This window comes from Streptomyces sp. ISL-96 (assembly GCF_018614035.1).
Classification (GTDB): Bacteria; Actinomycetota; Actinomycetes; order Streptomycetales; family Streptomycetaceae; genus Streptomyces.
Genome location: NZ_JAGGPA010000009.1, coordinates 57,672 through 113,596, shown reverse-complemented (window position 1 = coordinate 113,596; position 55,925 = coordinate 57,672). Strand labels below are relative to the sequence as shown.

Sequence of the window (55,925 nt, the reverse complement as noted above, 5' to 3'; positions counted from 1 at the left end):
GCGCGGCTGGACAGGCCCAGCTTGGTCATCGTCCGGTTGAGATGGGTCTTGACCGTCGACTCGCTGATGACCAGCTTGTTGGCGATCTCCAGGTTCGACAGACCGGTCCCGACCAGGCGCAGCACCTCCAGCTCGCGCGAGGTCAGGACGGACAGGTCCGGGTGGGTCGCCGGCCCGGCGGACCGGGCCAGCGGGGAGTTGAGGTACGACTCGACCAGGCGGCGTGTCACGGTCGGCGCGAACAGCAGGTCACCGGCCGCGACCACGTCGACGGCGGCCAGCAGGCGTTCGGGCCCCGCGGACTTGAGCAGGAACCCGCAGGCTCCGGCACGCAGGGCGGCGTACACGTACTCGTCCAGGTCGAAGGTGGTCAGCACCATGATCTTGGGCGGAGGGTCGCCGGCCTCCGCGAGGATGCGCTCGGTGGCGGTGATTCCGCTCATGGCGGGCATGCGGATGTCCATCAGGATCACTTCAGGGCGCAGGGCCGACGCCAGCCGTACGGCCTCTTCGCCGTTCGCCGCCTCGCCCGCCACCTCGATCCCCGGAGCCGCCCGCAGCAGCGCCGCGAGGCCTGCCCGGATGAGGTCCTGGTCGTCGACAACAAGCACCGTGGTCACCGCGGTCGGCTCCTTCACCCGGCCGGCGTTCCCCCGGCCCGTCAATCCCCTTTCTGCACACCGGGTGCGCGCGGCGCGGGCAGAACGAGTCCGACCTCGAATCCTCCCTCGCGCCGCGGCCCCGCGGACAGACTCCCGCCGTAGAGCTTGGCGCGCTCACGCATGCCGATCAAGCCGTGGCCCTGCCCGGCGCCGATTGTGGCGCGATCCCTACCACCGCCGTGGCCGTCGTCGGTGACGGTGATCCGTACCTCGTCCGGCAGGTAGTCGGCCGCGACGTCCACGCGCCGGGCGGTGGGGGCGTGTTTGAGCACGTTGGTGAGGGCCTCCTGGACTATCCGGTAGGCGCAGAGTTCCGCCCCCGGCGCCAGCGGACGCGGCTGCCCCGTGACGCGCAGCCGCACCGGCACTCCCGTCTCCCGTACGCGCCGGGTGAGTTCACCCAGCCGGCCGAGGCCGGGCGCGGGCGCGAACCCGCCGGTGGCCTCCCCCTCCTCCTCCGGGTCCGCGCGCAGCAGCGACAGCGTGCGGCGCATCTCGTGCAGCGCCTCGCGCGTCGTCTCGCCCACCGTGCGCAGGGCCTTCTCCGCCGTGGCGGGGTCGGTCGTGACGACGTACTGGGCGAGCCCCGCCTGGACGGAGATGACGGACAGATGGTGGGCGACGACGTCGTGGAGCTCCCGGGCGATGCGTACGCGCTCGTCGGTGACGGCCCGCCGCGCCCGCCCCTCCTGTTCCCGCTCCAACTGCGCTGCCAGAACCGCTAGTTGCGCATTGCGTTCAGCGAGACGCCGGGCCGCCGCGCCGAACCAGCAGATACCGGCGGGAATCACCACGCTCTGGGCGATCACCGTAGGCATGGAGCCCCCTTCGCGGGCCCAGCCGCCGTACCACCACGTCACGCTGACCAGGGCGGCGCAGGCGGCTGTCGTGCGTGGCGTACGCAGCGAAGCGACGGTGTAGAGCGCCATCAGTGAGCCGAGCGAGTTCACGACGGGCCAGTAGCCGAGGTGGATGTACCAGGCCCACAGGGTGCACAGCACGACCATCACCGCGACCGGCGACCGCCTGCGCACCACCAGCGGAAGGTTGATCAGCCAGATGAGGGCGACCCCGGTCCGGTCCATCTCCCGCCACCCCGCGGGCGGATGCTCGTCGCCGAGCAGCAGGCTGACGCCCACGTACGACAGGGTGAGGACCGCGTCCACGGCGAGCGGGGGAATCCGCCGGCGCGACACGGCCCACCAGGCCTTCGAGAGCATCGGCGCAGCGTAGCGCCAGGAACCCCCCCCCCGGACAGCTTGTAAGGTTAGCCTAACCTAACTTCAACTTGTCCACCTGTGGACCAGGACCCCAGCCGCACGTACGAAAGCAGACACCGTCATGCCTCACGCCCGACCTTCCCGCCTCTCCCGTCGCAGCCTGCTGGCCGTCGGTGGCGCCCTCGGCATCGGCGCCGCGCTGACCGCCTGCGGGAAGACCGCCGCGAAGAACGAGGAGACGGCCACCGGGAAGTCGGGGCCGTGGTCCTTCAAGGACGACCGCGGCAAGACGGCGAAGCAGCCGGCCACCCCCAAGAACATCGTCGCGTTCACGGGCGTTACGTCCCCGAGCAGTTCACCGCGAAGATCCTCAAGGTCGGCGCTCCGAGCGTCGCGCTGTGGGCCGCCGAGACCACCATCCCCAAGGCGATCCAGCGCCACGCCGACCTCGCCGAGTCCCTGGGCGCCGACATCAAGTCCAAGAAGATCACCGACTCCAAGGTCCGTTTCGAGAAGGCCGCCGAACGCCTGCGCCAGGCCGCCAAGGCCAACCCGAAGGTCAGGGTCATGATCGGCTCCGCGAGCCCGGACCTCTTCTACGTCACCCTCGCGAAGACGGCGGCGGACACGCTCTACTTCCAGGAGCTGGGCGTGAAGTTCGTCGAGCCGAAGGTGAACGCGGCCGGCTTCTTCGAGGAGCTCAGCTGGGAGAACGTCGACAAGTACCCGGCCGACATCATCATGATGGACAACCGGACCGCCGTCCTGCAGCCGTCCGCCCTCAAGGACAAGCCGACCTGGACCCGGCTGCCCGCCGTCAAGGCCGGCCAGGTCGTCCCGCGCACCACGGAGCCGATTTACTCCTACGACAAGTGCGCCCCGATCCTCGAAGACCTCGCCGAGGCCATCGAGAAGGCCAAGAAGGTCGTCTGACGGTGACAGGGGCCGGGGCCGACGGATCCAGCCGCCGCTACTCCGCAGCCCACGGCACCTGCGCCGAGCGGTAGTAGTCGATCCCCAGCGCGGACATCCGCGGCCCCTGCGCCGCCAGCCGCACCTTGTACGTGTCCCAGTCGTGCGTGGCCGCGGGCGACCAGCCGAGCTCCGCGATGCCCGGCAGCCTCGGGAACGCCATGTACTCGACCTGGTCGTTGGTCCAGACGGTCTCCGACCACATGGGCGCCTCGACCCCCAGGACGGACTCGGCCGGCGCACCCGGCAGGTAGTTCCCCGGGTTCCAGTCGTACGAGCGCTCCACTTCCACGTAGCCCGCCCAGTTGAGTCCCAGCGGCGTGCTCTTGTCGTACTTCATGTCGAGGTACGCCCGGTCCGCCGGCGACAGCACCAGCTTCGTCCCGTTCTTGGCGGCATTGGCGACCTGCGCCTTCTCCGTGGCCGAGGTCCTGTCGAGACCCCAGTACTGGGCGACGGCGCCCTCGACCGGGTTCCCGCCCGTCAGCTGGTGCCAGCCCATCACCGTCTTGCCGTACTTCCCGACGATGGCCTGCGCCTTGTCCATGAAGGTGACGTAGTCCGCGTGCGGCGTGGAGTGCGCCTCGTCGCCGCCGATGTGGAAGTACTTGCCGGGCGTCATCGCGGCGATCTCACGCACCACGTCGTCCAGGAAGCGGTACGTGATGTCCTTCGGCACGCACAGCGAGCTGAAGCCCACGTTGGTCCCCGTGTAGAGGGGCGGCGCGACGCCGTTGCAGTTCAGCTCGGCGTACGAGGCGAGCGCCGCGTTGGTGTGGCCGGGGATGTCCATTTCGGGGACGACCTCCAGGTGACGGGAGGCGGCGTACCGCAGGATCTCCTTGTACTCGGCCTTCGTGTAGTAGCCGCCGGGACCGCCGCCGACCTGGGTGGAGCCGCCGTACGTCGCCAGCCGGGGCCAGGAGTCGATGGCGATGCGCCAGCCCTGGTCGTCGGTGAGGTGCAGGTGCAGCTTGTTGATCTTGTAGAGCGCCATCTGGTCGATGTACGTCTTGACCTTGTCCACGCTGAAGAAGTGCCGCGAGACGTCGAGCATCGCGCCCCGGTAGCCGTAGCGCGGCACGTCCTTGATGCTGCCGCCCGCGACGACCCACGGCCCCTGCTGCCGCGTGTCCTTCTCCACCGAGGCGGGCAGCAGCTGACGGAGCGTCTGCACGCCGTGGAAGAGCCCGGCGGGCTTGAGGGCGCTGATGGTCACGCCGTGGCGGCCGGACTCCAGCCGGTAGCCCTCGTCGCCCAGCGAGTCGTCCTCGGAGTCGAGCCGCAGCCGGATGCCGTCCCTGGCGTCCCAGTCGGTGACGGGCAGGGGGAAGCCGGTGGAGGGACGCAGTATGTCCGCGAGGTACGAGCCGATCCGCCGCGCCTCGCGCGATTCGTCGTCGACCCTGATGCGCGTACGGCTCGTGAGGGCATAAGAAGACCCGCCCTCTGAGACGGAGGCGGGCGCCGGAATCACCTGGCCCAACGGTCTCGCTTCGGCGGCCGGCTCGGCGGCGGCCGGAGCGGCCGCGATGCTCGTCGCGCCGACGGCGACGACGAGCAGCAGCGGGGCGAACAGGCGTGGAATCCTTCTGCGTTGACTCACGAGCGGTCCCTTCAGCGGGCTTCGCAACGGTGGCGTGGTGCAGGCGAATGGTCACCATGCGTATCGCGCACCCCGTCCAGGGTCAAGGGTTTAGACCACTTCCCCATCTCGTGTCCCGCGCGTCCGCCGCAAGCCGGACGGGACTCCGGCCCACACTTTCCCCTCTGTGACCGAAATCCTGCCCGATTACGGGCAGATTTCTTGCGTACGCCCCGAATCCCCCGCAGTATCTACCGGGTGCTCGATCGCCGCCCGTCGTCCCCGTACGACGACCTCATCGACCATCTGGTCCGCAGCACCGCGCTCCCGCGCGGTGAGGCCGCCCGGGTGGTGCTCGACGTACTCGCGTACTTCGACGAGACGGCCGAGGACTTTGTGCGCCGCCGCCACCGCGAGCTGCAGTCCGGCGGCCTGGTGAACACGGAGATCTTCGAACGGATCGCGGCCGAGCTGCCACACCGCGCCGTGGCGCCGCCGGAACTCTCACTCCGCCAGCTGCGCCGCATCGTCTACGGCTGACACGGCCGGGCACCCACACCACACGACTCGAGGGATACAGACTGTATGTGCGGAATCGTCGGTTATATCGGCAAGCGTGACGTCGCCCCGCTGCTGCTCGAAGGCCTCCAGCGCCTGGAGTACCGCGGCTACGACTCGGCGGGCATCGTCATCACGAGCCCGAAGGCCAGCGGCCTGAAGATGGTCAAGGCGAAGGGCCGCGTCCGCGACCTGGAGGCCAAGGTCCCCAAGCGCTTCGCCGGCACCACCGGCATCGCGCACACCCGCTGGGCCACCCACGGCGCCCCGAGCGACGAGAACGCGCACCCGCACCTCGACGCCGAGGGCAAGGTCGCCGTCGTACACAACGGCATCATCGACAACGCCACCGAGCTGCGCGCGAAGCTGGTCGCCGACGGCGTCGAGTTCCTCTCCGAGACCGACACCGAGGTCCTCGTCCACCTCGTCGCCCGCTCCCAGGCGGTCACCCTTGAGGAGAAGGTCCGCGAGGCGCTGCGCCACGTCGAGGGCACGTACGGCATCGCCGTCATGCACGCCGACTTCTCCGACCGCATCGTCGTGGCCCGCAACGGCTCGCCGGTCGTCCTCGGCATCGGCGAGAAGGAGATGTTCGTCGCCTCCGACATCGCCGCGCTCGTCTCGCACACCCGCCAGATCGTCACCCTCGAAGACGGCGAGATGGCCACCCTCAAGGCCGACGACTTCCGTACGTACACCACCGAGGGCTCGCGTACGACGGCCACGCCGACCACCGTGGAGTGGGAGGCCGAGTCGTACGACATGGGCGGCCACGACACGTACATGCACAAGGAGATCTCCGAGCAGGCCGACGCCGTGGACCGCGTGCTGCGCGGCCGCATCGACGACCGCTTCTCCACCGTGCACCTGGGCGGCCTGAACCTGGACGCCCGCGAGGCGCGCGGCATCCGCCGCGTCAAGATCCTCGGCTGCGGCACCTCGTACCACGCGGGCATGATCGGCGCGCAGCTGATCGAGGAGCTGGCGCGCATCCCCGCCGACGCCGAGCCGGCGTCCGAGTTCCGCTACCGCAACCCGGTCGTGGACCCCGACACCCTCTACGTCGCGGTCTCCCAGTCCGGTGAGACGTACGACGTCCTCGCCGCCGTGCAGGAGCTGAAGCGCAAGGGCGCCCGCGTCCTCGGCGTCGTCAACGTCGTCGGCTCGGCGATCGCCCGCGAGGCCGACGGCGGCATGTACGTCCACGCCGGGCCCGAGGTCTGCGTCGTCTCCACCAAGTGCTTCACCAACACGGTGGTCGCCTTCGCACTGCTCTCCCTGCACCTGGGCCGCATCCGCGACCTGTCGGTCTCGGACGGCAAGCGGCTGATCGCGGGCCTGCGCAAGCTGCCCGCCCAGATCGCGGAGATCCTGGAGACCGAGGACGACATCAAGAAGATCGCCGAGGAGTACGCGGGCGCCCAGTCGATGATGTTCATCGGGCGGGTCCGCGGCTACCCGGTGGCGCTGGAGGCCTCCCTCAAGCTGAAGGAGATCTCCTACATCCACGCCGAGGCGTACCCGGCCTCCGAGCTCAAGCACGGCCCGCTCGCGCTGATCGAGCCCGCGCTGCCGACGGTCGCGATCGTGCCCGACGACGAGCTGCTGGAGAAGAACCGGGCGGCGCTGGAGGAGATCAAGGCGCGCAGCGGCCGGATCCTGGCGGTCGCGCACCGCGAGCAGGAAAAGGCCGACCACACCATTGTGGTCCCGAAGAACGAGACGGAGCTGGACCCGATCCTCATGGGCATTCCGCTCCAACTCCTCGCATACCACACGGCACTGGCCATGGGCCGCGACATCGACAAGCCGCGTAACCTCGCCAAGTCCGTGACGGTCGAGTAGCAGCCGCCGGCAGCCAGAAGGTCGTTGTGATCCCGTACGAACGGGTTACGGGATCACAATGACCGGCCGCTGCGCGCGCCGCGCCAGCCGGCCCGCCACCGAGCCGAAGATCCGCCCGACGATGCCGTGCGTCGAGCCGACCACGATCGCGTCGGCCGAGTACTCCTGGCCGACCTCCTCCAGCTCGTGGCAGATGTCGCCACCGCGCTCGACGAGGATCCACGGCACTTCGGCGAGATAGCCCGCGCAGGCCAGCTCCAGCCCCAGCACCTCGGTGCGGTGATCCGGTACGTCCACGAAGACGGGGGGCTCGCAGCCCGCCCAGACCGTGGTCGGCAGCCGGTTGGCGACATGGACGATGATCAGACCGGAGCCCGACCGCACCGCCATGCCGATCGCGTACGAAAGCGCCCGCTCACTGGACGTGGAGCCGTCGAAGCCGACGACCACGCCGTGCTGGAAGGCGGGATCGCAAGAATGGCGTGTTTCTTCCGCCGCCCGGAGGTCGTCCAGAGGATCGACAACCTGCTTGCGGTCTGCGGGTTCGGGGAGTTCGTGACCGGCCATGGGTGTCTCGGCGAAGAATCCTCTTGGGAGGGGTCGCTGGTCGCTTTTGTCGAGGGAAGCAGTGGCAAGGGCGGTGGAGCGGTGTCCGGGAATCATCTTCCCAAGCCCATACCCCCAAGGGTACGGCGACACTCCTCTCCTGCCCAGAGCCCGCCGTCCCTCACGCGGCGTTCCAGGGAGCATGCACGAGCCCGGCCCGTAAGGCAATGCCGGTTGGCCATTACACGCTGTCTCGACAGGCTCACCCACCGGTGACCACCCGGGCCCGCCGTACGTTAGTCACGAGCCCAAGCCCGCGTACGTGAGGAGCCCGCCGTGCCCGGACCTTCGACCACCCCCGCCACTCCTGCCGCCGCTCCGGTCGGCGACACTGTCGGCGAGGTGGTGCGGTGGGCCGCGTTCAGCTGCGCCCTCGTCCCTGTGGTGCTCGTCGTGTACGGGATGTCGTTCGGCGGGGCGGCCGCCGCCGCGCTGGGGCTCACTGCCGTGACCGCCGTCTGCCGGGTACTCCTGCGCCGGTCCGAGCGCGCGGCGGCCGAGGCGGCCGGGGAAATCGCGGCGGTACGGAAGCGGGAACAGGCGAAGGTGCCGGGGGCGCGGCGGGGCGGGCGTCATGCCGGAAGAAGCGCGCCGGGAGAATGACGGGCTCGCACACACGGGACCGTACCTTTTCAGCCAACTTCTGGCCGCTACCCAACCCTTGTCGAAATACCCTCCCCACCCCCGTTCCACCAGGCATGAAAGGACCGTCTCCGGCCAATGCACCCTACGGGGACGGGCCATGAGCGGGACGCGCACTTCCCTGCGGGGCCCGTGAGTGGAACGCTTCGTGATCGAATGCTTCGCGCCAAGTGGCCTTGTCGACATAGTGCCGAATGCCGAAGTTGTCACGCCGGCGCCACCGGACACAGTAGATTCGATCATGGGTATATACGGCGGGGGAATCATGCAGGACCGAGGGGAAACGTGCAGGACCGAGAGGACGCGAACACCAAGGGGGGCTTAGCGTCATGAGCCAGGACTCCACTGCCGTACCGGAGGCCGCACGGAAGCTCTCCGGACGCCGCCGCCGGGAGATCGTAGCCGTGCTGCTCTTCAGCGGCGGCCCCATCTTCGAGAGCTCCATTCCGCTCTCTGTGTTCGGCATTGACCGGCAGGACGCAGGAGTACCCCGCTACCGGCTACTGGTGTGCGCGGGCGAGGACGGACCGCTGCGGACCACCGGCGGGCTCGAACTCACCGCGCCCTACGGCCTGGAGGCGATGAGCAGAGCGGGCACCGTGGTCGTACCGGCGTGGCGGTCCATCACCTCGCCACCACCGCCGGAAGCGCTCGACGCGCTGCGCCGCGCGCACGAGGAGGGCGCCCGCATCGTCGGGCTGTGCACCGGCGCCTTCGTACTGGCGGCAGCCGGGCTGCTCGACGGCCGCCCGGCCACCACGCACTGGATGTACGCGCCGACGCTGGCCAAGCGTTACCCGTCGGTCCACGTCGATCCGCGCGAGCTCTTCGTCGACGACGGCGACGTCCTCACGTCGGCCGGCACGGCGGCCGGAATCGACCTGTGCCTGCACATCGTGCGTACGGACCACGGCACCGAGGCGGCGGGGGCACTGGCCCGCAGGCTCGTCGTACCTCCGCGCCGAAGCGGCGGCCAGGAGCGCTACCTCGACAGGTCTTTACCGGAGGAGATCGGCGCCGACCCGCTGGCCGAGGTCGTCGCCTGGGCGCTGGAGCATCTCCACGAGCAGTTCGACGTGGAGACGCTGGCCGCGCGCGCCTATATGAGCCGCCGCACCTTCGACCGGCGCTTTCGTTCCCTCACCGGGAGCGCTCCCCTGCAGTGGCTGATCACTCAGCGGGTGCTTCAGGCGCAGCGTCTGCTGGAGACGTCCGACTACTCGGTCGACGAGGTGGCGGGCCGCTGCGGCTTCCGTTCGCCGGTCGCGCTGCGCGGGCATTTCCGGCGTCAGCTGGGCTCGTCCCCGGCCGCGTACCGGGCGGCGTACCGGGCCCGGCGCCCGCAGAGTGAGATGCATTCGGTCGCGTCAGGGCTGCCCGCGGGCGGCCAGGGCGGCGACTCGGTGCCGCAGCAGGGCAGGCGTACGGCGGCGGCCGCGCAGGCGGGACCCTCGGCGACCACGTCGGCGGCCTCGTCGAACCACGAGCCGGGCAAGCCCGGCTCCGACGTGTACGCCCCCGGCCGCCCGACGCTGCCCGGCCAGCGGGATCGCCCCGTAGGGTGAGACATATGAACGATCGCATGGTGTGGATCGACTGCGAGATGACCGGGCTCTCGCTGACGGACGACGCACTCATTGAGGTGGCCGCACTGGTCACCGACTCGGAGCTCAACGTGCTCGGCGACGGGGTGGACATCGTGATCCGCCCGCCGGACGCGGCCCTGGAGACCATGCCCGAGGTGGTGCGGCAGATGCACACCGCCTCGGGCCTGCTCGACGAGCTGGCCGGCGGAACGACGCTGGCCGACGCCGAGGAACAGGTCCTGGCCTACGTGAAGAAATACGTGAAGGAGCCCGGCAAGACCCCGCTGTGCGGAAACTCGGTCGGCACCGACCGCGGGTTCCTGCTGCGGGACATGTCGGAGCTGGAGGCGTACCTCCACTACCGGATCGTGGATGTCTCGTCGATCAAGGAGCTGTCCCGGCGCTGGTACCCGCGGGCGTACTTCAACAGCCCGGAGAAAAACGGCAACCACCGGGCGCTCGCCGACATCAAGGACTCCATCGCGGAGCTGCGCTACTACCGGGAAGCGGTGTTCGTACCGCAGCCCGGGCCCGACTCCGAAACGGCGAAGAAGATCGCCGCGAAGTACGTCCTGCCTGCGGAACACGGGTAATAAGCATTCGGTGAGGCCCGGTCAAACCCGGGCGCGAGCACCCTCTGGGACCCTGTACACTTTTTCTCAGCCGGTCGGAAACGACCGGCCACGGTGGGTGTAGCTCAGTTGGTAGAGCACCTGGTTGTGGTCCAGGTGGCCGCGGGTTCAAGTCCCGTCACTCACCCTGATCGATCCGAGCCCCCGACCTGGAAACAGGTCGGGGGCTCGGATCGTTTTGCTGTGTCCGTCATGACCATGCACGGGTCATGACGGGTACAGGTCATGACGAGGCACGGGTCACCAGCTCCGTCGGGAACACGCTCTGGCGCGGGGCGGTGATGCTGCGCGTGCCGTCCGGGCGGCGGTCGGCGATCTCTTCCAGCAGGACGCGCGTCATCTCGCGGCCCATCTCCTCGATCGGCACCCGGACGCTGGTCAGCGGCGGGTCCATGTGCCGGGCGATGGGCGAGTCGTCGAAGCCGACCAGCGCCACATCGCCGGGGACACTGCGGCCCTGCTCGCGCAGGACCTGGCGGGCGCCCGCCGCCATGACGTCCGACGCGACGAAGACCGCGTCCAGGTCGGGACTGCGTTCGAGCAGGTCGGTCATGGCGCGGCGGCCGCCCTCCTCGGTGAAGTCGGCGGGGGCGATCAGCCGCTCGTCGACGCCGAGGCCGGCCGCGGCCAGGGCCTGGCGGTAGCCGTCGAGGCGGCACTGGGCGCCGTACACCTCCAGTCGTCCTGTGATGGTCGCTATCGTGCGCCGGCCGCGGGATATGAGGTGAGCCACGGCGCTCTGCGCGCCCGTCACGTTGTCCGCGTCGACACAGGGCAGTGCCTCCTGCTCGGAGCGGCGGCCGCTGATGACCGTCGGGATGCCGAGCCGGACCAGCTGCTCGGGCAGCGGATCGTCGGCGCGCACGGAGACGAGCAGCACGCCGTCGACACGGTGCCCGGCGAGGTAGTGGGCCAGGCGGCCGCGCTCGCGGTCGCTGCCGACGATGGTGAGCAGCAGCTGCATCTCGGTGCTGTCGAGGGCGGCGCCGACGCCGCGCACGATGTCGGAGAAGTACGGCTCGGCGAAGAACCGGGACTCGACCTCGGGGACGACGAGCGCGACGGCGTCGGTGCGGTTGGCGGCGAGGGCGCGGGCCGCGCGGTTCGGTACGTACCCCAGCTCGTCCACCGCGGCCTCCACGGCGGCGCGGGTCTCGTCGCTGACGCGCGGGGAGCCGTTCACCACCCGGGAGACGGTGCCCCGGCCCACACCGGCGCGTGCGGCCACTTCTTCAAGAGTCGGCCGTCCGCCGCTCCGGCCCCCTTGGCCCCGGATTCCACGATTCACCATCGTCCCGACCTCCCCATATCGTGCGCCGTTCGGTCGCCGTTCGGTCGCCGTTCGGTCGCCGTCCGGTGGCCGAACGGCGCTGCGCAATATCTCATAGCGGTCTCGGACCCGAAATCCCGCGTCCGGTGCCTTGACACCCCCGCGAGGAGCCGCGAACCTTCAACACATCACATGTGGGAGCGCTCCCACACTACCGGACTCATACACATCCCGCACGTTCCCCGCCCGGGCCGCAGCCGCACCTCAGGGGCTCATCAACGCAGTTGGCCGGGGGGTCGGCACGTCAGGGCGCAAGGAGGACGCAATGCGCATCAGTACCCGTACGCCTCGCCGGACGGTGGTCGTCGCCGCTGTGGTCGCACTCGGCGCCGGCCTGCTCGGCGGCTGCGCCGAGGACAGCGACGAGGGAACCCGTGGCTCCGGCGGCAGCAAGAAGGACGCCAAGGGCAAGACCGTCATCGAGATCGGCACCTTCGGCGTCTTCGGCTACAAACAGGCCGGGCTCTACGACGAGTACATGAAGCTGCACCCGGAGATCGTCATCAAGGAGGACGTGACCGAGCGCGTCGACACGTATTACCCGGAACTCCTGACGCACCTCGCGGCCAACAGCGGCCTCCAGGACATCCAGGCCATAGAGGTCGGGAACATCAACGAGATCGCCACCACGCAGGCCGACAAGTTCGAGGACCTTTCAAAGGCGCCGGGTGTCGACAAGTCCAACTGGCTGGACTGGAAGTGGGCGCAGGGGTCCACCAAGGACGGGCGGACCATCGCGCTCGGTACGGACATCGGGCCCATGGGCATGTGTTACCGCAAGGACCTGTTCGAGAAGGCCGGGCTGCCGACCGACCGCGAGGCGGTGGGCAAGCTGTGGGCGGGCGACTGGCAGAAGTACGTCGACGCCGGCAAGGAATACAAGGCGAAGGGCCCCAAGGGCACCACGTTCACCGACTCGGCCGCCGGCCTCTTCGCCGCCGTCAACAACGGTTACGCGCAGCGGTTCTACGACAGCGACGGCAAGCTGATCTACAAGGACAGCCCGGCCGTGAAGACCGCATGGGACCTGGCGATGCAGGCGGCGCAGGGCGGACTGACGGGCAAGCTGAAGCAGTTCGACAAGGCCTGGGACCAGGCGTACGCCAACGGGGCCTTCGCCACCGTCTCCTGCCCGCCGTGGATGCTCGGTTACATCAAGGAGAAGTCGGGCAAGGCGGGCGAGGACAAGTGGGACGTCGCGGCGGCGCCGAAGCCCGCCAACTGGGGCGGCTCGTTCATCGGCGTACCGAAGGCGGCCAAGAACAAGGCGGAAGCGATCAAGCTGGCGGCCTGGCTGACCGCACCCGAACAGCAGGCGAAGCTCTTCGACAAGCAGGCGAGCTTCCCGTCCACCCCGCCGGCGTACGACTTGGACGTGGTCTCCGGCGCCAAGAACCCGTACTTCGGCGACGCACCGACCGGGCAGCTCTTCGCCGCGGCGGCCAAGGGCATTCCGACGCTGGTGATCGGCCCGAAGGATCAGCAGATCGGTACCGCTTTCGGTGATGTCGGCATCCTCCAGGTGGAGCAGCAGGGCAAGAGCCCGGAGGAGGGCTGGAAGGCGGCCCTGAAGGAGATCGACAACGCGGTGGACGGCTGATGCGTCCGTACACCGACCAGTCCGACCAGGCCGCGTCCCCTTCCTCGGGGGACGCGGTCCCGGCCCCCGACCGCCCCGCGCCCGTGGCGGTCGAGCGGCCGCAGGGCACCGACCGCCGCCGGGTGTGGCGGAGCAGGCGCTACCGCTGGGACACGAAGTACAGCCCGTACGCCTTCGTCGCGCCCTTCTTCGTCTTCTTCGCGGCCTTCGGGGTCTTCCCTCTCCTCTATACGGGCTGGTCGTCGCTGCACCGCGTATCGCTGTCGGCGCCGAACGACATGCAGTGGGTGGGGCTGCACAACTACACGCGGCTGCTGGAGGACGAGTTCTTCTGGAACGCACTGCGCAACACCTTCACCATCGGAATCATCTCGACGGTGCCGCAGCTCCTGATGGCGCTCGGCATCGCACATCTGCTCAATTACCGGCTGCGCGCCTCGGGTTTCTTCCGGGTAGCGATCCTGACTCCGTACGCCACGTCGGTGGCGGCAGCGACCCTCGTCTTCGTACTCCTCTTCGGGCGCGACTACGGGATGATCAACTGGGCACTGGACGCGGTGGGGCTCGGGAAGGTCGACTGGCAGAGCGGGACCCTGTCGTCGCAGGTCGCCGTCTCGACAATCGTGATCTGGCGGTGGACCGGCTACAACGCGCTGATCTATCTGGCCGCGATGCAGGCCGTGCCGAACGACCTGTACGAGTCGGCGGCGCTGGACGGGGCGACCAGATGGCAGCAGTTCATCCACGTAACCATCCCCTCCCTTCGCCCGACGATCCTCTTCACGGTCGTCGTGTCGACGATCGGGGCGACGCAGCTCTTCGGTGAGCCGCTGCTGTTCGGCGGGGCTGGCGGGCAGAAGGGCGGGGCGTCGCACCAGTTCCAGACCCTGGGCCTGTACCTCTACGAGCAGGGCTGGTTCAACTTCCACCTCGGGCGGGCTTCCGCTATCGCCTGGGCGATGTTCCTGATTCTGCTGATCGTCGCGGGTGTGTACCTGCTGATCGCCCGCCGCCTGAGGAAGAGCCATTGACGAATACATTGCGTACTCGCGCCGGCCGCCATCTGCACGGCGGCCCCCTCACCTACGCCGTGCTGATCATCTTCACGGTCGGGTCGCTCTTCCCCCTTGTGTGGACGGCGATCGCGGCCTCCCGCAACAGCACCCGGCTGTCACAGACGCCGCCGCCGTTCTGGTTCGGCAGCAACCTCTTCAAAAATCTCCAGACGGCCTGGACCGACGCCAACATGGGACTGGCGCTGCTCAATACGGCGGTGGTGGCCGGGACGATCGCGCTGGGTACGGTGCTCTTCTCGACCCTCGCGGGCTTCGCGTTCGCCAAGCTCCGCTTCCGCTTCAAGAACCTGCTGATGCTGCTGGTCGTGGCCACGATGATGGTGCCGCCGCAGCTCAGCGTCGTACCCCTGTTCATGACGGTCGCGGAGCTGGAGTGGACCGACCAGCTCCAGGCCGTCATCCTGCCGACTCTCGTCAGCGCCTTCGGGGTCTTCTTCATGCGCCAGTACCTGGTGCAGGCGCTGCCCAGCGAACTGGTCGAGGCGGCGCGGGTGGACGGCGCGAGCAGTCTTCGCGTCATCTGGCACATCGTCTTCCCGGCCGCGCGACCGGCTATGGCGGTACTGGGCATGCTCACGTTCGTGGCCGCCTGGAACGACTTCTTCTGGCCGATCATCGCCCTCACCCAGGACAACCCGACCGTGCAGGTGGCGCTCGCCAACCTCGGCCAGGGATTCGTCCCGGACCAGTCGGTCATCATGGCCGGCGCGCTGCTCGGCACGCTGCCGCTGCTGCTGGCTTTCGTGCTGTTCGGGAGGCAGATCGTGGGCGGGATCATGCAGGGCGCGGTCAAGGGCTGACTTTCCTTTTCCCTCTCCTACAAGGAGGACTTCCATGCCTGAGAGCACAGCAAGCACGGAGAGCTTTCCGCCCGGATTCCTGTGGGGCTCCGCCACCGCCGCGTACCAGATCGAGGGCGCGGTGCGGGAAGACGGCCGCACCCCATCGATCTGGGACACCTTCAGCCATACGCCGGGGAAGGTGCTGGGCGGCGACACGGGTGACGTGGCCGTCGACCACTACCACCGGATGCGGGACGACGTACGGATGATGGCCGACCTGGGGCTGAGCGCGTACCGCTTCTCGGTCTCCTGGCCGCGCGTGCAGCCGACCGGCCGGGGTCCGGCCGCCGAGCGCGGCCTGGACTTCTACCGGGCGCTGACGGATGAGCTGCTGGCGGCCGGAATCACGCCCAGCCTGACCCTGTACCACTGGGATCTGCCGCAGGAGCTGGAAGACGGGGGCGGCTGGCCGGCGCGCGAGACGGCGTACCGCTTCGCGGAGTACGCGAGCCTCGTCGCGGAGGCGCTCGGCGACCGTGTCGAGCTGTGGACCACCCTCAACGAGCCCTGGTGCAGCGCCTTCCTGGGGTACGGATCCGGGGTGCACGCGCCCGGCCGTACCGACCCGGTGGCCGCCCTGCGCGCCGCCCACCACTTGAACCTGGGCCACGGCCTCGCCGTACAGGCGCTGCGTGCCGCGCTTCCGGCGCGGGCGCGGATCGGCGTAAGCCTCAACCCGAGCGCGGTCAGACCGCTGACGCGGTCGGCGGGCGACCTGGACGCGCAGCGCCGCATCGACGCCCTCGCGAACCGCGTATTCACCGGCCCGATGCTGACGGGCGAGTACCCGGCCGACCTGCTCGCCGACACCGCGCACCTGACAGACTGGTCTTTCGTACGGGACGGGGACACGGCGACGGCAGGCGCGCCCCTCGACTTCCTGGGCATCAACTACTACTCACCCGCGGTGGTTTCGGCGCCCAGCGCCGACAGCACGGCGGGCACCCGCCGCGACGGCCACGGCCCGAGTGACCACTCCCCTTGGCCCGGCTCGGAGTCCGTCGCCTTCCACCGGCCGCCGGGCGAACTGACCGCGATGGACTGGTCCGTCGACCCGACCGGCCTGTACGACCTGCTGATGCGGTACGCCCGTGAGGCCCCCGGCGTCGCGCTGATGGTCACGGAGAACGGCGCGGCGTACGACGACAAGCCCGCCACCGACGGCATGGTCGACGACCCGGACCGCATCCGCTACCTGTACGGCCACCTGGCGGCGGTGCGGCGGGCGATGCGGGACGGGGCCGATGTGCGCGGTTACTTCCTCTGGTCCCTGATGGACAACTTCGAGTGGGCGTACGGCTACAGCAAGCGCTTCGGCGCGGTGTACGTCGACTACGAGACGCAGACGCGCACGCCGAAATCGAGCGCGCAGTGGTACGGGAGGGTGGCGAGGACGGGGGTACTGCCGTACCCCATGCTGGATGACTGATGAGACGACGGCAGTGTTCGGTCCGAGACCCGGGCCGTACTCCCCATGCCAGTCAGCCGGACGGCACGACCGTCGCCGCTACAACCTGTCGCAACGCAGGCAGCGTCCTCACTGTGACGACCTGTCGAGCTTGAGCCGACCGAGTTCGAACCAGGTCGCCTTGCCCCTACCGGGCCCGTGCGTGCAGACGCCCCAGGCATCGGCGCCGTACGAGATCAGCATCATCCCGCGCCCGCCCTCCTCCTCGGCGGCGGGTGCTCGGCATTCCGGGAGCCCCGGCGCGCCGTCATGGACGAGCACTCGGAGCCGGTGAGGGTCGGTCCATCCGGCGGAGAGAGTCACGGGGCTGGTGCACGCGGTGGTTCGGCAGGCGTTGACGGCGTTGGTGACGGCCTCGGAGGTGAGGAGGAGCGCGGCGTCGGTGAGGTCGGCGCGGCCGGCGACGGCGAGGAGCGTACGGACGGTCTCGCGGGCGGTGCGGACCCAGACGGGGTCGGGCGGGAAGACGAGGGATACGTCGGTGGGGCGGGGCGGGTCCTCCATGGGGAGCCTCCTGGGAGCGCGCAGCGCGTTGTGGTGACCAGGTCCGCCCTCAAATCGCCGAAGGCCGGGGGTACTTCCTCATGCTGCGGGGGTTGGTTCGGTTGCTCCCGAAGGTAGGGAACGCGTTTTGCTAGGTGCAACCGTTTACCAGATATGTCACCAGAGTGGGTGACAGGCGAACGTTCCGGTGACCACGGGGGTTCGCACCGGCAGACTGCGCTGCAGGAGGTCGAACATGCCACCCAGGAGCAACCCCAGCGAGCGGCAGCGACGGCTCGGGCTCGAACTTCGCAAGCTCAGGAACAGCGCGGGGCTTTCCGGCGACCGGGCCGGCGCCCTGCTCGACGCGGACCGCACGCGGATCAGCAACATCGAGGCGGGCCGGATCGACGTGTCCCGCAACCGGCTCTACAAGCTGCTGCGGGAGTACGGATGCCCACACGGCCCGTACTTCGACGGGCTCATGGAAATGGCACAGGAACTGGGAAAGGGATGGTGGGACGACTTCAAGAACGCCATCGGACCGAGGGCGCGCGACCTCGCGGAACTGGAGTCTCGCTGCTCCGGCATCCGCATCCACGAGCCGCTTTTCATTCCAGGCATGTTCCAGACCGAGGATTACGCTCGCGCGGTGGTCTCCACGGCCGAGCAGGATCAGGACCAGGAGCGTGTGGACCGATACGTGGCGTTTCGTATGGCCCGGCAACGCGTCCTGACCGACCCCGACGCGGTCCCGTACCACGCAATCGTCCACGAGGCCGCTCTACGCCTGCACGTGGGCGGCACCAGGACACTGCGCAAGCAGTTGCTGCGACTGATCGAGATCGCCCGCCTGCCCAACGTGACGCTCCAGATCTTCCCCTTCGAGCGCGGTGCTTACGCCGCGTTCAGCCGTCCGTTCATTCTTTTCAGCGGTGCGACACGGGAGTTGGACACCGTCTACATCGAACACCCGCTGAAGTCCGTCTTCCTGGGGGATGGAGATGCCAACGACAAGTACGGCAAGATGTTTGAGCGGCTCTCCGAACTGGCGCTCGAACCGGTCGATCCGGAGTCCGCACCCGAGTCTCACGACAGCCGGGACTCGCTCAGCCTGATCCAGCACATCATGTACGAACTGTAGGGAGTCAGATGCCGCAGCTCACCTGGCAGAAGTCCTCATTCAGCACCGGCGGCGAGGGTGAATGCGTCGAGTTGGCAACCGGCGCCACTGGCCACATCCACCTCCGCGAGAGCGACCGCCCCACGGAGATCACCACCGCGACGCCGACGGCCTTGGCAGCGCTGCTGAACGCGATCAAGGACGAGCGCATCGTGGGGTAGGGGCGTTGGCGGCCCTGGGGCGTTGATCGCGTCTGCGTTGGGGGCCGCCCACGGGAAGGTCCGGCGATTGGCCGCTCACCGTCGCCGCCCGACGGGCCCGGTGAGTGGGGCGCGGAAGGTTGAGGGGGCGGCTCGGCCCCAGGCTCAGTGGCTGCGGGAACGGCCGCTGGTGCGACATCCCCATTCCGACGCACACGAGCACCCACGCTGACGGCCAGCTGGCATGTCCGGTCGACCTGCGGACTCACGGTCGTGCAGGTGGGGCGCGACAGTTGAATGGGGGGACTCTCGGGCCGGTTAGGGCGTGTTTTGGAAGTTGCTGTTGTGCGGGGTGGGCCCTCCGGGAAAGTCGCGGGCGGCCATCCAGATCGTGAGGTCGCGGGCGATCTGGTCGATGCTGGCCTCAGTGGCGATGTCGTGTTCGCGGCGGGTCGTGTCGCGGCGGACGACCTCGTAGCCGCCTTCGTCCGGGACCGCGACGGAGGTGAACCAGGCCGGGTCGTCGTCGCCGGGCTGGATGACGACGAAGGTGTCGTCTGAACCGTTGAGGTCGTCGATCAGCATGAACAGCGCGTCCTCGGACGGATCGTCGATCCGGTCGCCGTTCTCACTGTCGGCGCGGTAGTACGCAGCCCCCATCGCCCCTGTCTCCCCTCGCCCCGCTGACCTGACCGTGGCCAGAATGACATGTGGTGCTGACACTTCCGGCAGGTCACAGCCATTCGTTGATCGCGGCGATCAGGACGGTTTGCCTCGAAGCGGACCGCGAGCTTGTCGAACCGGGTGGCCACTGCCCGGTTCCTCTTCAGCCGGTTGATGCCGCACTCGACCGCATGCCGGGCCTTGTAGTCCTCACGATCGAAAGCTGGAGGCCGCCCGCCAAGCGCTCCCCGGCGTCTGCGGTGGTCGGACTGATCGGCGCTCCGGAATCGTGCAGCGGATTCCCCGGCGACGCAGATACGCGCGGTTCGCGCGTGCCGAGTACGCCTCGTCGCCACGGACCCGCAGGGGACGGATGCGGGGCCGGCCCAGCCCGAGGCGAGGAACCCGGATGGCTTCCAGAACGGCCGTGAACTGCGGGCTGTCTCCCCGGCCCGGCTGTGACCAGCAGCGATAACGGCTTCTGCCCTTGTTCGCAGGCCAGGTGAACCTTCGTGGTCCAGCCTCTGCGGGACCTGCCCAGGCCGTGGTCATCAGGCTCGGCCTGGCTGCCGCCCGGCGGCTCCTTCTGGGCCTGCCCGTCACGCCGGGCACCGGCCGCGTGCTGATGAGCCCGGCAGATCGTGGAGTCGACTTGACCTCCCACGTGATCAGTCCGGCCGCGTCCGCCCGAGCCTGCAGCCCGGTCAACACCAATGCCCACGTCCCGTCGCGCTGCCATCGGCGGAAGAGCCCGTAGACCGTCTGCCACGGACCGTACTCCCCCGGCAGATCGCGCCACGGAGCACCGGTTCCACACGCCAGCGGATCCCGTCGATCAACCGCCGCCGACATACCGACGGCCTGCCCAACACCGACCGGCACCAACGGCCCCAACACCGCCCACTGGTCATCTGAAAGATCCCCTCGCCCCACACCGAGATCATCACGGCACAAGGCGAGACACGGATCCCAGTTCTAAGCACGGCCTAGCCGAGCGGCAGGTTTCTGGTCGTAGGCGCCGGAGTGCAGCAGATCCCAACGCCGCGCGGCAGCGCCACTCACGTCCCCGACGGCCGCGGCTGCTCCGGCGGAACTGAGCTCTCGGCAACCGCCATCCACTGGTCCAGGTCGGTCTGGGTGAACTCTGCCCACGGTGGGATTCCGGGGAGCTGGCGGAGGAGGTCGTAGGCCTCGGGGATCTGGGCTCCGCGGAGGACCGGGCAGTGGCAGCCGGCGATGACCTCGGCGTTCAGGTGTTGGAAGTCGGTGACGACCGTCCCGAACTTTTGGGCGTCCAGCAGGGCGACCCAGGGGGAGACCAGGCTTCCGCCGAAGAACTGGCCGTCGCGGAATTCGTCTGGCGACAGTGCCGCCATTTCGGGCATAGGGGTCGGCACGTTCGTGGCGAAGGTGTCTACGGCCCACAGGACGTTGGCCTTCGGGTCGAAGAGGGCGCGGGTTGTGGGGTTGTCGTACAGGGGCGGTCGCTTAGCGACCAGGGTGCGATCGCCCGCGTCGATCGTGTCGCCGTCGGTCATGAAGCGGCACCGGTTGATGGGAGTCTCCCACTCCTCGGCCATGCGGCCTATGGAGAACCATGTCGTCAGCAAGGTCGCGTTCGGGCATTCCGCGAGGACCGCCAGGAGGTTGCCGGCGTGGTCGCGGTCGTCGTGGGTGAGGAAGATCCACCGTACGTCCAGGGGATCCACGACGGACCAGGCTGCCTCCAGCCACTGGGAGCGCACTGCGGGCGCCCCGGTGTCCACGAGGACCGGTTCGGTTCCCCGGATCACCATCGAGTTCATCGGGAAGTGGCCGACCGGCGGGGCCTCAAGGGCCCACGGGATGACGAACGTCTCCTCGGCGATCTTGTACGGCTGCAGAAGGTCGAAACTCTCCATTGTTGTCATCGCTGCTCTCCCTAGGACGGAGGCTGCCGCAGCGTCCATGAATCCAGTGCAGCCCCGTGCCGAGCTGTCGTCAAACGCAGCACTCGTGACGGTCGGCTTCGGTGAGCGACGAGGGGTGCGCGGTCGGCGCTGGCCGGTCCCGGGCCGTGCTGGGGCGGGCGGCCGTTAACGCCCGTGGGTGCTGTGCGGGACTTTCAAAACACCCCTAGGCGTCCACCCCGACCGGTGAGCCGGTTGAGCTACAAGCGCGTTGCTGATGGTGGGGGAATGCGGCAAGACACCAGCGGCCATAACCCCTGCCACCTCACATTGGCCAGCGCGCGATCCGTGGATACGACGTGGGTCGAAACACTCCTGTGATGCCTGGAAACGCTACGACTGGGACGTGTGGGGTTGGAGAGGTGTTGGGATTCGCCATGTGCGGGGTTAGTTGCGTTTCTAGCGCGGAACCGGGTTCCTGGAGCGGCCCAACCCCAGCAAAGGCGATAGTTCAGGCGGCCGCCGGGCCAGCACATCAGCCGGTCGTCCGCGCGATGGGCTGCGGTCGAAACGCTCCCGTGACGGGCGCAACCGATACGGCTGGGACTGGTGGGGTTGGAGGGGTCTTCGGATTCGCCATGTGCGGGGTTCATTGCGTTCCGTGCTCCCGGAGAGGGCCGCTGTGACTGGTGGACCGTCGGAAGCCGCCTTCTGCCATTGGCGTGCAACCAACCCCACAGATGACGCACGACGAGACCGCGCCCATGGGTCAAATATGGGGCGAAACGGACGCGCCTGTGTGTCACGTGCTGGGTTCGTCCCATCCCGCCGGTGTGGGAGCCGGGACAGTGCCCCTCCCGCCCGGCTGAGAGCGCGAATTGCCCCATCTGGCCCGGTCGAGTCATCGTCCCGGCCGGACCGTCGGCAGGACCACCAACCCCCGGAGGCCCCTCCACCCACCCACATCAGCAACCTGCTTGCGGCCCAACCGACCACGGGCCGGGGTGGACGCCACACCCACCCGAGTCACCCCATTCAACTGTCGCGCCCCACCCGCGCCGACATGAGTCCGCAGGTCGGCGCGGTCGGTCGGCCGTCCACCGGTGTGGGTGCTCGTGTGCGTGGGAATGGGGGTGTCGCACCAGCGGCCGTCGCCGCAGTCGCTGAGGCTGGAGCCGCGCCACCCCATAGACCTCATGCGCCCCACCCACTCGGCCGACAGCCACCGAACCCACCCGCACCACTCCCCCAGCCCCCGTGCAGGGCGTTTTTCTTTGGGCCGTCCCCCTACAAGCGTTAGCGGTGGGCCGGGGCGGCGGGTCAAGGGGAGCCCGAAGGGTTCTCGCGCAGCGACGCGACGCAGGAGCGCCCTTGACGCGCCGCCCCGGCCCACCGACACTCGAGCGCCCGGGACGGCCCGAAACCCCCAGAAGCAAGCCTTGGTTTGCGACCCCGACCCCGACCCCCGCCAAGCCGCCCAACCAACGCCCCCGGCGTAGCCTGGAAAGTGGACTCGGGGGATCGCAATCGCTCGCTGCGCGCTACGCGCCAGGAGGCGGATGACTATGGCCACGCTCGTGTGCAAGAACTTCGACTCCCCAGATGAGACCCGCCCCTTCGAGGACGGAAAGGGCAGGCTCGATCTGCTCACCACAGACCGAGGCCCGGTGGGCCGTGCCGTCTTCGAGCCGGGCTGGCAGTGGTCCAAGCACGTCAAGCCCATCGCCGGGACCGACAGCTGCCAGGCTGCCCATGTCGGCTACGTCGTGAGCGGCCGGATGAAGGTCGTCATGGACGACGGCGAGAGCGGAGAAGCCGGACCTGGCGACTTCATCTCCATCGCGCCCGGCCACGACGCCTGGGTACTCGGCGACGAACCCTGCGTGACCCTCGACTGGGTCGGCTTCGGCGACTACGCCGTACCCGCCGGCTCCTGAACCCACACCCACACCCACCCAGCCCCCAGCCGCCCCAGCACCGGCGTCGGCACCGGCACCGGCGACGCGCCCCATAGTCCCCTGGTCCCGAGGGGCGGCAGTGAGCCATCCGTGTTGTCATCGATGGAGGAGAAAACAACGTCCCGAATGCGGGAGGACCCAAAAATCATGGCTACGAACAAGCAGCTCAAGGCCCGCGACATCATGACCAGCGGGGTCCAGTGCATCGGTGCGCACCAGTCGCTGTACGACGCCGCGCAGATGATGCGTGACCTGAACGTCGGTTGTCTGCCAATCTGCGGCGACGACAACAGGCTCACCGGCCTGATCACCGACCGCGACATCGTCGTGCAGTGCTGCGCCGAAGGCATCGACCCGGCGACGGTGCAGGCCGGCACGCTGGGCGGGCCCGTGCACTGGATCGACGCCGACGCCGACGCCAACGAGGCTCTGCAGACGATGGAGACGCACCAGATCAAGCGCGTCCCCGTCATCGACGTCGCAGGCGGCCACCAGCTCGTCGGAATGATCACGGAAGCCAACCTCGCCAAGAACCTCAGCGACGAACAGATCGCCGAGTTCGCAACGCGCGTCTACGCAAACGTCGCAGGATAACGTCGCAGGATAACGTCGAACGTCGCAGGACAGCTGCGCTCGTGCGCTCGCCGCCCCGGCGACGGGCGGCCTCCCGCCGGCCGTCGCCGGGGCCCTCGCCGGGACCGAGGCCCTCGCGCCTTTACCTCCGGGACCGAGGCCCTCGCGCCTTTACCTCTGGGACTGCAAGGCTTGCAGGCCCTTCTTGAGGTCGTCGTGGTTCATCACCGGTACGACCTCGACGTCCGCACCGAGTTCCATGAAGAACGTCTCCGCAACCTTGGGCAACTGAGAACTGTCCTGCATGTCGAACACGAGCATGCAGGACCGCCTCCCCATGCTGGGGAAGAAGTAGGCCGCCTCGGGCTTGAGCTCTTGGATCACCGAGTCCAGCATCTGCGGCATCATGCCCTTTCGGATCGCCTCGTTCCCGGCTTCCGTGTCGACATGGGCGTGCAGCATGACCCTCATGGAATTCGCTCCTTCGGCACACCACGGCCGGCACGGTCCCATCCGCGCACACTGAAGCCACGGTGGCGTCGTCCCCCTCACCCTCGCCGCGGGTGAGGGGAGCGGCAACATCTCTTCCACCGTCCGAGCACACGGTGCCTCCGAGGGGATACCCCGGGGGGGACGGCCCCGGGGGTGCACGGCGGCGGGGGTTACGCCGTTGGGGTGCGGTAGCACGCTAGCGAGCCGGAAACGGACAAAAGCCGGGATAGGTGCGGGGCTTGAGGATCTTAGGGCGCAGTTAAGGAAGCCATGGGAGCCCGTTAAAACTTCACGCCCGCAGACCGTTCCCCCGCCGAGCCCCCGCAGGCCGCTTGCGCCGTCCCAGTCGGTGGCCGTTCTGGCCGCCCGCCGTACGCCGCCCGTCGAGCCCGAGCCCGATCCAGATGCGGACCTCCGTACCGCCGAGCACCGAGTGCCCGATGCGTACGTCGCCGCCCGTCGATTCCGCGACCCGCCGCACGATGTCCAGGCCGAGGCCCGTGGACCCGTCCCGGTCGCCGCTGTTGCCGCGCACCAGCGCCGCCTTCGGGTCCGCGATGCCGGGGCCGGCATCCGACACCAGGACGATCACGGCGTCGTCGCCGTTGTGCACGTCCACCGAGAAGGCCGTGCCCACCGGGGTGTGCCGGAAGACGTTGCCCAGCAGCGCGTCCAGTGCCGCCGCCAGTTCGGGCCGGGCGACCGGGATACGTACCGGACGCTCGACGCCCGCCAGCCGCACCTTCCTGCCCTCGTCCTCCGCCAGCGCCGACCAGAAGGCCATCCGCTCGCGCACGACTTCGGAGACGTCACAGCCCGCACCAGGACCGGCGCCGCCAGCAGCTCCCTGCGCCCGCGACTGCGACTGCGACTGCGACTGCGCCTGTGACTGCGCCTGTGACTGCGACCGCTGCTCACGCGCCGTACGGATGATCGTGTCGACCTCGCGCTCCAGCTGCTCGACCGCCGACCTGGTCTGTTCGGCGGCCGGGCTCTCGCCCAGCGAGGCGGCGTTCAGCCGCAGCACCGTCAGCGGAGTCCGCAGCCGATGCGACAGATCGGCCGCCAGCTCCCGCTCATTCGCCAGCAGCTGGACCACCTGGTCCGCCATGGAGTTGAACGCCGCGGCAGCGGAACGCAGTTCGGTCGGCCCCTCCTCGGGCACGCGTACGCCGAGCCTGCCCTCCCCCAGGTCGTGCGCGGCGCCCGCGAGCCGCTGGGCGGGCTGGACCATGCGTACGCCCAGCCGGTCCGCGACCGCCACCGACCCCACGATCAGGGCGATCCCGACGCCCGCCAGCACGAGCCACGCCGTCGCCACGCCATTGGTGACGTCGTCCTCCGGCACGAAGACCTCCACCACGGCGATCTGCCCGCTCGCGATCGCGGTCGGCTGGAGCAGCGCGAAGCCCCCCGTCACCTCCGAGATCGAAGCCCGCCCGATCCGCCGCGTCGTCTCCAGGTCCTGCTGCGCCACCCGTCGCCGCCCGATCTCCAGCGGCAGACCGCCCGGCTTGCCCGGCTCACCGGCTGCCGCCGGGATGTGGACCGCCATACGCCCCTCGATGCCGACCTCCGTCGTCTGGACGGCGCGGTTGAGCGAGTCGCGGTCGGTGGTGATGGAGAGGGTGGGGCCGATGGCGGCGGCCCAGCGTTCGGCGTTGGAGAAGGCCCGGTCCCTGGCCATCTCCTTGATGACGAGCCCGAGGGGTACGGCGAAGGCGAGCACCACCATCACCGTCACCGCCAGGCTCACCTTGACCAGTGCCCACCTCATCGCGGCGGCTCCAGCTTCACGCCGACGCCGCGCAGGGTGTGCAGATAGCGCGGGTTGGCCGCCGTCTCGCCGAGCTTGCGCCGCAGCCAGGACAGGTGGACGTCGATGGTCTGGTCGTCGCCGTAACTCTGCTTCCAGACCTCGGCGAGCAGCTCCTTGCGCGGTACGACGACTCCCGGCCGCCCCGCCAGGAAGGCCAGCAGGTCGAACTCACGACGGGTCAGGTCGAGCCGCCCGCCGTCCAGCTCGGCCTGCCTCCTCAGAGGATCGATCGACAGCCCTCCCACCTGGATCACCCGGGGCGGCGGCTCGGCGCCCGCGACGGCGCGGGAGCGGCGCAGTACGGCGGCCATGCGGGCGGACAGGTGCTCGACCGAGAAGGGCTTGACGAGGTAGTCGTCGGCGCCGTCGTTGAGCAGCCGTACGATCTCCGCCTCGTCGTCGCGCGCAGTGGCGATGATCACGGGTACGTCGGTGATCCCGCGCAGCATCTTCAGCGCCTCCGACCCGTCCAGGTCGGGCAGACCGAGGTCGAGAATGACCACGTCGAAGCGGAAATGAGCGACCTCGCGCAACGCCTCAAGTGCCGTACCGACGCTGCGCACCGTGTGGGTGGCTTCGGTCAGGTGCCGGATGAGGGCGGAACGTACGAACTGGTCGTCCTCGACCACGAGCACACTTGCCATGGGCGGCACCGTACGCCATGCGGGGGATGCGGGTCCCCCGTGGGACGGGGTGGGGCGGGTGGTGCAGTATGGCCCCGATGCAACGAGGATTCGTACACGCCATCGCGTGGTCGCTCGCCACGGGCGCGGCGGTCACGCTGTCGTGGTGGGGCGTGCACACGGTCATGGCGGGTACGGCGTACGACCCTCCGCAGGCACTCCCGATCCCCACCGATCTGCCCGCGCGGAGCGGCATCGCGCAGGATGCGAAGCCGCAGTCGAAGGAGTCGTCGACGCGCCGGCCGGAGTCCAAAGGCCCGTCCCGGACGCCGGAGAGCCCGAAGCCGCCCTCGCGCACCCCGGCCGAGCGGAACACCGCGCAGCCGAGCCGTACGCCGAGCAGTCCCGCCGACCCGCCGGCCCTGGGCACCCCAGCCCCACCGAGTCCGCCCGCGACCGCGAACGGCCAGGTCAAGAGCTACAACACCGATGGCGGCCGGGTCACCTTCGACATCGGGAAGACCTCCGCCAAGCTGGTGTCGGCCACTCCGGCGACGGGCTGGTCGATGCAGGTGTGGAAGCAGCCGACGTGGATCCGGGTGGAGTTCACGGCGGGCACGGCGAGCGTGTCGGTCTTCTGCACCTGGCACGACCACGAGCCGACGGTCGAGATCGTGGAGTCCTGAGGCCCTGCCCGAACCGCTTGCCCGCCCGCGGCCTACTTGAAGGCGGACTCCGGCGGTTCCGGTGACGGCCGCGCGCTCGTGTCCGTGACCACGGCCGCGCCGCCCGTGAAGTCGGCCAGCTCCCGCCCGTGTTCCACCCGCCCGGGGTGCGGGTCGGTCGCGATGCGGCGGGTCCATTCGGCGATGGGCAGCGTACGGTCCGACGCGAGCAGCACCGCGTTGCCGAAGCGGCGGCCGCGCAGCACGGCCGGGTCGGCGGCCAGGGCGAGCTCGGGCCAGACGGCGGCCGCGGTGGCGATCTGGCCGCGCAGGTACGCGAGCGGCGGGCCGTCGGCGAGGTTGGCGGCGTAGAAGCCGCCGGGCTTCAGCACCCTGCGTACGTCGGCGAGGAATTCGGTGCTGGTGAGGTGTCCGGGCGTACGGGCGCCGCTGAACACGTCTGCGATCACCAGGTCCGCCCAGCCGTCCGCGACCTTGCCGAGGCCGGCGCGGGCGTCGACGGAGCGGACGCGGATACGGGCCTGGGCGTCCAGCGGGAGTTCCTTGCGCACCAGTTGGACGAGCGCCGCGTCCACCTCCACGATCTGCTGCGTGGAGCGGGGCCGGGTGGCGGCGACGTAACGGGCGAGGGAGAACGCGCCGCCGCCCAGGTGCAGGACGTGTACGGGCTGTCCCTGCGGGGCGGTGAGATCGGCGATGTGGCCGAGCCTGCGCTGGTAGGCGAAGTCGAGGTAGGACGGTTCGTCGAGGTCCACGTGGGACTGCGGGGCGCCGTCGATGAGCAGGGTCCAGCCGCGCGGGCGGTCCCGGTCGGGTATCAGCTCGGCCAGTCCGCCGTCGACGTGCTCGACGACCGGCTCGGGGGCGGCGCGCTCGCGCCGCTTGTTCTTTGCGTTCTTTGCCACGCAGCCAGTATCGGCTGCGCCTGCCGGATCGGTTCAGCGGACGCGGTCGGCCGCTTCGATCAGCCGGGCGGCCTCGCCGAGCGCGGCCCTGAGCACGGCCGGGTCGGTGACCGGGCCCGTGTCGGTGGGCGGCAGCAGCCAGCCGGACCCGGCGAGTGGGGGCTCGGGGACCAGGGGCGGGGAGTCCGCCCCGATGTCGCCGGCCAGGACGGCCGGGACGGAGGGGATGGAGGGGACGGAGAGGGCGGAGGGGATGGAGGGGATGCGCAGGCCGCGTCCGGAGGTCTGCGTACAGGCGCTGCCCGGCATGTCCCAGCCGTCGGCGGTGCCGGGGGGCACGAGGAAGCCGAGGGTCGCGCAGGGGCCGTCGTGCAGGACGGGGCCGACGGCGGGTGCGGAAGCGCGGCGGATGATGTCCACCGCTTCGAGGCCCTGGCGCACCGGGACCGTCACCAGGTCGCACGGCTCGGCGCCGGGGCTTCTCACCGCCGGTGGACCGGCGCTGAGTTCCTGGCTGGGCCTGTGCGTGGCCGTTGACGGTGAGCCTGATCGTGAGCCGCTGATCTCCATGCCGGCCTCCAACAAGGGAACCCCTCCTCGCTCGAGTGGGAGCCGCGCTCCCTCTCCTCATGGTTCAACGCGCGAGGCTGTCAACGGCTACGGCGCCGCTCCGCCGCAAAGGATGGCAGTTCATGGCAAATCGTGGGTGAGATATCCCGTTTGTAGCGAAACCGCGCGTGTTCGGTCCGTCACAGCCGGTACGTTTTTGCTCCGCCGGAGCACGCGAACCTTGCGGGAGGGCTTGGCCATGCCGAACAACGACTTCCGCCGACTGCGAGGGTCTCGTTCACCGGCCGAATTCGCCGCAGCCGTGCGCCGGGCGGCACGTGAGATCGGTGAACAGGTCGCATGCGACGCCCGCTACATCGGGCGCGTAGAGGCCGGCGAAATCCGCTGTCCCAACTACGCGTACGAGCGGGTCTTCCTGCACATGTTCCCCGGCCTGACGCTGTCGGACCTGGGCTTCTCGGCCCGCGAAACGGTACGTGGCAGGGGGGCACGCGCCACCACGACCCATGTCACCACGACCCAAAGCAACATCGACGAGGAGAGCGACGTGCTGCGTCGCGCGTTCATGACGAGCGGCACCGTCACCATGGCGGCCGCATCCCTAGGGCTCGGCACCGCGCCGAGTGCCTCGGCATCCAGTACGTCCGCCCCCTTTGACGCTCACGCGCCAACCGCGCCAACCGCGTCAACCGCTCCGCGCCGCCGGGTCGGCGAGGCCGAGGTCAGCGCCGTGGAGGACGCGGTGCGACAGATCCGGCTGCTCGACGACCGGCACGGCGCCGACGGCCTCTACAAGCGCGCCGCACAGCCACTGCGTACCGCCTACGCCCTGCTCGACGCGAGTACGACGTCCCGCAGATCCATGGCCGACCGGCTGCACACCGGCGCGGGAGAACTCGCCCTCTCGGTGGGCTGGCTCGCGCACGACTCGGGCCGCTTCGACGACGCACGCTCGCACTACGCGGAGGCGCTGGCGACGGCCCGGGTGGCGAGTGACCCGGCGCTGGAGGCCCACGCGTTCAGCAACTCGGCGTTTCTCGCGCGGGACACGGGGCGGCCGCGCGAGGCGGTACGGGCGGCCCAGGCGGGGCAGCGCGCGGCCCGGCAGCTGGCCTCGCCGCGGCTGCTGTCGCTGCTCACCCTGCGCGAGGCCGGCGGCTGGGCGGGGCTCGGTGACCGTGCGGGCTGCGAACAGTCGCTCGCCCGCGCCAAGACCCTCTTCGAGCGCGGTACGGCGCACGCCGACCCGGAGTGGATGAGCTTCTTCGGGGAGGCGGAGCTGGAGGGGCTTGAGGCGCAGTGCTGGTCGGCGCTGGGCGACTGGGCGCGCGCGGCCCGGCACGCCCGGCGGGCGGCGGCGCTCCAGGACCCCCACTTCACCCGGAACCTGGCCCTCTACAGCGCGGAGCTCGCGGACGACCTGGCCCGCGCCGGGGCGCCGGACGAGGCGGCGGCGGTGGGAGAGGGCGTACTGGATCTTCTGGAGGAGGTGCAGTCGTCACGGGTACGGACGATGCTCGCCGAGACGACCCGCGTCCTGCTGCCGCACCGCCGCTCGCCGTCGGTGGCCCCCTTCCTCGCCCGCCACGCGACGGTCGAGCCCCGGGGCCGCGGCTGAGCCCCGGCGGGTAGGACGGGGGCCGTCAGCCGCTCAGGTGCCCGACGTCGTTCCAGCGCTCGATCGCCGGGTCGCCGTACGCCCAGCCGAGGACCGACAGGGACGTCGGGTCCAGTCGGATGCGGGCGGCGAACGAGACGTCCAGGCCCAGCCAGCGGGCGCCGATGGCGCGCAGGATGTGGCCGTGCGCGAAGACGAGGGCGTCGCGGTCGGCCGAGTGGGCCCAGGCGATAACCTCGTCCGCGCGGTCGGAGAGCTGCGCGAGCGTCTCGCCGCCCGGTACCCCGTCGCGCCAGATGAACCAGTCGGGCCGCTCCGCCTTGATCTGGGTGGGCGTCATGCTTTCGTACGCCCCGTAGTCCCACTCCATCAGCGCGTCCCACTCCTGCGCCCGGCCGCCGAACCCGGCGATCGCGCACGTCTCGCTCGCCCGCCGGAGCGGGCTCGTGCGCACCTCGGCGTCCGGGAGGCCGTCGAGCGGCGTCCGGTTCAGGCGCTCGCCGAGCAGCTTCGCGCCGCGGCGGCCCTCGTCGAGCAGGGGGATGTCGGTCCTGCCGGTGTGCTTCCCCAACAGGGACCATTCCGTCTGTCCGTGCCGGGCCAGCAGGATGCGCGGTGCCATGACGATGTCTCCCTGGGCGGTGCGAAGAGCGGCCCACCATCATCGCGCACCGGGCGGAGGGGCAACCTCCGGGGGGATTTCCACGTCCACCTACTCGCGTACCGCTCGCGTATGTCTCGCGTATTCCTCACGTACCCGGTGCGTGTACGTGTTCCCATACACCGTACGGTTGAAAGGGTGGCCAGTCAGCCCGTAGGCCGCACATGCAGACAAATGGAGATCGTCCGGATGCAGGACACCGCGCCCCGCCCAAGACCCCGCTGGTGGACAGAGCTGCTGCTCCTCGTGGCCGTCTACGCCGCGTACAGCGGCGGCCGGCTGCTCGTACGCGGCGGCGAGGCGACTGCCGTGGAGCACGGTCTGGCGATACTGCGCGTCGAAAAGCTCCTGTATCTCAACGCCGAGCACCCTCTCAACCGGCTGTTCACCGCACACTCCTGGCTCGGGATACCCGCCGACTTCGCGTACGCGTCGCTGCACTACGTCGTCACCCCCGCGATCCTCGTCTGGCTCTTCCGGCGGCGCACGGTCCGCTACCGGGCCGCGCGGACCTGGCTGATGCTGTCGACCTTCCTCGGCCTGATCGGCTTCACGCTCATGCCGACCTGCCCGCCCCGCCTCCTCGAAGCGGGGCACGGTTTCGTGGACACGATGGCGCAGTACAGCGCGTACGGCTGGTGGGGCGCCCAGGCGAGCGCGCCGCGCGGGCTGGGCGGGTTCACCAACCAGTACGCGGCGATGCCGAGCCTGCATGTGGGCTGGGCGCTCTGGTGCGGGGTGATGCTGTGGCGGCACGGGCGTACGCCGCTGATGAAGTCGCTCGGTGTCGCATACCCGCTGCTGACCACTTTCGTGGTCATGGGGACGGCCAACCACTACTTCCTCGACGCGGTCGCGGGCGCCGCCGTGATGGGCGCCGGGCTGGCTCTGACCAGGCCTTTCATGCGTCTGGCCAACCGGGTGCGGGACCGTTTCGCGCCGCAGTCGCGCGGGGTGGAATCCATCGTTGCCCGCGGCGTTGTCAGTGCCGGATGCGAGACTTCCGAGGGTGAGCGAATCCCTGGGCAGCGGACCCGAACCAGCACCCCCGCGGGTGCCTCCGCAGGCGAAGGCGGCAGCACCGGCGAAAGCGCCAACGCGGGCGCCGGCGACGGCACTCCGGCAGCGGCTCGCTGAGCTGCGCGGCCCGTCCGTCGCGCCGCTGCCCCTGGACGCGCGTGCGCTGGCGGCGCTCGCCGCCAACCCGGGCTGCAAGCGCCGCGCGCTGCTCGACGGCGCGGGGGTGAACAAGGCCGCGCTCGCCGCCGCGCTCGGATCCCCTGCCGCTTTCGGCCAGTCGCAGTTCGCGTTCATGCGGGGCAATGCCTTCGAGGCCCGCGTCAAGGCCGACGGCGGCACGGAACTGATGCGGCTGCTGTACGAACGGATGGGCGCCGGCCCGGGCTGCGAGGCTCCCGTGCCCGGCGAGACGCACGTACCCGACCTGACGGCGGCGGGCCCCGAGGGCCGGGCGGCGCGTACGGCGCTGGCGCTGCGCGAGGCCACGGCGGCCGGCGCCTGGGCGCTGCTCGACCACCCCATGCTGGCCCTGGAGGTGGCGGGCTCCCCCGCGTACCTGGAGCCGGACGCGGTGGTGGTGCACCCCGACGGCCATTGGACGGTTGTGGAAATCAAGAGCTTCCCGATGCTCGACGGCTCGGCGGACGCGGCGAAGGTGGGCGCGGCGGCGCGCCAGGCCGCCGTGTACGTCCTGGCGCTGGAGCGGGTCGCGGCAAAGGTGACGGGGGCCGAGGTGCGGCACTCGGTGCTGCTGGTCTGCCCCCAGGACTTCTCGAACCTGCCGACGGCGTCGGCCGTCGACGTACGCAAGCAGCGGTCGGTGACCCGGCGCCAGCTGGACCGCCTGACGCGCATCGAGGACTTGGCCGCCGCGCTTTTGCCCGGCACGACGTTCGACGTCGACCGCCCGGCGGAGGAGCTGGCAGCGGCGGTGGATTCGGTCGACGCGGCGTACGCCCCGGAGTGCCTGGCCGCCTGTGAACTGGCCTTCCACTGCCGCGCGAAGGCGCGGGCGGCGGGCGCGGTGGAGGCGCTGGGCCGCAGCGTGCGCGGTGAGCTCGGCGGCCTGACGACGATCGGCGAGGTCCTGGCAGCGGCGGAGGGCGAGTCCGGCGACCCCGCCGACCCGACGGTCGCCGCACTGCGCCGGGCGGCGACGCTGCGGTCGGAAGCCCTGGCGCAGGCGGGGGCGGAGGTCCGGTGCTGACGTCACACCCGGCCCGGCGCCGCGACCCTGAGCACTGCGGCAACCTTCCAGCCCGTCCGGCGTTCGAGGACAGGAAAGGCGCCACATGTCGCTGATCAGCACCCTCGCCCGGCTCGACGCCGTCCGCAGCGGCCGCGCACAGGCCCTGGCCACCGTCCGCCACCGGCACCTGTCCGAGCGGCCGATGGTCTTCGTCCCGCTGACCACCGCGGGCGAGGCCGGCGCGCCGCTCGGCGCGCTCGTCGGCACCGACCGGGACGCCCCGCGACTGCTCGCCGTGACGCAGCCCCGCGACCGCGACCTGCGGTTCGCGTTTCTCGCGGAGCTGGCCGAGACCGTCCTGCCGTACATCGACGGGTACGCCGACGACGTCGAGGCGGCGGAACGCAACGAGACCGACCCCGAGACCGGCAAGCGGGTCAAGGTCGAGGTCGAACTGTGCGCGGACGCACCGCAGTTGATCGTGCCGAGCCGGGCGGGCATCGAGTACGTACGGCTCCTCGGGCGTTCCATGCGATTCCGGCGTACGGCCGAGCAGGATCCGGACACCCCCTACCCCGCGCCGCCGCACATCCCGCTGCTCGGCCGCTGGCTGACGCACTACGGCGAGCGCGCCCGGGTGCCCGGTTCCTCGCTCCTCCTCGCGGCGACCGATCTGCTGGGCCGGCACTGGGCGACCGGGCAGTCCAACCTGGAGGACCAGCATCTGGGCGCGCTGCTGGCGTGGATCGACCCGGAGAATTCGCAGTGCGAGTCCGGCGCCGACGCGGCGCTGCGGGCGGAGCTGGAGCGGGACCGGGACGGACAGTTGGTGTGCCCGCCGGCCGGCCCCGCGACCGACCCGGCGTTCGACAACAAGCTGCTGGCGCCCGCCATCGACCGTTACGACCGCGCCCGCAAGGCGCTCGCCGCCGCCGAGGACGGCCTCGCGGCGGACGCGCACCTGGGTGAACTGACTGCCGCCGAACGGCACATCCGTCACCTGCTCCACGATCAGATGCTGCCCACCTGGAACGCCGTGTGGCGCGGGCTCGACCTGCTGCGGGAGCTGCCGGAGGGGACGCGGGCCACGGACCGCTGGACGCGCGACCGCTGGTCGTACACCGGCCACCGCGACCGCGTACGGGCCGGCGAGCCGCCGCAGCCCCGGCGCGACGACGCGGTGACCGCCGCGCAGAAGCTCGCCTCCCGCGAGAGCGCACAGGCGCAACTGGAGGCGCAGGAGGCGCTCGACGATCCGCTGGTGATGGCCGGCCGGCGGCTCGCGGGCGAGGCGTTCACCAGCGAGGTCCTGGACGTGGTGATGACCATGAGCGAGGGCAAGCGTCCGAGCCCCCGACCGCTGGTCACCGTCCGCACGGACGACGCCCCGCACCTCGCCGTGGAGCGCACAAAGGTCTACCGCTCGCTGGACGGCAGGCCGCAGACCGCTGAGTTCGTACGGTACGAGGACGAGACCGGCGTCCTGGTGCTGCGGGTGACCGACAAGATGGGCCGCGGCAAGGAGCCGGCGCCCGGTTCCGTGCCGGAGAAGGGCGAGCGGATCTGCTGGACGCTCTTCGAGCACGACCAGCGCGGTGGCCCGCAGCTGCCGGATCCGGAAGCGACCCCCTGGACGCACGGCGGCCCCCCGGGCGCGGGCACGGAACATCCCGACCCGGTGACGACGGAGGACATCCTGTGAACCGTCCCCTCCCTGCCGGGGCGCCGCGCTTCGACCCTGGCGCCGAGGCCGGCCGCGCGACCGCCGCGATCCTCCACGACACGCTGCACGGCGCGCACCGCGGCGTCGTCGTGGACTCGCCGCCCGGCGCGGGCAAGTCGACGCTCGTGGTGCGGGCCGCGCTCGAACTGGCCGCCGCGGGCCGCCCCTTGATGGTGATCGCGCAGACGAACGCCCAGGTCGACGACCTGGTGCTGCGGCTCGCGGAGAAGGAACCGGACCTCCCGGTCGGCCGCCTCCACAGCAATGACACCGACCCGTACGACAAGGCCCTGGACGACCTGGCGAACGTACGGAAATCCGCGAAGGCGGGGGACCTGGCGGGCCTGGACATCGTCATCTCGACGGCCGCGAAGTGGGCGCACGTGAAGACCACGGACCCGTGGACGCACGCGATCGTCGACGAGGCGTACCAGATGCGTTCGGACGCGCTGCTCGCGGTGGCCGGGCTGTTCGAGCGGGCGCTGTTCGTCGGCGATCCGGGGCAGCTGGACCCGTTCTCGATCGTCGGCGCCGACCAGTGGGCGGGGCTGTCGTACGACCCGTCGGCCAGCGCGGTCTCGACCCTGCTGGCCCACAACCCCGAGCTGCCGCAGCACCGCCTGCCCGTGTCCTGGCGGCTCCCGGCGTCGGCCGCGCCGCTGGTCTCGGACGCGTTCTATCCGTACACGCCCTTCCGCAGCGGTACGGGCCACGGCGACCGGCGGCTCAGTTTCGGGGTCGCCTCCGACGGCTCCGGGCCCGACCGGGTGCTGGACGAGGCGGCCGCCTCGGGCTGGGGACTGCTGGAGCTTCCCGCCCGGCACACCCCGCGTACGGACCCGGAGGCGGTGCGGGCGGTGGCTCAGGTCGTACGCCGCCTCCTGGACCGGGGCGGCGCGGCGGTCAGCGAGCGCTCCCCCGACCCGGTCCCGCTGACGGCGGACCGCATCGCGGTCGGCACGGCCCACCGCGACCAGGCGGCGGCGGTCCGGGCGGCGCTGGCGGACCTCGGTGTGGTGGGCGTCGCGGTCGATACGGCGAACCGGCTCCAGGGGCGCGAGTTCGACGTAACGGTGGTGCTGCACCCGCTGTCGGGGCGGCCGGACGCGACGGCGTTCCATCTGGAGACGGGGCGGCTGTGCGTGCTGGCTTCGCGGCATCGGCACGCGTGTGTGGTGGTGTGCCGGGAGGGGGTGGCGGATCTGCTGGACGAGCATCCGTCGACGGAGCCGGTGCAGCTTGGCGTCACGGTCAAGTTCCCCGACGGGTGGGACGCAATGATGACCACGTGGGAACACCTGTCCAACCACCGCGTTCGGTGGCGGCCTTGACCTGAGCCCTCCGGGGTTTCCCGTTCTGGAAAGCTCAGGGCCTTGACCTTGCTCCCACCCGGTCGGAAGCATCGAACGCATCCGACGACATGAGGGGACGTCACGATGACTGAGCCGCTGCGGAAGCTGTCCGGAGACCCGTCCTGTAAGAACGGCACATGCCCGACCCTGTGGACCAAGACCGCGAACGGTGACTACGTGGTGCAGGGCTACGTGGTCACTGACCCTGCCGAACTGGCGCAGATGGACTTGCCCGAAGGGGAGACCGCAGTACACGTCCCTGCCGCAGTGCTTGAGGAGTACTTCGCCAATGCTCAGCGGTGAAGAATTCGGGGCCCTTTTCGACACCTTCGAGCGGACAGCGTTCCGACTGGAGACCTTGGACGAGTACGACGTGGAGGAGGAACGCGAGGAGATCGCGCGGTTCCTCGCGGGTGAGGGCATGGGCCCTGAGTGGACTGACAACCCTTGGGTGCGGTCCATGACCGACAAGGGCAAGCACGTGGCACGCGTGCACGTCCTACAATCACCGCTCACGGACTACCTGCGGTATGAGCTGGCCGCATATCCGGGCAACATCAAGGCCGGTGAGTCCATCGGGATCATCGACCAGACAGAGCAGCCGGTCACAGGGCTCCCTGACCATGACTTCTGGCTCTTCGACGACACAGCGGTCTACCGGATGCACTACACCGAAGCCGGGGCATTCATCGGTGGCGAGCTGCTGCCCCCGGAGCGGCTTCCCGAGTACCAGGAGTACCGCGACCGGGCCCTGGCCGCTGCTGTGCCGTTCGCGAACTACTGGGAGCGGCACCACGCGGGAGGGGGAGCGCCGCAACCTTGACGGAATCACTGGGGACAGCCCTACGGACACTGCGAGAAGCATCGGGACTCACCGGTGACGTAGTCGCCCGCAGGGCCTCCATGTCCGCCGGCAAGCTGTCCAAGCTCGAAACAGGCAAGGTACGGCCGACCGTCCAAGACGTCGACCTCATCCTGACCGCGCTCGGCATCTCGGCTGAGGCGAAGGAACAGTTCCTGGCCACTGCTCGCACGGAAGCCACAGAAGCGACAGCGTGGCGCCTGCTTCGCCGCATGGGCCCGTGGAAGCACCAGAAGACCATCCAAGCCATTGAAGCCAGCACCAGCGCGCTCAGGCTCTTCCAGGGACAGCTCATCCCTGGCCTACTTCAGACACCCGAGTACGCCAATGCCGTCTTCAGCCTGCCCCCGGCCTTGCCGGATGAGACGCGGGTCAAGACCGTCGCTGCCCGCCTGGAGCGGCAGGCAGCCCTGTACGACCCTGACCGGTCGTTCCACTTCCTGATCTGTGAGCACGTTCTCCGGTGGCTGATCAGTGAGCCTCTGATCATGGCGCTACAGCTGGACCGACTGGTTTCGTTCTCTCGACTCCCCAACGTGGCCATGGGAGTTGTTCCCCTGGCGGGCCGGATGCCTGACTTCCCCATGACGTGCTTCAGCCTGCACGACGACCGGCTGGTGATCGTGGAAACGTTCCACTCCGAGATCACCACCCGCGACCCGAAAGACGTACAGACCTACGTCGACACCTTCGAACGGTTCTCCTCTGTCGCGTTGCACGGAGACCCGATGCGGACCCTGGTGGATTCCATCCGAGATGGGTACTTGCCTCAACAGGAAAGCAGCTAGGCGCAGTTCAATCCCGGTCCCACGATGGACCCCGGAGAGACAAGCCGGGGAGGCCCACGCAATGGCGAGCACTACGAAAGCCAGCGAAGACACCTATGAGTACGTCACGTACGCACCTGCCAAAAGCCGGTGCTCCGCGTGCCGGAAGGTGATCAAACAGCTTGAGCCGGTACGTCGTTGCGAACATCAGCGCACGTCCGGACCGCCCACAGTCGTCTACCGACACGCCACCGATTGCCCCGACTAGGAAAGGGTCGGCCGTGTTCCACGTTATTACCCCGATGATCCCCGAGTCCCTGCGGAAGTTGCTCCCCCAAAACCAGCACCCGAAGAACTCCCGCTCTCCCGTGATCGAGTCGGCGCGACGCGATGGGAGCGGGCTACGCGTCCCCCGATCGGACAAGTCGGAGTGAAGGGGTAGCCGTACCCCGTCCACTGGTGTGGCCCGCCCGTCGCTGTGCGCCCATCTCAGCCGCTCTCATCGAGGTACCGATACAGGGTGGCCCTTGAGACTCCGAGAGCCTTGGCGATGGCACTTACGCTCTCACCCTTGGCCTTCCGGGCCTTGGCCACCGTGAGCATGTCATCAGTGATGACCGCGGGCCGCCCTCCAGTTCGCCCCTGCGCCTTGGCCGCTTCCAGTCCGGCCTTGGTGCGCTCTCGAATGAGTGCCCGCTCGAACTCCGCCATGGCTCCGATGACTTGGAGCATGAGGCGGCCGTCCGGGGTGTTCGGGTCGATGTTGGCCAGTGCACCGGTCAACACCTTGAAGCCAATGCCCCGTTGGGCAAGCTGGTCCACCACCCCCACCAGGTCGATGAGGGAACGTGCGAAGCGGTCCAGCTTCCACACGCAGAGCGAGTCTCCGCCCCTGAGGTAGTCCAAGGCCGCCTTGAGTTCCGGCCGCTCCATGCTCTTGCCCGAGGCCTTGTCGATGAAGATCCGGGAGCATCCCGCAGCGTCCAGCGCATCGAGCTGTAGCTGCGCTTCCTGGGCATCGGTGGAGACCCTGGCATACCCGATCAAGTGACCTGTTGCCGTTGAAGCCTTCGTCATATCCAGACAGTCTCATAACTCGTCTCAGAATCTCAAGAGCCTGGAGCATGTTTCGAGACGGGTTTTGGACACCCCTGGAGCACTCTGGCGGCCATCACCGAGACGTCTCATTAACCATGGTTTTCGAGACGCCCCCCGCTGGTCACGCTCCGTGCACCACGGGGGTAACACCCTGAGTTCAAAGCGACATGGACCGCAGGGGAGCCATCCTTCACCCCTGTACGGGTTTCCGCTTCTCATGGCGCCCCCCAGGTGACGGCTTGTACGGCATGTCGTTCCCCCTATGTACTGGTCTCCTTCGAGGCTACATGGTGATCTTGGAATCTGAGGGGTGGGAGGCGAATCACGCGGTGCTGGCGCACCTGGCGGAACACCGGGTGCGGTACCGGGGGTGACGGATCTTTTCCCCACCCCGCCCCTTCCCGAACTGGGGCTCCGCCGCAGGCGACGCCGCCTGCCCGAGGCGTACTTGCACGGTCCGGGACAATGGACGGTGGCCATCGAGCACGCATGGCCGCGAGAGGGAAGGAAAACCCATGGCGGAACCCGAGCGCACCGAGCGGCGACTGCGCCCCGCGCCGCTGCTCTTCGAGCCTTCGGAGGCAGCCGCCGATCCCGAGCACTTCTTCGACCTGGAGTCGATGGAGGACCCCGGTGAGCTGCTGGAACGTGCCACGGAGCTGACGCTCGCGTTCCGGACCGCGGCCGACCGGGCCACCGAGTACCAGGCCATCGCGGCCGCCCAGCTCGCCGACCCCAAGCGCTTCGACCGGCTGTCCCCGGCGGACATCGCGCAACGCGCCGACTGGACCGAGGACTACGCCAAGAAGATGGTCGAGTTCGGCCGGGACCTGCTGCGCGGCCCCAAGCACCCGTAACGGCAAGCATCCGTAACCGCACAGCCAAAGGCTTGTGGCATATGCCTGGCCGCAAGATACCCCCTGCCGCCCCGCCCTGTCCCGTTTTCCGGCAACTAACCGAAACGGAACGGCTACTGCCGGTAGATGTAGGCGCCATGACCGCCTGCAAGCAAAACGACGTCCCCCAGTACAGCGCCTACGCGCACTCCAACACCCCCGCCCACGTCACCGCCGCCGGAGCGGCCTGGCTCGCCTCCGCCGCCGCGTACCCGCGCAGCACCCTCTCGCTCTGGGAGACGCGCCCCACCGACCCCTGCGTCCTGCCCTGCGGTTCCACGTTCGACGTCGTGAGCGTCCCCGCGGTCTTCGGCCGGCGCATGCTGGACCGGTTATGGGCGGACGGGCCCGGCTCCGGCCCCGTCGCCACCCACCGCGGCCGCATGCTGCTCTTCACCTGCCCCGGCACCGCCCACCGGCTCCCCTCGCTGCTCACCTGGGAGGAGTGGGGACGTACGGGAGACACCGCCGGGGGCGGCGCGAAAGGCGCCGTGCCGCCGCCGGTCCTGTGTCACGGCTCGGGCGACGCCGTGACCGTCCCCCCGCTCAGTGAACCGGCCGCCCCCGCCGGCGCGGGACCGCGCTGGCTGGTCGCCCCCGACGTGCGCCATCCGTGGCTGCCGGGCCCCGAGGCGATGCTCTGGGCGTGCGTACGGGCGGCCCGCCCCAGCCAGACCGCCAAGGCCCGGATATCGATTTTTCCTCCCGCCGAACAGGGTGCTAATGTCTACGACGTCAGCAGGCGCCGCTAGCTCAGTTGGTTAGAGCAGCTGACTCTTAATCAGCGGGTCCGGGGTTCGAGTCCCTGGCGGCGCACAGACGGGAAAAGCCCCTCGCGAGAGCGAGGGGCTTTTTCGTTGCCCGGACCGCGTGCCAGGTCAGACGCCGGGTGTGATCCGTACCGTCCACGCCCCCGACCTCGTACGTTCCGCCACCTCCACCCGGGTCCCCTCCCCCGGCACCGTGAACGTCTCCCCCTCCGCCACCGGCGCGTCCGCCAGCGGCGGGTACACCGACCGGTCCCAGCACGCGTCGGTCTCCGGGTGTGCGTCCACCACCTCGATCGGCCCGCCGCCCGAGGCCGCCCCGTTGCGCACCCGGTAGATCAGCACGCCCTCCGTGCACAGCGACTCGTCGTTTCCCGCCCCGCTGCGCGCCTCGACGGCCAGGACGCCGCCCTTCCCGGTCCGTACGACCGCGAGCCGCGTACCGCCCGTCGCACCGCGGGGGTGCTCCGCCGCCAGCGGCTCCAGCGTGAGCCGGGTCGGGCCGGCCTCCTCCACGCAGGCCACCTGCCGCCGGTCCAGCCAGCCGAGCTTCCACTTGTGCCAGCCGAAGAGTTCCGGGGCGAGCCCGAACTGACTTCCCATGACGTCCCAGTCGCCGACGTACGTGTCCCAGTCCCCCTTGCCGTCCACCGGCCGGTGGTAGAGATCGGGGAGGTCGAAGACGTGGCCCGTCTCGTGGGCCAGCACGTTGCGGTCCGGCGGGTGCTGCTCGAAAACGGTGACGATGCGCTTGATGTCCCGGCCGTCGGCGTGCAGCGGCTTGTCGAAGTTGACGACCTTGGTCGCGTCCGAGTCGACGCCGGGCGCGTCCGGGTCGGCGACGAGATAGACGATGTCGTAGTGGGTGAAGTCGACCTGGCCGTCCGCCGCGGCCACCGCGTCGCGCAGGTACGCCGAGCGCCGCCCGGCGTCCCAGTCGCGCTCTATCCCGTACGCCGTGGAGTCCTGCGGCATCTCGACCCAGTCGCGCTGCGGGTGCGCCCGCAGTGCGAATTTGCCGTACGAGGCGCGCCGGAAGAAGTCGCTGGTGCCCGGGAAGTAGTCGGCCGCGAGCTCGTCCGGGGAGGTCGTGGGGACCGAGTCGGGGAAGGCCAGGAAGATCATGACCGCGTTGAGGGTGTGCAGGGGGCGCGGGTAGGCCGGGTTCCAGGTGTCGAGGCCCAGCGAGTGGTGCGCCGCGGTGCGCGTCAGCACGCACGGCCCGTCGCCCCGTGCCGCCACCGCGGGGCCCGCGACGAGCGAGGTGGCGGCGAGCGCCGTGAGGGAGGTGAACACGGCGGCCGTACTGCGCAGGCGCTCGCGTCGGCATCGGCGGGACGGGTCGGCTCGGGGGCCGGCTCCCCCGGGTGTCTGCTGGCGGACCACGTCGACCTCCGGGTACGGAAATACGGGGCACGCCACCCACATTGTTCGGGTTTCGTGTGATACGCCCTGTTCCACTGCCCCACACGGGTGACCAGCACCTCTGGCGGCCTCCGGTGGGCCGACACCCCGACGGGATCACGGAAAGTCACAATCGATCACGTAGGAACACCGCAAGGCGCACTTGTGCAGAAACGATCGCCCGCAGCCGCCTCGCGCTCGGGGTCACGGCGGCGTAGCTGGATCGGCCCTCCCGGCAGCCTCTATGATCGGCACACTTTCCTGCGTGGAATCCGCCCCGGGCGGTGGTCCCCCACCCCGCCGACAACCCCGACGACCTCTGTAAGCGATCACAAAATGATCAATGCCCTGCGGGAGCGAGCGGTGAGCGGAACCTCCGAAGGACCCGGTTCAGCACCCGACACGACCCGGCCGACCGTCACACAGAGTAATGGCGCCGGTCGCTCAGCGTCCGAGCTGCGCGACTACCGGGCGGCCTGGAACGCCGCGCACCTCGCCATGGCCCTCGTGGACCGCCAGGGCCTCGTCGTCACCGCCAACCCCTCCCTCGCCGAGCTCCTCGGCACCGAAACCCTCCAGCTGCGTGAACAGTCCGCCGCGGACCTCCTCGACCTGGCGTCCGACGCCCGCAGCTTCCACGCCTACCTCGAAGTCCTCGCCGGCCGGCGCGCCCGCTTCCGCTGCACGCGCAGGATCAAACACCCGGACGGTCGCTCGCTGTGGGCCGAGGTCACCCTCACGCCCGTACCGGACAGCGGCACCGTCCTGCTGTCGGTCGCGGACACCAGCGACCGGCGTGAGCTCCAGGCCAGGCTGCGCCATCTCCAGATGCACGACCCGGTGACCCGGCTCCCGAACCGCACGCTCTTCTTCGAGCGCCTCACCTCCGCGCTGGAGAATTCGGCATACGGCCACGGGCGTGACGGGGGCACCGGCCGGATCGGCGTCTGCTATCTCGACCTCGACGGGTTCAAGGCCGTCAACGACACGCTCGGCCACCGCGTCGGCGACCGGCTGCTGACCGCCGTGGCCTCGCGGCTGGCCAGGTGCGCCGACCAGTACGGCTACGCGCGGGCCGGCGGCCATCTGGTCGCGCGGCTCGGCGGCGACGAGTTCGCGCTGCTCGTCGAGGACTCCACCGGTACGGAACAGCTCGCCGACCTCGCCCAGGCCGTACTGACCGCCCTTCAGCAGCCCTTCGACCTCGGCGGGCAGCGGCTGGCGGTGTCCGCGTCCATCGGAGTCGTGGAGCGGCCGGCGGCCGGGACCACCGCGACCTGTCTGATGCAGGCCGCCGACACGACGCTGTACTGGGCGAAGGCGGACGGCAAGGCGCGCTGGACGCTCTTCGACCCCGAGCGCAACGCCCACCGCATGACCCGCCAGGCACTGTCGAGCACGCTGCGCCCGGCCGTCGAGCGCGGCGAGTTCAACCTGGAGTACCAGCCGCTGGTGGACCTGGAGGGCGGCGGCGTACGGGGGGTTGAGGCGCTGGTCCGCTGGAAACACCCGCAGTTCGGGACGCTGGCGCCGAATCGGTTCATCTCGATTGCCGAGGAGGACGGCTCGATCGTCCAGCTCGGCCGGTGGGTGCTGCGGACCGCGTGCCGGCAGGCCCGGCAGTGGCAGATCGCACACCCCGGCACCCCGCCGATCTTCGTCAGCGTCAATGTCGCCGTGCGCCAGGTGTGGGATTCGGATCTGGTCGCCGATGTCGCCGAGATCCTCGCCGAGACGGGGCTCGCGCCGCATCTGCTGCAACTGGAGCTGACCGAGTCCGCGGTGATGGGCTCGGCGGGACGGCCGCTGCAGGCCTTGCAGGCGCTGAGCGACATGGGCGTACACATCGCGATCGACGACTTCGGGACCGGCTACTCGAATCTCGCGTATCTGAGCCGGCTGCCCGTCTCGGTGCTCAAGCTGGACGGGTCGTTCGTGCGCGGCTTCCAGGACGAGGCGCATGCGAATCCCGCTGATGAAACGATTGTCGAGGCGCTGGTGCAGCTCGCGCACCGGCTGGGGCTGACGGTCACGGCGGAGTGCGTGGAGACGTCGGGGCAGGCGGCGCGGCTGCGGCAGATCGGCTGCGACACGGGGCAGGGGTGGCTGTACTCGCGGGCGGTGACGCCGGAGCGTATCGCCGCGATGATCGCCGTCAGTCCGCAGCGGGTCTGACGGCGATCGCCGGGCGGTTACGCGTTACGCCCTGGGCAGGCCGTACGCGTCCGCGATGAGTTCGTACGAGCGCAGGCGGGCGTCGCCGCCGTGGGCGTTCGCCGTGATCATCAGCTCGTCCGCGCCGGTGCGCTTGGCCAGGTCGTCGAGGCCGGTGCGGACCTCGTACGGGGTCCCGTGGACGACGTTGCCGAGCCAGCTGTCGACGAACTCGCGCTCCAGGGAGCTGAAGTTGTACGCCGCCGCCTCTTCGGGCGTCGGGATCAGTCCGGGGCGGCCGGTGCGCAGGCGGACCATCGACAGGGCGCCGGTGAGGACCTGACGGCGGGCCTCCTTCTCGTCGTCCGAGGCGAGCGCCGATACGCCGATGAGGGCGTACGGGGCGTCGAGGACGGCCGAGGGGCGGAACGACTCGCGGTAGAGGTCGAGCGCCGGGATGGTGTTCTGCGCCGAGAAGTGGTGGGCGAAGGCGAACGGCAGGCCGAGAGTGGCGGCGAGGCGGGCACTGAAGCCGGAGGATCCGAGCAGCCAGATCGGGGGGCGGGCGGCGGGGCCCTGGACGGGGCCGGGGACCGCGTGGATGCGGGCGTAGGGGTGGCCGTCCGGGAAGTCGTCGTCGAGGAAGCGGGTCAGCTCGGCGAGCTGCTGGGGGAAGTCGTCGGCGCCTTCGTTGCGTCGTTCGCCGCGGCGGAGTGCGGCTGCGGTGGCGCCGTCCGTGCCGGGGGCGCGGCCGAGGCCCAGGTCGACGCGGCCGGGGGCGAAGGCTTCGAGGGTGCCGAACTGTTCGGCGATGACCAGCGGTGCGTGGTTGGGCAGCATGACACCGCCGGAGCCGAGGCGGATGCGGTCGGTGTGGGCGGCGATGTGGGCCAGGATCACTGCCGGGGAGGAGCTGGCGACGCCGGGCATGGAGTGGTGCTCGGCGACCCAGTAGCGGTGGAAGCCGCGGGTCTCGGCCTGGCGGGCGATGGCGACGCTGGTGCGCAGGGCGTCGGTGGCGGTGGTGCCGTGGCCGACTGTGGCCAGGTCGAGTACGGAAAGGGGTACTGGCGCGCTTCCGCTCGCCGTGCCTCGGATCGCGTCCACCGGTGGTTCCTCCTGGGGTGTGTGCGTGCGGTGCGGTGCGTGCACCGAGTGCGCCAACAGGAGGGGGGCTCCGGTTATTCCCCGGGGTGGGGCGGCCCGGATCGCCTGCGCCGGACGGGCTGGATTTTGCTGAACTGGAGTCCCAGAGCGCGGCAATGCACGGAGCGCGGCAACGTCCGAGCTGGGGCGAAGCCCTCAGCTCGGATGAGTCCCCTGGGCAACTCCAGCCCCTCCGGCGTTTGAGGAGCGGGGTCTGGGGCGGAGCCCCAGTTGCTCGGCCTGCCCTGGCCACTCCAGCCCGTCCGGCGATTGAGGACCAGGGCCTGGGGCAGCGCCCCCAGAGGCCCGCCGCAGGCGGCTACTCCCGGGTGGCGAACAGCGTGCCCAGGCGCTTTGAGCGGGCCCGGCGGCCCGCCAGCCGCAAGCCCTCCCACACCGTGACCTGGTTCGCCGTGAGGACCGGCTTGCCCAGCGCCTCCTCCAGCTCCGGGATGTACGCCGCCGTATGCAGCGCCGTATCCGGCAGCAGCACCGCCTCCGCGTCCGGATGGTCGCCCGCGCGGGCCAGCTCCAGGACCTCCTCCCGGCCCCACCTGCCCACCTCGGCCGCCGTGATGATGCCGCTGCCGCGCGCCGCGACCACCTCGATGCCTGCCGCCTTGAGGAAGTCGGTGAAGTACGCCGCCACGTCGTCGGGGTACGTCGCCGCGACCGCGACCCGGGCCGCCCCCACCTCCCGTACCGCGTGGGCGAACGCGAACGACGTGCTGGACGCCGGCAGGCCCGCCGCCCGCGCCAATGACCGGACCTGTTCGTGCGCGCCGTCCCAGCCGAAGACGAAGCTGCCGCTCGTGCAGGCCCACACCACCGCCTCCGCGCCCGCCAGCCGCAGTTCCTCCACCTTGGCCGCAAGACGCGCCGGCGAGCCCATCTCCAGGAGGGCGTCGACCCGGTGCGCGTCCTCACCGATGTCGGTGTGGACGACGTACAGCCGCACATCGCTGTCCAGCAGCAGCATCTCGATCCGCGGGTAGTCGTCCTCCGCGGAGTGACCTGGGTAGAGAAACCCGACCGCTGTCATGACCATCCTTCCTGTTGCCGGGGCCGCTGGGGCTCTGGCTCTTCCCGCGCCTGCCCCTGCGCCTGCGCCTGGGTGCGCGCCGCCTCGTCGATCAGCAGCTGCTGGTACGGCCCCACGGCGCACGCCCCGATCCGCCGCAGCGCGGACCACATCGTGACCTGGTTCGCGGAGAGCACCGGCATCCGCAGCTCCGCCTCCAGCTGCGGAATCACGTCGTACGTCGGAAGATTCGTACAGCTGATGAAGAGGCAGTCGGCCGCCCCCACCACCGCCTGTCGGGCCATGTCGACCACATCCCGGTAGGGGACCTTCCAGATGTGACTGGTCAGTCCGAGGAAAGCGCGTCCAGTGACCGCTATCCCCGCCTGCCCGAGATATTCCTCCAGCGAGCTCGTCACTGATTCGGTGTACGGGGTGACGAGCGCGATCCGCCGCGCCCCCATCTCGCCGAGGGCGTCGAGCAGCGCGCCCGACGTGGTGACCGCGGGCAGCTCCCCGGCCTGGGTCATCGCCGTGCACATGGCGCGTTCGCCGGCCACTCCGCCGACGAAGCTCCCCGACGTACAGGCGTACGCGACGACTTCGGGCGCCACCGCGGTAAGCGCCCGCACCGCCTCGCGCAGCGTCTCGTGCTCGCTGACGAGCCGGGCCAGGTCGAGGCTGACCTCGACGGGAACGAAGGGGGTCCGGGTGAGGTGCAGCGAGATTTCGTCGGGGACCCAGCGCCACAGTTCCCGGTCCAGCGCGAAGTCGAAGGGGGCCACGACGCCTACGCCGCGTTGTGGCCTTGGTCCGCCGAGGAAGGAGATGTCCAATGCGGCCCCCAGGTGCGTGTGTTGACGACCGTAGGTTCGGGTGCGAGCGTGGTCAATCCGTACATCAATCCGTACATCTCAGACGTGTCGAAGGGGTTTCGCCTCCATGTCCGAAGAGACCCTTCTTGTCCTCGACGCCGACCCGCCGCCCCGCCTGGGCCGGCTGGCCGGACGGGCCCGCATTCTGCACGGTGACGAGTCCACGCTCGCCCGTCAACTGCCGCTCGCCGATGTACTTCTGGTCTGGGACTTCACCTCCGACGCGGTACGCCGTGCGTGGCCCGGCGACGGACCCCGGCCGCGCTGGGTGCACACCGCCAGCGCCGGCGTCGACCACCTCATGTGCCCTGAACTGGTCGCGTCGGACACGGTGGTGACCAACGCCCGCGGGATCTTCGATCTGCCCATCGCCGAGTACGTATCGGGGCTGGTCATCGCCATGGCGAAGGACCTGCCCAGCACGCTGGAGCTCCAGCGGCAGCGGCGCTGGCGCCACCGGGAGACCCTGCGCGTGGCGGGGAGCAGAGCGGTGATCGTGGGTTCCGGGCCCATCGGGCGGGAGATCGCGCGCCACCTCCAGGCTATCGGGGTTGTGACCGCTGTGGTCGGTCGAACCGCGCGCCCCGGCGTGCACGGCGCGCACGAGCTGACCCCGTTGCTCTCACGCGCCGACTGGGTGGTGTGCGCGGCGCCGCTGACCGACGCGACGCGCGGGATGTTCGACGCGGCGGCATTCGGCGTAATGCCACCGTCGGCCCGCTTCATCAATGTGGGGCGCGGCCCGCTCGTCGTTGAGGACGACCTCGTCGCGGCCCTCCGGAAGCGGTGGATCGCGGGCGCGGCGCTCGACGTGTTCGGCGAGGAGCCGCTGCCGCCGGACAGCCCGCTGTGGGATGTGCCCGGGCTGATCGTGTCCCCGCACATGAGTGGGGACACGGTCGGGTGGCGCGACGAGCTGGGCGCGCAATTCGTTGAATTGTATGAACTTTGGGCCTCCGGAAGCCCTCTGCCGAACGTGGTGGACAAGAAACGTGGGTACGTCCCCATGCATGACTGACCTGAGCGCACTGACCGCCCGACAACTGCTGGCCGGGTACGAGAAAGGTGAGTTCTCCCCCGTCGATGCGACCCGCGCCGCCCTGGCCCGGATCGAAGCCGTACAGCCGCTCGTCAACGCCTTCGTCCGGGTCGACACGGAAGAGGCCCTCGCGCAGGCGGAGGACTCCGCCGCGCGGTGGCGGAGGAAGGAACCGCAGGGTCTGGTCGACGGGGTGCCGGTCTCGGTGAAGGACATCCTGCTGATGCGGGGCGGGCCGACGCTGCGGGGCTCCAGGGCCGTACGGGCGGCAGGTGACTGGGACGAGGACGCGCCGTCCGTCGCGCGGCTGCGGGAGCACGGCGCGGTGTTCCTCGGCAAGACGACCACGCCCGAGTTCGGGTGGAAGGGTGTGACCGACTCGCCGCTGAGTGGTGTGACCGGCAATCCGTACGATCCGTCGCGCACGGCGGGCGGCTCCAGCGGCGGCAGCGCTGCGGCAGTGGCGCTGGGGGCGGGGGCGCTGTCGCTCGGCACGGACGGTGGGGGGTCGGTCCGTATCCCGGCGTCCTTCTGCGGGATCTTCGGGCTGAAACCGACGTACGGGCGCGTGCCGCTGTATCCGTCGAGCCCGTTCGGGACACTCGCGCACGTGGGCCCGATGACGCGGGACGCGGCGGACGCGGCGCTGCTGATGGACGTCATCAGCGGGCCGGACTGGCGCGACTGGTCGCAGCTGGCGCCGGGCGGCGGGAGCATGACCGCGGCCCTGGAGGGTGGGGTGAAGGGGCTTCGGGTGGCGTACTCGCCGTCCTTCGGCGGGCAGGTGGCGGTACGGCCGGAGGTGGCGGCGGCGGTGCGTGCGGCGGTGGGGGCGCTGGCCGAGGCGGGAGCGTACGTCGAAGAGGCGGACCCCGACTTCGCGGACCCGGTGGAGGCCTTCCACACGCTGTGGTTCAGCGGGGCGGCGCGGGTGGTGCAGCACTTCGGGAAGGAGCAGCGGGAGCTGCTGGATCCGGGCCTGCGGGAGATCGCGGGGATGGGGGCGCGGTACAGCGCGCTGGACTATCTGGCGGCCGTCGATGTCCGCATGGATCTCGGCCGGCGCATGGGGCGCTTCCACTCGGCGTACGACCTGCTGGTCACGCCCACCTTGCCGATCACCGCGTTCGAGGGGGGCGCGGAGGTGCCCAGGGGATCGGGCCACCGCCGCTGGACCGGCTGGACCCCGTTCACGTACCCCTTCAACCTCACCCAGCAGCCCGCGGCGAGCGTGCCCTGCGGGACGGACGCCGACGGGCTGCCGGTCGGGTTGCAGGTGGTGGCGGCGCGCCACCGCGACGACCTGGTGCTGCGCGCGGCGCACGCGCTGTACGGGGCGGGGGTGACGGCGTAGGCGCACGCTAGGCGGCAAGGGCGGCCGCGATGACGGCACGGATCCGCGCCTCGTCCTCACCGTCGCCCTCGCCCTCGAAGCGGCAGTCCTGGCACCTCTCGCCGCGCTTCTCGGACCGGAAGGCACGCTCGCAGCCGTCGCAGGTCTGGAAGGGGGCGCGGCGGACGGGTGGCAGGGCGTAAAAGGAACGCGTCGCCGCCGTGGCGGGGAGCGGTGGCGGCAACAGTACGGCCAGCCGGTGCCCGACGAGCCCGGCGGGATGACGGATGGGCTCGTCGGGCAACCGTTCCAGCAGCGCACGGCGTACGTCGGTAACGCTGAGGCCCCGCTCCAGCCAGGCGGCGACGGCGGGCGCGAGCCGATGCACCTCCGCCTGGGCGAGCCTGAGCCGGGGGTCGACGCCACGGAGCCCCGCGAGAAGGTCGGCGGCGGTGCGGTGGATTTCGGCAGTGGGCTCGGACTTAGGCACGGGAAGCGGCAACTGGGTTTTGGCCGTGTCCATGGCCGGGGGTCCCATCTCCACATCCACATCCACATCCACGACGAGCGGCGGAGCGGCTACCGGAGGCTGCCCCTCCGCCGCCTCCACAGCCGGAGGATCGGCCGGCGGCTCCCCGGCCTCGCAGGCAAGGTCCGCGACGGCGGCCCGCACCCCGGCCGTCGGATTGTCGTAGAAGACCGTGCGGGTCACGACCGTCCCTGAGGCGGTCCGCTCCTTGGACCGCACGAGATAGCCGTACGCACCCAACTCCCGCAGCGCGGCGGCGATCCGCGCCTCGCTCTCGGCGAATTTCTTCGCCAGCTCCTTGATGCCGATCCGGATCCCGTCGGGCAGCGACTGAATGTGCGCGGCGAGGCCGATCGCGGTCAGCGACAGGTCGGGGTGCTGGGTGAGGTGGTTGCCGAGCACGGTGAAGCGTTCCGTGTGCCGGAACTTGATGTGCCGGACGCCGGCGACGGAACCGCCGGACCGGGAGCGCGCGGGCGCGCTAAGGTTCTTCTCAGCCATGGGGAAGGTCTCGACTTCCTGGGTGGTGAGGCCCCGGTCGGGATTGCCGTCCCGGCCGGTGGCCGTCAAAGTCTCTGGAGTTGTCTGCTGCGGCAGCACACTAGCCCGCCAACTCCCTCGCATCACACCCGAATTCGCTCAATCACCCGTGTGGGTGATGAAAGACGGGATGGGCTGGGAAGGTTCCTTTCTCTCAAGTTTTTAAGTGTTTTGCGTCGCGGAACACCGGGTCGCGGCCCACCGGGTCGCGGCAGTTACGATCCGGCCGAAACAGCCATTTCGCTCCAGATATTCACAGCACCAACCGTGCGGCACGGTCGCGGAGTTCCTGGGCTTCGGCAACGCTCTCGTATAGCCTGAGGCGGGCGTGCATGTCCTGGGCCGCGTCGTGGACCTTGACCGACTTGATTCCCTCCGCGCACACCACGAAGTCGCCCCAGGTGGCGAAGGCGGCGTCCGGGTCTCCTTGGCGGAGCTGGACCTGGCCGAGGTCGGCCAGGACGATCGCGCGACTGCGGCGGCGGTCGAGGCCGTGGATTTCGAGGGCCTGGTGCAGGTGCTCGGACGCCCCGTTGAAGTCCCCCAGCTGAGCCAGGATCATCCCCGAGTGGTGGGCCCACCGGCCGATGTCGAAGTGCGAGGCCCACGACTCGCCCGGCGCAAGGCCGGAGCGTTCGATGGCGGTCTGCGAGGCGCCGAGAGCTCGGGTGGCGGTGGCGTGGTCGCCGTCGTGGGCAGCGGCATCCGCCAACGTGGTCTGGTAGTACGAGACGGCACGCGGGTCGGACAGGTGCTTGGCCTGTTCGACGCACTTCTCCGCCAGCCGTACGGCGACGGCCCGATACCAGAAGACCCCGCCGTCCGTACCGGACTGGCTACGGGAGACAAGCCGCGCCGGTTAGATCACCGGCGGTCGCCCCAGACGGCTCATGCGCCACACCGTGCGCCAGCGTATGGGCCGCCGCTCGCCGCACGACGTGTACACGCCCTCGACGAACCCGCCGAACCAGGCCCGCAGACCGGCCACAGATCGTGTGCGGGCCAACGTGAGGGCGACCCACGTCCCGAGGTAGACCGGCACAAGAAGGGCGGGCAGATGACGGCGGGCCATCCAGACCCGGTTCCGTGCGGTCATGCGGTAGAACACCGCATGCCGGGCCGGGGACGTGCGCGGGTGCTGAAGCACCAGCTCCGGCTCGTAGAGGATCTTCCAGCCGCCGTCCAGCGCGCGCCAGGCGAGATCGGTTTCCTCGTGTTTTCTTCCCTCCGAAGAGCGCTCGCGCCATGTGACCAGGAGAGTTACCTCGCAGGCATGTGTGTGATGTGCGGAGAGGGCTTCGTTCGCGGCTAGCATCGGCATCTTCGCCGACTACTGGAGTTCGCTGCTATGTCACTGCCGCGCCTTGGAGTCGTCATCGTGACGATGGGCACTCGCCCGCGCGAGTTGGCGGCTCTGCTCGCCTCGGTGGAGAAGCAGGATGTGCCTGCGGTGCGAGTGGTGCTGATCGGCAATGCGACTCCCCTCGCCGACGTAGACGTAGCGGCGAACGTGACCAAGGTCCCGCTTGAGAAGAACCTGGGCTGTCCGGGAGGCCGTAACGTCGGCTTGGAGATGCTGCGCGAATCGGGCGAGGTCGACGTCGTCATCGAGCTGGACGACGACGGCCTGCTCATCTCCGCCGACGTGTTCCGCAAGGTCCGGCAGCTGTTCGCGGCGGACCCCCGGCTGGGGATCATCGGGTTCCGGGTCGCCGATGAACATGGACACACTGAGCGGCGCTGGGTACCCCGGCTGCGGGCTGACGATCCGATGCGCCGTGGGCTGGTGACCGCATTCCTCGGTGGTGGGCACGCCTTCTCGATGCCCATGCTCAACGAGACCGGTCTCTGGGCTTCGGAGTTCTTCTTCGGGCATGAAGAGTCCGATTTGGCCTGGCGTGCGCTCGATGCGGGTTGGAAGATCCTGTACGAACCCGAACTCGTCCTCCAGCATCCGAAGACGTCTCCGGCCCGGCACGCGGTCTACTACCGGTTCACCGCGCGGAACAGGGTGTGGCTGGCCCGCCGCCGACTCCCCGCCGCCTTGGTCCCGGTGTATCTCGGCGTGTGGATCTCCCTCATGATGGCGCGTATCCGTTCCGTGGCCGGGCTGAAGGCATGGTGGGGCGGTTTCCTCGAGGGCGTCCGAACGCCCTGCGGTCCGCGCAGGCCGATGAAGTGGCGCACGGTGTGGCGTATGACCCGGTTGGGCCGCCCGCCGATCCTCTGAACGGTCGGAAGTTGTCTCGGGTCACGTCAACATGCTCGGCCGGTACTCGCTCCCGCTGCCTGAGCTGCCCGGCGGGCTACGGCCCCTGCGCGATCCGGACGCGGCTGAAGAGGGATGACCCCGGTGCGGATGGCCGTCACCGCCGTGGCTATCTCGGCGGTGACGTTTGCGCTGGTCACCGGCTCGTAGGGTGCCGGGAGCCGAAACACCGGCGGAGGGCGTAACGGCTTCGCGTACCCGCTTCGCGCGGCGGCGGGCGCGGTAGGGGCCTGTGAGAGCTCTGGGCTGCTGCTGGGCCGGGTCCTGGGATGCGGCGGCCGTGGGTGGGATCGGCTCGGCGGTTCGAGTCAGTCGACCCCCAGCAGGGTGTGCAACTCAGCGGTGTCGATGATGTGGGCCCGAGAGGGGAAGACGCGATGGAGTAGGACATTGTGGACTTCGGTATCAGGGTCGGCGACGCCGTCGGACAGGACGTAGAGCTGGTAGTCGCGGTCGGCCGCGTCGATGACGGTAGACAGGACGACGCCGCTGGTACTGATGCCGGAGACGACCAGAGTGGTGATGCCGCGCTCGCGCAGCTGCTGGTCGAGGTCGGTGGTGGATATGCCGCCGTAGCGGATCTTGCGCACCATGATGTCGCCGTCCTGGGGAGCCAGGCGCTCGTGGATGGCAGCGGCAGGGTCCTCATGGTGCATGACACGGTGCTGGGCCACCGGGGCGAAGGACTTGTTGGTGGCCGGGATCGCGTCCCAGTCGGCCTCAGTGAAGCCGACGCGGACGTAGGCGATGGTGCCGCCGGTGGCGCGAACGCCGGCGATGGCCCCTTCCACGCGGCCGAGCAGGGCTTCGCAGTCCCCGCCTTCCGGCAGAAGGGCCAGAATCGCGGGCTGGTAGTCCATGACGAGAAGAGCGGTGTGCGCGGGGTCAAGTGCGGGGACAGTGCTCACGCGAGTGTTCTCCTTGCTTGGTGGTGCCTTGCTTGGTGGTGCCTGGTCAGCTCGGACACTGATCGGCGGACCAGCTGCGGCCTGCGGGCTTCAGTGGCGAGTTGCGGTGTGTCATGTGCGGCTACGCGCCGGTCCCGGCTCGTGCTGTGGCGCGTGGTCGTGTCGGGGGAGCAGCAGCGGGGTCGCCAGCAGGAGCACGCCGGCCAGGCCGATGGCCGTGCGCGGGCCGAGTAAGCCGCCCAGCACGCCCCAGACGGCCGCCAGGAGCGCGGTCGAGGCCTTGGTCGTCACCGCCCAGGCGGACAGTGTGCGGGTGACCCGGTCGGTCGCGGTGCGTTCGAGGCGGTAGGTGGCGTAGACGGGGTTGAAGACCCCGCAGCAGAAGATGAGTCCGAGCTCGACGCCGATCACCAGCAGCAGACCGCCGGTGCCCGGCCCCAGGAAGGCCAGGCCGACGGGCCAGAGCGCGCGCAGCGCCCCGGCCATGATGAGGACCTGGTGCTGTCCGAACCGGGTGACGAGCGGTCGGGCCAGCCTTGAACCGAGCAGGCCGCCAATCGAGGGCACGGCGAAGGCGAGGCCGTACTGCCACGGTGTGAACCCGAGTTGGCCGAGCATCAGGATGGCAAGCAGCGGCTGGGTGGCCATCACCAGGCCGTTGAACAAGGCGGTGTTGAAGAACAGCGGACGCAGAGTCGCGTCGGCGAGGATGTGCCGCCAACCGTTGAGCAGGTCCCCGGCCCGCATGCGCGCGGCCTCCCGGCGCTCGGGCTGCGGCTCGTGCCCGCCCGTCGCGCTGATGCCCAGGGCCGAGAGCAGGTAGCTGACCGCGTCGGCCACCACCGTCACCACCGGACCGAGGAGCCCGATCGCCGCGCCGCCCAGCGGCGGTCCGATGATCGTGGTCGTCCAGGCCGTCGACTCGAATCGGGCGTTGGCGATGAGCAGGTCCTCGGCCGGCAGCAGCGTCTTCAGGTACGCGCCGGAGGCGGCGCGGAAGGTGATGTCGGCCGCCGCGACGACGACCGAGACCAGCAGGAGCTGAAGAAAGGTGAGCACGCCGAGCGCGAACGCGGTGGGAATCGTGAGTAGCGCCGCGAACCGCACCAGGTCCATCGCGATCAGCACCGGCCGCTTGCGGCGGAACTCCACCCACGGGCCGAGCGGCACCGCCACAGCCGCGCCCACCGCAGCCCCTACGGAGGAGAGCGCGGCGACCTCGGCCGGTCCGGCGTGCAGCACCTGGATGGCGATCAGCGGGAACGCGCCGAAGGCGAGCCACGTGCCGAGCTCGCTGGTTCCGTACGCTCCCCAGAGCCACCCGAACCGCCGCCCCAGCCGATGCCCGCTCCTCATGCCTGCCACCCCTCGCCACTCATTCGCACAACCGATCCACGATCGGAAGCATCAAAGCGAGCTCCATACCCTGGGATCAAACAACCGCAGGGCCACCTAGCCACAACCTACGGTTGTGGTCATAGAGTGTCGGCATGGACCTCGACACCGTCCGGACCTTCGTCGTCGCGGCCGACGCGGGGCAGTTCCAGGAGGCCGCCGCCGAGCTGGCGGTCACCCAGCAGGCCGTCTCCAAGCGCATCGCCACGCTGGAGCGCAACCTCGGCGTGCGGCTGTTCACCCGTACCCCGCGCGGCGCCGAGCTCACCATCGACGGGCAGGCGTTCCTGCCCCACGCGCGCGAGCTGCTGCGCGTCGCCGAGCGCGCGGCCGCGTCCGTGCGCACCGGTCGCCGTCCGCTGCGCGTCGACGTAATCGCCTCGCGCAGCGCGCAGTCGGGCCTGATGCGCGGCTTCCACCAGGCACACCCCGACATCGAGCTCGACGTGATGATGCTGTTCGACATCGAGACGGCCGTCGCCGCCATCCGGTCCGGTGCGATCGACGCGTCCTTCCGCGCCGTCGCCGCGCCCGGCCGGCCCCTTCCCACGGACATCGAGTCCGTCCGGGTGCTCGACGAGCCGCTCCAGCTCCTCACCGGCCCCGCCCACACCCTGGCGGGCGCCCGGTCAGTGACCGTCGCTCAGCTCACCGGGCACCGGATCTGGATGCCCGGCATCGTCCCCGGTACCGAGTGGGCCGCCTACTATGACGACCTCATCGCCGAGTTCGGCCTCACCATCGAGGCGAC

The 55,925-nt window shown here is 70.0% G+C and carries 52 protein-coding genes, 2 tRNA genes and 3 pseudogenes (2 of these 57 cut by a window edge); 32 read left to right on the top strand and 25 right to left on the bottom strand.

Annotated elements, in window-relative coordinates; translation table 11 throughout:
* Both J7E96_RS06350 and J7E96_RS06345 read right to left on the bottom strand, forming a co-directional pair.
* On the bottom strand, positions 1–620 hold the 5' portion of the coding sequence (locus tag J7E96_RS06350) for a response regulator transcription factor (protein ID WP_215128302.1). Its footprint begins 67 nt before the window's first position; 620 of the gene's 687 nt are visible here — the first part of the coding sequence; the start codon lies at positions 618–620; its stop codon lies beyond the left edge, outside the window.
* 41 nt (positions 621–661) lie between these two features.
* The gene (locus J7E96_RS06345) at positions 662–1,882 is read right to left on the bottom strand and encodes a sensor histidine kinase (protein ID WP_215128300.1); all 1,221 of its coding nucleotides are present in this window, start codon (positions 1,880–1,882) and stop codon (positions 662–664) included.
* A 121-nt stretch (positions 1,883–2,003) separates the two neighbouring features.
* Between J7E96_RS06345 and J7E96_RS06340 the strand changes: the two are divergent.
* Positions 2,004–2,815: pseudogene (locus J7E96_RS06340) on the top strand (ABC transporter substrate-binding protein).
* A 37-nt stretch (positions 2,816–2,852) separates the two neighbouring features.
* Here the strand turns inward: J7E96_RS06340 and J7E96_RS06335 are convergent.
* Complete coding sequence (locus tag J7E96_RS06335; protein WP_215128298.1) at positions 2,853–4,460, bottom strand: beta-N-acetylhexosaminidase; 1,608 nt, start codon at positions 4,458–4,460, stop codon at positions 2,853–2,855.
* A gap of 237 nt (positions 4,461–4,697) precedes the next feature.
* On the opposite strand from J7E96_RS06335, the gene J7E96_RS06330 reads away from it, so the two are divergent.
* A complete protein-coding gene (locus tag J7E96_RS06330; RefSeq protein WP_215128296.1) occupies positions 4,698–4,979 on the top strand; it encodes a hypothetical protein in 282 nt (93 codons plus the stop codon).
* Between the two features lie 45 nt (positions 4,980–5,024).
* The gene (gene glmS, locus J7E96_RS06325; protein WP_215128294.1) at positions 5,025–6,842 is read left to right on the top strand and encodes a glutamine--fructose-6-phosphate transaminase (isomerizing); all 1,818 of its coding nucleotides are present in this window, start codon (positions 5,025–5,027) and stop codon (positions 6,840–6,842) included.
* Positions 6,843–6,887: 45 nt separating this feature from the next.
* Here glmS and J7E96_RS06320 read toward each other — a convergent pair whose 3' ends face one another.
* Complete coding sequence (locus J7E96_RS06320) at positions 6,888–7,409, bottom strand: universal stress protein (protein WP_215128438.1); 522 nt, start codon at positions 7,407–7,409, stop codon at positions 6,888–6,890.
* 315 nt (positions 7,410–7,724) lie between these two features.
* Between J7E96_RS06320 and J7E96_RS06315 the strand changes: the two genes are divergently transcribed.
* The 4 genes from J7E96_RS06315 to J7E96_RS06300 all read left to right on the top strand — a co-directional run bounded on the left by J7E96_RS06315 (position 7,725) and on the right by J7E96_RS06300 (position 10,435).
* Positions 7,725–8,051, top strand: coding sequence for a hypothetical protein (locus tag J7E96_RS06315; protein ID WP_215128293.1), 327 nt, complete (start codon positions 7,725–7,727; stop codon positions 8,049–8,051).
* Between the two features lie 368 nt (positions 8,052–8,419).
* Positions 8,420–9,655: a helix-turn-helix domain-containing protein gene (locus J7E96_RS06310; RefSeq protein WP_215128291.1), complete on the top strand. Its 1,236-nt coding sequence runs from the start codon at positions 8,420–8,422 to the stop codon at positions 9,653–9,655.
* A 5-nt stretch (positions 9,656–9,660) separates the two neighbouring features.
* On the top strand, positions 9,661–10,269 hold the full coding sequence (orn, locus tag J7E96_RS06305; protein ID WP_215128289.1) for an oligoribonuclease: 609 nt from the start codon (positions 9,661–9,663) through the stop codon (positions 10,267–10,269).
* 93 nt (positions 10,270–10,362) lie between these two features.
* A tRNA-His gene (locus J7E96_RS06300) sits at positions 10,363–10,435 on the top strand.
* Between the two features lie 96 nt (positions 10,436–10,531).
* Here the strand turns inward: J7E96_RS06300 and J7E96_RS06295 are convergent.
* Entirely contained in the window at positions 10,532–11,599 is a 1,068-nt protein-coding gene (locus J7E96_RS06295; RefSeq protein WP_215128287.1) for a LacI family DNA-binding transcriptional regulator, read from the bottom strand.
* Between the two features lie 304 nt (positions 11,600–11,903).
* Between J7E96_RS06295 and J7E96_RS06290 the strand changes: the two genes are divergently transcribed.
* From J7E96_RS06290 to J7E96_RS06275, 4 genes are read left to right on the top strand one after another with little or no spacing between them, the layout of a single operon-like run.
* Positions 11,904–13,238, top strand: a complete 1,335-nt coding sequence (locus J7E96_RS06290; protein WP_215128285.1) for an extracellular solute-binding protein — start codon at positions 11,904–11,906, stop codon at positions 13,236–13,238.
* Positions 13,238–14,269, top strand: a complete 1,032-nt coding sequence (locus tag J7E96_RS06285) for a carbohydrate ABC transporter permease (protein ID WP_215128284.1) — start codon at positions 13,238–13,240, stop codon at positions 14,267–14,269. The genes J7E96_RS06290 and J7E96_RS06285 overlap by 1 nt, the downstream gene beginning before the upstream one ends.
* Positions 14,266–15,114 carry a carbohydrate ABC transporter permease gene (locus J7E96_RS06280; RefSeq protein ID WP_215128282.1) on the top strand — a complete coding sequence of 283 codons (849 nt, stop codon included), beginning with the start codon at positions 14,266–14,268 and terminating at the stop codon, positions 15,112–15,114. The genes J7E96_RS06285 and J7E96_RS06280 overlap by 4 nt, the downstream gene beginning before the upstream one ends.
* Positions 15,115–15,148: 34 nt before the next feature.
* The gene (locus tag J7E96_RS06275; protein WP_215128280.1) at positions 15,149–16,585 is read left to right on the top strand and encodes a GH1 family beta-glucosidase; all 1,437 of its coding nucleotides are present in this window, start codon (positions 15,149–15,151) and stop codon (positions 16,583–16,585) included.
* A 108-nt stretch (positions 16,586–16,693) separates the two neighbouring features.
* On the opposite strand, the gene J7E96_RS06270 is transcribed toward J7E96_RS06275, so the two are convergent.
* Complete coding sequence (locus J7E96_RS06270; RefSeq protein ID WP_215128278.1) at positions 16,694–17,128, bottom strand: ATP-binding protein; 435 nt, start codon at positions 17,126–17,128, stop codon at positions 16,694–16,696.
* 235 nt (positions 17,129–17,363) lie between these two features.
* Here J7E96_RS06270 and J7E96_RS06265 point away from each other — a divergent pair, with 235 nt between their 5' ends.
* Both J7E96_RS06265 and J7E96_RS06260 read left to right on the top strand, forming a co-directional pair.
* Entirely contained in the window at positions 17,364–18,251 is an 888-nt protein-coding gene (locus J7E96_RS06265; RefSeq protein WP_215128276.1) for a helix-turn-helix transcriptional regulator, read from the top strand.
* Between the two features lie 8 nt (positions 18,252–18,259).
* Positions 18,260–18,451, top strand: a complete 192-nt coding sequence (locus J7E96_RS06260) for a DUF397 domain-containing protein (RefSeq protein WP_215128274.1) — start codon at positions 18,260–18,262, stop codon at positions 18,449–18,451.
* A gap of 297 nt (positions 18,452–18,748) precedes the next feature.
* Here the strand turns inward: J7E96_RS06260 and J7E96_RS06255 are convergent, their stop codons facing one another.
* From J7E96_RS06255 to J7E96_RS06245, 3 genes and pseudogenes are all read right to left on the bottom strand, one after another.
* Entirely contained in the window at positions 18,749–19,090 is a 342-nt protein-coding gene (locus tag J7E96_RS06255; protein WP_215128272.1) for a hypothetical protein, read from the bottom strand.
* A gap of 73 nt (positions 19,091–19,163) precedes the next feature.
* Positions 19,164–20,026: pseudogene (locus tag J7E96_RS06250) on the bottom strand (IS5 family transposase).
* A 125-nt stretch (positions 20,027–20,151) separates the two neighbouring features.
* On the bottom strand, positions 20,152–21,003 hold the full coding sequence (locus tag J7E96_RS06245; protein WP_251069483.1) for an MBL fold metallo-hydrolase: 852 nt from the start codon (positions 21,001–21,003) through the stop codon (positions 20,152–20,154).
* A gap of 1,544 nt (positions 21,004–22,547) precedes the next feature.
* Here J7E96_RS06245 and J7E96_RS06240 point away from each other — a divergent pair.
* Both J7E96_RS06240 and J7E96_RS06235 read left to right on the top strand, forming a co-directional pair.
* On the top strand, positions 22,548–22,919 hold the full coding sequence (locus J7E96_RS06240; RefSeq protein ID WP_215128270.1) for a cupin domain-containing protein: 372 nt from the start codon (positions 22,548–22,550) through the stop codon (positions 22,917–22,919).
* A gap of 168 nt (positions 22,920–23,087) precedes the next feature.
* Positions 23,088–23,534 (top strand): CBS domain-containing protein, encoded by a 447-nt coding sequence (locus J7E96_RS06235; protein ID WP_215128268.1) that lies wholly within the window; start codon positions 23,088–23,090, stop codon positions 23,532–23,534.
* 150 nt (positions 23,535–23,684) lie between these two features.
* Here the strand turns inward: J7E96_RS06235 and J7E96_RS06230 are convergent, their stop codons facing one another.
* The 3 genes from J7E96_RS06230 to J7E96_RS06220 form a co-directional block, all read right to left on the bottom strand.
* Positions 23,685–23,984, bottom strand: coding sequence for a DUF3303 family protein (locus J7E96_RS06230; protein WP_215128266.1), 300 nt, complete (start codon positions 23,982–23,984; stop codon positions 23,685–23,687).
* Between the two features lie 310 nt (positions 23,985–24,294).
* The gene (locus J7E96_RS06225) at positions 24,295–25,782 is read right to left on the bottom strand and encodes a HAMP domain-containing sensor histidine kinase (protein ID WP_215128264.1); all 1,488 of its coding nucleotides are present in this window, start codon (positions 25,780–25,782) and stop codon (positions 24,295–24,297) included.
* On the bottom strand, positions 25,779–26,468 hold the full coding sequence (locus J7E96_RS06220; protein WP_215128262.1) for a response regulator transcription factor: 690 nt from the start codon (positions 26,466–26,468) through the stop codon (positions 25,779–25,781). The genes J7E96_RS06225 and J7E96_RS06220 overlap by 4 nt, the downstream gene beginning before the upstream one ends.
* 77 nt (positions 26,469–26,545) lie before the next feature.
* Between J7E96_RS06220 and J7E96_RS06215 the strand changes: the two genes are divergently transcribed.
* On the top strand, positions 26,546–27,133 hold the full coding sequence (locus tag J7E96_RS06215; RefSeq protein WP_215128260.1) for a hypothetical protein: 588 nt from the start codon (positions 26,546–26,548) through the stop codon (positions 27,131–27,133).
* 32 nt (positions 27,134–27,165) lie between these two features.
* Here J7E96_RS06215 and J7E96_RS06210 read toward each other — a convergent pair whose 3' ends face one another.
* A complete protein-coding gene (locus J7E96_RS06210; protein WP_215128258.1) occupies positions 27,166–28,038 on the bottom strand; it encodes a spermidine synthase in 873 nt (290 codons plus the stop codon).
* A gap of 33 nt (positions 28,039–28,071) precedes the next feature.
* Positions 28,072–28,608, bottom strand: coding sequence for a hypothetical protein (locus tag J7E96_RS06205; RefSeq protein WP_215128434.1), 537 nt, complete (start codon positions 28,606–28,608; stop codon positions 28,072–28,074).
* Between the two features lie 238 nt (positions 28,609–28,846).
* Here J7E96_RS06205 and J7E96_RS06200 point away from each other — a divergent pair, with 238 nt between their 5' ends.
* Positions 28,847–30,226 (top strand): hypothetical protein, encoded by a 1,380-nt coding sequence (locus J7E96_RS06200; RefSeq protein WP_215128256.1) that lies wholly within the window; start codon positions 28,847–28,849, stop codon positions 30,224–30,226.
* Positions 30,227–30,251: 25 nt separating this feature from the next.
* Here the strand turns inward: J7E96_RS06200 and J7E96_RS06195 are convergent, their stop codons facing one another.
* Complete coding sequence (locus tag J7E96_RS06195) at positions 30,252–30,848, bottom strand: histidine phosphatase family protein (protein WP_215128254.1); 597 nt, start codon at positions 30,846–30,848, stop codon at positions 30,252–30,254.
* Positions 30,849–31,076: 228 nt separating this feature from the next.
* Here J7E96_RS06195 and J7E96_RS06190 point away from each other — a divergent pair, with 228 nt between their 5' ends.
* The 7 genes from J7E96_RS06190 (at position 31,077) to J7E96_RS06160 (ending at position 37,821) form a co-directional block, all read left to right on the top strand.
* A complete protein-coding gene (locus tag J7E96_RS06190) occupies positions 31,077–32,024 on the top strand; it encodes a phosphatase PAP2 family protein (RefSeq protein WP_215128253.1) in 948 nt (315 codons plus the stop codon).
* A complete protein-coding gene (locus J7E96_RS06185; protein ID WP_308295857.1) occupies positions 31,942–33,114 on the top strand; it encodes a hypothetical protein in 1,173 nt (390 codons plus the stop codon). The genes J7E96_RS06190 and J7E96_RS06185 overlap by 83 nt, the downstream gene beginning before the upstream one ends.
* 85 nt (positions 33,115–33,199) lie before the next feature.
* Positions 33,200–34,798 carry a hypothetical protein gene (locus tag J7E96_RS06180; protein ID WP_215128251.1) on the top strand — a complete coding sequence of 533 codons (1,599 nt, stop codon included), beginning with the start codon at positions 33,200–33,202 and terminating at the stop codon, positions 34,796–34,798.
* On the top strand, positions 34,795–36,150 hold the full coding sequence (locus tag J7E96_RS06175) for an AAA domain-containing protein (protein WP_215128249.1): 1,356 nt from the start codon (positions 34,795–34,797) through the stop codon (positions 36,148–36,150). Before J7E96_RS06180 ends, J7E96_RS06175 begins: the two co-directional genes overlap by 4 nt.
* Positions 36,151–36,255: 105 nt before the next feature.
* Positions 36,256–36,474 carry a hypothetical protein gene (locus tag J7E96_RS06170; RefSeq protein ID WP_215128248.1) on the top strand — a complete coding sequence of 73 codons (219 nt, stop codon included), beginning with the start codon at positions 36,256–36,258 and terminating at the stop codon, positions 36,472–36,474.
* Positions 36,461–36,994, top strand: a complete 534-nt coding sequence (locus tag J7E96_RS06165; RefSeq protein WP_215128245.1) for a DUF6879 family protein — start codon at positions 36,461–36,463, stop codon at positions 36,992–36,994. Before J7E96_RS06170 ends, J7E96_RS06165 begins: the two co-directional genes overlap by 14 nt.
* A complete protein-coding gene (locus J7E96_RS06160; RefSeq protein WP_215128244.1) occupies positions 36,991–37,821 on the top strand; it encodes a helix-turn-helix transcriptional regulator in 831 nt (276 codons plus the stop codon). Before J7E96_RS06165 ends, J7E96_RS06160 begins: the two co-directional genes overlap by 4 nt.
* A gap of 468 nt (positions 37,822–38,289) precedes the next feature.
* Here J7E96_RS06160 and J7E96_RS06155 read toward each other — a convergent pair whose 3' ends face one another.
* The gene (locus tag J7E96_RS06155) at positions 38,290–38,877 is read right to left on the bottom strand and encodes a recombinase family protein (protein ID WP_215128242.1); all 588 of its coding nucleotides are present in this window, start codon (positions 38,875–38,877) and stop codon (positions 38,290–38,292) included.
* 536 nt (positions 38,878–39,413) lie between these two features.
* On the opposite strand from J7E96_RS06155, the gene J7E96_RS06150 reads away from it, so the two are divergent.
* From J7E96_RS06150 to J7E96_RS06140, 3 genes are all read left to right on the top strand, one after another.
* Complete coding sequence (locus tag J7E96_RS06150) at positions 39,414–39,755, top strand: hypothetical protein (RefSeq protein WP_215128240.1); 342 nt, start codon at positions 39,414–39,416, stop codon at positions 39,753–39,755.
* A gap of 137 nt (positions 39,756–39,892) precedes the next feature.
* On the top strand, positions 39,893–40,546 hold the full coding sequence (locus J7E96_RS06145; RefSeq protein ID WP_215128238.1) for a hypothetical protein: 654 nt from the start codon (positions 39,893–39,895) through the stop codon (positions 40,544–40,546).
* Positions 40,537–40,610, top strand: a tRNA-Lys gene (locus J7E96_RS06140). The genes J7E96_RS06145 and J7E96_RS06140 overlap by 10 nt, the downstream gene beginning before the upstream one ends.
* A gap of 62 nt (positions 40,611–40,672) precedes the next feature.
* Here the strand turns inward: J7E96_RS06140 and J7E96_RS06135 are convergent.
* The gene (locus J7E96_RS06135) at positions 40,673–41,989 is read right to left on the bottom strand and encodes a M6 family metalloprotease domain-containing protein (protein ID WP_215128236.1); all 1,317 of its coding nucleotides are present in this window, start codon (positions 41,987–41,989) and stop codon (positions 40,673–40,675) included.
* Between the two features lie 339 nt (positions 41,990–42,328).
* On the opposite strand from J7E96_RS06135, the gene J7E96_RS06130 reads away from it, so the two are divergent.
* Entirely contained in the window at positions 42,329–44,140 is a 1,812-nt protein-coding gene (locus J7E96_RS06130) for a putative bifunctional diguanylate cyclase/phosphodiesterase (RefSeq protein ID WP_374196639.1), read from the top strand.
* Between the two features lie 24 nt (positions 44,141–44,164).
* Here the strand turns inward: J7E96_RS06130 and J7E96_RS06125 are convergent, their stop codons facing one another.
* The 3 genes from J7E96_RS06125 to J7E96_RS06115 form a co-directional block, all read right to left on the bottom strand.
* A complete protein-coding gene (locus J7E96_RS06125) occupies positions 44,165–45,226 on the bottom strand; it encodes an LLM class flavin-dependent oxidoreductase (protein WP_308295856.1) in 1,062 nt (353 codons plus the stop codon).
* Between the two features lie 358 nt (positions 45,227–45,584).
* Positions 45,585–46,307 (bottom strand): aspartate/glutamate racemase family protein, encoded by a 723-nt coding sequence (locus J7E96_RS06120; RefSeq protein WP_215128231.1) that lies wholly within the window; start codon positions 46,305–46,307, stop codon positions 45,585–45,587.
* The gene (locus J7E96_RS06115; RefSeq protein ID WP_215128229.1) at positions 46,304–47,122 is read right to left on the bottom strand and encodes a decarboxylase; all 819 of its coding nucleotides are present in this window, start codon (positions 47,120–47,122) and stop codon (positions 46,304–46,306) included. Before J7E96_RS06115 ends, J7E96_RS06120 begins: the two co-directional genes overlap by 4 nt.
* A gap of 106 nt (positions 47,123–47,228) precedes the next feature.
* Here J7E96_RS06115 and J7E96_RS06110 point away from each other — a divergent pair, with 106 nt between their 5' ends.
* A complete protein-coding gene (locus J7E96_RS06110) occupies positions 47,229–48,179 on the top strand; it encodes a D-2-hydroxyacid dehydrogenase (protein ID WP_215128227.1) in 951 nt (316 codons plus the stop codon).
* Positions 48,172–49,554 carry an amidase gene (locus tag J7E96_RS06105; protein WP_215128225.1) on the top strand — a complete coding sequence of 461 codons (1,383 nt, stop codon included), beginning with the start codon at positions 48,172–48,174 and terminating at the stop codon, positions 49,552–49,554. The genes J7E96_RS06110 and J7E96_RS06105 overlap by 8 nt, the downstream gene beginning before the upstream one ends.
* Before the next feature lie 7 nt (positions 49,555–49,561).
* On the opposite strand, the gene J7E96_RS06100 is transcribed toward J7E96_RS06105, so the two are convergent.
* The 3 genes and pseudogenes from J7E96_RS06100 to J7E96_RS06090 form a co-directional block, all read right to left on the bottom strand.
* Positions 49,562–50,563 (bottom strand): helix-turn-helix domain-containing protein, encoded by a 1,002-nt coding sequence (locus tag J7E96_RS06100; protein WP_215128223.1) that lies wholly within the window; start codon positions 50,561–50,563, stop codon positions 49,562–49,564.
* Positions 50,564–50,855: 292 nt separating this feature from the next.
* The gene (locus tag J7E96_RS06095) at positions 50,856–51,314 is read right to left on the bottom strand and encodes a tetratricopeptide repeat protein (protein WP_251069482.1); all 459 of its coding nucleotides are present in this window, start codon (positions 51,312–51,314) and stop codon (positions 50,856–50,858) included.
* A 147-nt stretch (positions 51,315–51,461) separates the two neighbouring features.
* Positions 51,462–51,818, bottom strand: a pseudogene (locus J7E96_RS06090) (glycosyltransferase family 2 protein); the annotation flags it as partial.
* A gap of 132 nt (positions 51,819–51,950) precedes the next feature.
* On the opposite strand from J7E96_RS06090, the gene J7E96_RS06085 reads away from it, so the two are divergent.
* Positions 51,951–52,832 carry a glycosyltransferase family 2 protein gene (locus tag J7E96_RS06085; protein ID WP_215128221.1) on the top strand — a complete coding sequence of 294 codons (882 nt, stop codon included), beginning with the start codon at positions 51,951–51,953 and terminating at the stop codon, positions 52,830–52,832.
* A 347-nt stretch (positions 52,833–53,179) separates the two neighbouring features.
* Here J7E96_RS06085 and J7E96_RS06080 read toward each other — a convergent pair whose 3' ends face one another.
* On the bottom strand, positions 53,180–53,779 hold the full coding sequence (locus J7E96_RS06080; RefSeq protein WP_215128219.1) for a cysteine hydrolase family protein: 600 nt from the start codon (positions 53,777–53,779) through the stop codon (positions 53,180–53,182).
* Positions 53,780–53,890: 111 nt separating this feature from the next.
* Positions 53,891–55,135: an MFS transporter gene (locus J7E96_RS06075; protein WP_215128217.1), complete on the bottom strand. Its 1,245-nt coding sequence runs from the start codon at positions 55,133–55,135 to the stop codon at positions 53,891–53,893.
* Positions 55,136–55,269: 134 nt separating this feature from the next.
* On the opposite strand from J7E96_RS06075, the gene J7E96_RS06070 reads away from it, so the two are divergent.
* A protein-coding gene (locus tag J7E96_RS06070; protein WP_215128215.1) for a LysR family transcriptional regulator crosses the window boundary here: on the top strand, positions 55,270–55,925 show its 5' portion. The gene runs 280 nt beyond the window's last position; the window shows 656 of its 936 coding nt (coding positions 1–656); the start codon lies at positions 55,270–55,272; the stop codon falls past the right edge of the window.

What these genes read in the sequence shown, in the direction of transcription:
- J7E96_RS06345 (WP_215128300.1), bottom strand. Translation starts at nt 1,882, where the DNA reads ATGCTCTCGAAGGCCTGGTGGGCCGTGTCGCGCCGGCGGATTCCCCCG.
- glmS (WP_215128294.1), top strand. Translation starts at nt 5,025, where the DNA reads ATGTGCGGAATCGTCGGTTATATCGGCAAGCGTGACGTCGCCCCGCTG.
- J7E96_RS06320 (WP_215128438.1), bottom strand. Translation starts at nt 7,409, where the DNA reads ATGGCCGGTCACGAACTCCCCGAACCCGCAGACCGCAAGCAGGTTGTC.
- J7E96_RS06310 (WP_215128291.1), top strand. Translation starts at nt 8,420, where the DNA reads ATGAGCCAGGACTCCACTGCCGTACCGGAGGCCGCACGGAAGCTCTCC.
- orn (WP_215128289.1), top strand. Translation starts at nt 9,661, where the DNA reads ATGAACGATCGCATGGTGTGGATCGACTGCGAGATGACCGGGCTCTCG.
- J7E96_RS06295 (WP_215128287.1), bottom strand. Translation starts at nt 11,599, where the DNA reads ATGGTGAATCGTGGAATCCGGGGCCAAGGGGGCCGGAGCGGCGGACGG.
- J7E96_RS06290 (WP_215128285.1), top strand. Translation starts at nt 11,904, where the DNA reads ATGCGCATCAGTACCCGTACGCCTCGCCGGACGGTGGTCGTCGCCGCT.
- J7E96_RS06285 (WP_215128284.1), top strand. Translation starts at nt 13,238, where the DNA reads ATGCGTCCGTACACCGACCAGTCCGACCAGGCCGCGTCCCCTTCCTCG.
- J7E96_RS06275 (WP_215128280.1), top strand. Translation starts at nt 15,149, where the DNA reads ATGCCTGAGAGCACAGCAAGCACGGAGAGCTTTCCGCCCGGATTCCTG.
- J7E96_RS06270 (WP_215128278.1), bottom strand. Translation starts at nt 17,128, where the DNA reads ATGGAGGACCCGCCCCGCCCCACCGACGTATCCCTCGTCTTCCCGCCC.
- J7E96_RS06265 (WP_215128276.1), top strand. Translation starts at nt 17,364, where the DNA reads ATGCCACCCAGGAGCAACCCCAGCGAGCGGCAGCGACGGCTCGGGCTC.
- J7E96_RS06260 (WP_215128274.1), top strand. Translation starts at nt 18,260, where the DNA reads ATGCCGCAGCTCACCTGGCAGAAGTCCTCATTCAGCACCGGCGGCGAG.
- J7E96_RS06255 (WP_215128272.1), bottom strand. Translation starts at nt 19,090, where the DNA reads ATGGGGGCTGCGTACTACCGCGCCGACAGTGAGAACGGCGACCGGATC.
- J7E96_RS06245 (WP_251069483.1), bottom strand. Translation starts at nt 21,003, where the DNA reads ATGACAACAATGGAGAGTTTCGACCTTCTGCAGCCGTACAAGATCGCC.
- J7E96_RS06240 (WP_215128270.1), top strand. Translation starts at nt 22,548, where the DNA reads ATGGCCACGCTCGTGTGCAAGAACTTCGACTCCCCAGATGAGACCCGC.
- J7E96_RS06235 (WP_215128268.1), top strand. Translation starts at nt 23,088, where the DNA reads ATGGCTACGAACAAGCAGCTCAAGGCCCGCGACATCATGACCAGCGGG.
- J7E96_RS06230 (WP_215128266.1), bottom strand. Translation starts at nt 23,984, where the DNA reads ATGAGGGTCATGCTGCACGCCCATGTCGACACGGAAGCCGGGAACGAG.
- J7E96_RS06225 (WP_215128264.1), bottom strand. Translation starts at nt 25,782, where the DNA reads ATGAGGTGGGCACTGGTCAAGGTGAGCCTGGCGGTGACGGTGATGGTG.
- J7E96_RS06220 (WP_215128262.1), bottom strand. Translation starts at nt 26,468, where the DNA reads ATGGCAAGTGTGCTCGTGGTCGAGGACGACCAGTTCGTACGTTCCGCC.
- J7E96_RS06215 (WP_215128260.1), top strand. Translation starts at nt 26,546, where the DNA reads ATGCAACGAGGATTCGTACACGCCATCGCGTGGTCGCTCGCCACGGGC.
- J7E96_RS06205 (WP_215128434.1), bottom strand. Translation starts at nt 28,608, where the DNA reads ATGGAGATCAGCGGCTCACGATCAGGCTCACCGTCAACGGCCACGCAC.
- J7E96_RS06200 (WP_215128256.1), top strand. Translation starts at nt 28,847, where the DNA reads ATGCCGAACAACGACTTCCGCCGACTGCGAGGGTCTCGTTCACCGGCC.
- J7E96_RS06195 (WP_215128254.1), bottom strand. Translation starts at nt 30,848, where the DNA reads ATGGCACCGCGCATCCTGCTGGCCCGGCACGGACAGACGGAATGGTCC.
- J7E96_RS06190 (WP_215128253.1), top strand. Translation starts at nt 31,077, where the DNA reads ATGCAGGACACCGCGCCCCGCCCAAGACCCCGCTGGTGGACAGAGCTG.
- J7E96_RS06180 (WP_215128251.1), top strand. Translation starts at nt 33,200, where the DNA reads ATGTCGCTGATCAGCACCCTCGCCCGGCTCGACGCCGTCCGCAGCGGC.
- J7E96_RS06170 (WP_215128248.1), top strand. Translation starts at nt 36,256, where the DNA reads ATGACTGAGCCGCTGCGGAAGCTGTCCGGAGACCCGTCCTGTAAGAAC.
- J7E96_RS06165 (WP_215128245.1), top strand. Translation starts at nt 36,461, where the DNA reads ATGCTCAGCGGTGAAGAATTCGGGGCCCTTTTCGACACCTTCGAGCGG.
- J7E96_RS06155 (WP_215128242.1), bottom strand. Translation starts at nt 38,877, where the DNA reads ATGACGAAGGCTTCAACGGCAACAGGTCACTTGATCGGGTATGCCAGG.
- J7E96_RS06150 (WP_215128240.1), top strand. Translation starts at nt 39,414, where the DNA reads ATGGCGGAACCCGAGCGCACCGAGCGGCGACTGCGCCCCGCGCCGCTG.
- J7E96_RS06145 (WP_215128238.1), top strand. Translation starts at nt 39,893, where the DNA reads ATGACCGCCTGCAAGCAAAACGACGTCCCCCAGTACAGCGCCTACGCG.
- J7E96_RS06135 (WP_215128236.1), bottom strand. Translation starts at nt 41,989, where the DNA reads ATGTGGGTGGCGTGCCCCGTATTTCCGTACCCGGAGGTCGACGTGGTC.
- J7E96_RS06120 (WP_215128231.1), bottom strand. Translation starts at nt 46,307, where the DNA reads ATGACAGCGGTCGGGTTTCTCTACCCAGGTCACTCCGCGGAGGACGAC.
- J7E96_RS06110 (WP_215128227.1), top strand. Translation starts at nt 47,229, where the DNA reads ATGTCCGAAGAGACCCTTCTTGTCCTCGACGCCGACCCGCCGCCCCGC.
- J7E96_RS06105 (WP_215128225.1), top strand. Translation starts at nt 48,172, where the DNA reads ATGACTGACCTGAGCGCACTGACCGCCCGACAACTGCTGGCCGGGTAC.
- J7E96_RS06100 (WP_215128223.1), bottom strand. Translation starts at nt 50,563, where the DNA reads ATGGCTGAGAAGAACCTTAGCGCGCCCGCGCGCTCCCGGTCCGGCGGT.
- J7E96_RS06085 (WP_215128221.1), top strand. Translation starts at nt 51,951, where the DNA reads ATGTCACTGCCGCGCCTTGGAGTCGTCATCGTGACGATGGGCACTCGC.
- J7E96_RS06075 (WP_215128217.1), bottom strand. Translation starts at nt 55,135, where the DNA reads ATGAGGAGCGGGCATCGGCTGGGGCGGCGGTTCGGGTGGCTCTGGGGA.